This window comes from Pseudomonas nitroreducens (assembly GCF_014204515.1).
GTDB classification, from domain to species: Bacteria; Pseudomonadota; Gammaproteobacteria; order Pseudomonadales; family Pseudomonadaceae; genus Pseudomonas; species Pseudomonas nitritireducens_A.
Genome location: NZ_JACHLI010000026.1, coordinates 57,672 through 111,523, shown reverse-complemented (window position 1 = coordinate 111,523; position 53,852 = coordinate 57,672). Strand labels below are relative to the sequence as shown.

The window sequence follows — 53,852 nt, the reverse complement described above, 5'->3', positions numbered from 1 at the left end:
ATCACTTCCATTGGGCATACGCTTAAAACCAGTCACAAGACTATCTCCTAGTTTAAGCGTGAGGCCCTGTCCTCAGATACAGGGGGCCAAACCAGGTACTCCGTCAGGATGACTATCCGAAGACTTGGAACAAGTCCCATACGAAACACCGCGCCGCAACGTTAAATTGCCGCCGCGCTCCAGAGTTCATGGTCACGGACCCAACCCTCATTGCGCCGCACTCCCTTTGAGGCCCAGCCCCAGGAAGTTGCAGCGCACTGGGTGGAAAGGCCCATCCCTCCCCGGGAGTCAGGCAAACACCTGACAGGCCGAACCACGGGAGCGCCCAGCGACTATCACGGAAATAGCGCTCCGCCCTACATCACCCCCTGATCCGTCGGCTCAGGCCTTGGTGCAGACTCGCCAGCAGAAGGAATACGGCACAACCCAACTCTTCAGTACCCCGAAATGCGTGCTCTTTCCTGGATCATTCTTCCACTGCTTTTACTGATCGCCTCCCTGACCCACGCCGATGACTTCTCGGCTGCCCAATGGGGCCGTGACACTCCTGGCTCTGGCCAGCCAGCAGCCACAGTACGAACCAATAAGGTCACTCCTGACACCCGCCAACGGATCGTCGCCCGTGCACACCAGCTGGTCGGTCATCGCTACCAGTGGGGCGGCGACTCGGTGGAAGCCGGATTCGATTGCAGCGGCCTGCTGGTCTACCTGTACCGCAGCATCGCCAACCTGCACCTGCCGCGAAACACCCGATCGATGATTGCCCAGCGCAACGCGGTGATCGACCGCCACGAACTGCAGCCGGGTGACGCCGTGTTCTTCAGCCACAATGGCAGCAACCGCGTCAGCCATGTCGGTCTCTATATCGGCGAGAACCGCTTCATTCACGCGCCCAGTACGGGAAACCGGATCCGCATCGACTCGCTCACCTCCAAGTACTGGAAGCGGGCCTACGTCACAGCGCGAAATTTTGACGGCCGTTGATGCACAGGCCCTGAAAGGCCTCTTGGCGGCCACTCAGCAAAGAGCGCGCTTCGGATGTCCCCCGAAAGTAGTTAGTGGTCCGATCAGGCTGGAGTCGACCAGCGCTGCCTGCCAACCCAGGCCAATCGCCAGGCAATAAAAAAGCCGCCTTGTGGGCGGCTTTTTCACGGATGGCGGGATATCAGGCCATCGCTTCCTGGGGTTTGCCCAGCAGGCGGTCGATCACCACCATCACGGCGAGCATGGCCACCGAGGGGATCAGCCAGGCGAGGCCCTGTTCGGCCAGCGGCAAGTGTTCCATCCAGGCCGGCATCCAGGCATCGAGCTTGGCGCCCTTGAGGGCGTCGATGATGCCGAAGACGAAGGAGATCACCATCACCGGGGCGACGATGCGGGTCTGCGAACGCCACAGGCTGGCGCAGAAGCTCAGCGCCACCAGCACGATGCACGGCGGGTAGATGGCGGTCAGCACCGGGATGGAGAACTGGATGAGCTTGGTCAGGCCCAGGTTCGACACCAGCAGCGAGAAGCTCGCCAGGATCACCACCAGGCTGCGGTAGGACAGCGGCAGGATGCGGCAGAAGTACTCGGCGCAGGCGCAGGTCAGGCCCACGGCGGTGACCAGGCAGGCCAGCGCGATGAGCACGGCGAGGAAGGTGCTGCCCAGCGAGCCGAAGGTGTGCTGCACGTAGGCGTGCAGGACGGCGGCGCCGTTGGCCGCACCGGCGGCGATGTCATGGCTGCCGGCGCCCAGGCGGAACAGGCTGATGTACACCAGCGCCAGGCCCACCCCGGCGATCAGGCCGGCGATGATGGCGTAGCGGGTGATCAGCCGCGGCGACTGCACGCCACGGGAGCGGATCGCGTTGACGATGACGATGCCGAAGACCAGCGCGCCGAGGGTGTCCATGGTCAGGTAGCCGTTGACGAAGCCCTGGGAGAACGCCGCAGCCTGGTAGGCCGGTTCGGCGACACCGATGGGGCCAGCCGGCAGCATGAAGGCGGCGATGCCCAGTGCGGCCAGGGCGATGATCTTCAACGGAGCGAGGAAGCGGCCGACGGTATCGAGCAGCTTGCCCGGATACAGCGAGATCACCAGCACGATCAGGAAGTACACCAGGCTGTAGAGGAACAGCGGCAGCGCGCCCTCCCCGGTCAGCGGCGCCAGGCCGACTTCAAAGGAGACGGTGGCGGTACGCGGGGTAGCGAACAGCGGCCCTACCGACAGGTAGCAGACGGCCGCCAGCAGCCCGCCGGCGACTTTGCCGATCGGGTGGCTGAGGGTGTCCATCGCCCCACCGACCTTGGCCAGCGCGACGACGGTGATCACCGGCAGGCCGACCGCGGTGATCAGGAAGCCCAGCGCGGCCATCCACACGTGGGGCCCCGACTGCAGGCCCACGATCGGCGGGAAGATGATGTTGCCCGCGCCGACGAACAGCGCGAAGGTCATAAAACCAAGTGCCAGGATGTCCTGGCCTTTCAAGACTTTCATGAAGGGAAATACCACAGTGCTGAAACGGGTTCGTGGTCTCCCAAGGCACGCCTACCGTACGGACGTGACAAAGCCGCATCGGACGGGATTGGCCGACTCACGCAAGGCGAGCCCGGGCATCCTGTGATGCTGCTGTCATCGGTACGGTGATTTGTTCTTGGAAGTCCGATAGCAGAGGTTTTCCATGGGCTCGTGGCCCAACTGCTCCTGCATTCTGGTTGTCCCGCCATCCTTGACGGTCAGGAATCGCCGTCGCCTCCGGGTAGGAGTGGACGGTGAGCGAGCCTTCCCTTGTGGGGAACGCGACGCTTCATATAGTTGCTAGCCTAACGATGTATTCCGATGAACTGCACTGACATACGTCAGATCGTCCGTGGAATGAACGCGGGTGTCGCCTGGGTGACACTTCTTCGGCGGCCGCCGCAATGACAGAGGCCACCCGAAGGTGGCCTTTGTTGGCGAACGGTTAGGTAAGCGAGGCGCTTACTTGACCGGCCAGCCGGTCAGCTCGGCCAGGGCCTTGCCGATGTCAGCCAGGGAACGCACGGTTTTCACACCAGCGTCCTGCAGGGCGGCGAACTTCTCGTCCGCAGTGCCCTTGCCGCCGGAGATGATGGCGCCGGCGTGGCCCATGCGCTTGCCGGGCGGTGCGGTGACACCAGCGATGTAGGACACCACCGGCTTGGTCACGTTGGCCTTGATGTAGGCAGCGGCTTCTTCTTCGGCCGAACCACCGATTTCACCGATCATGACGATGGCTTCGGTTTTCGGGTCTTCCTGGAACAGCTTCAGGATGTCGATGAAGTTGGAGCCCGGGATCGGGTCACCACCGATGCCCACACAGGTGGACTGGCCGAAGCCGGCGTCGGTGGTCTGCTTAACGGCTTCATAGGTCAGGGTGCCGGAACGCGACACGATGCCTACCTTGCCCGGCAGGTGGATGTGACCGGGCATGATGCCGATCTTGCACTCGCCGGGAGTGATCACGCCCGGGCAGTTCGGGCCGATCAGGCGTACGCCCAGCTCGTCGCACTTGACCTTGGCTTCCAGCATGTCGATGGTCGGGATGCCTTCGGTGATGCAGACGATCAGCTTGATGCCGCCGAAGGCCGCTTCCAGGATCGAGTCCTTGCAGAACGGAGCCGGAACGTAGATGACCGAGGCGTCAGCGCCGGTGGCTTCCACGGCTTCCTTGACGGTGTTGAACACCGGCAGGCCCAGGTGGGTGGTACCGCCCTTGCCGGGGGTCACGCCGCCAACCATCTTGGTGCCGTAGGCGATGGCTTGTTCGGAGTGGAAGGTACCCTGCGAGCCGGTGAAGCCCTGGCAGATGACTTTGGTGTCTTTATTGATCAGGACGCTCATTACTTACCCTCCGCGGCCTTGACGACCTGCTGGGCAGCGTCGGTCAGGCTGGTCGCCGCGATGATGTTCAGACCGCTCTCGGCCAGGACCTTGGCGCCGAGGTCGGCGTTGTTGCCTTCCAGACGAACGACAACCGGGATTTTCACGCCGACTTCTTTCACGGCGCCGATGATGCCTTCGGCAATCATGTCGCAGCGAACGATGCCGCCGAAGATGTTCACCAGAACGGCAGCGACGTTGCTGTCGGACAGGATGATCTTGAACGCTTCGGTTACGCGCTCTTTGGTGGCACCGCCGCCAACGTCGAGGAAGTTGGCCGGCTTGCCGCCGTGCAGGTTGACGATGTCCATGGTGCCCATGGCCAGGCCAGCACCGTTGACCATGCAGCCGATGTTGCCTTCCAGCGCGACGTAGTTCAGTTCCCACTTCTGCGCATGGGCTTCACGAGCGTCGTCCTGGGACGGGTCGTGCATGGCGCGCAGCTTGGGCTGACGGTACATGGCGTTGGAGTCGATGTTGATCTTGGCGTCCAGGCAGTGCAGGTTGCCGTCTTTCTTGATCACCAGCGGGTTCACTTCCAGCAGCGCCAGGTCGTAGTCCTGGAACAGCTTGGCCAGGCCAACGAAGATGTGGGTGAACTGCTTGATCTGGTCGCCCTTCAGGCCCAGCTGGAAGGCCAGCTCGCGACCCTGGTAGGGCTGTGCGCCAACCAGCGGATCGATGGTGGCCTTGAGGATCTTCTCAGGGGTTTCGTGCGCCACTTTCTCGATGTCCACGCCACCTTCGGTGGAGGCCATGAAGACGATGCGACGGCTGGAACGGTCGACAACGGCGCCGAGGTACAGCTCCTTGTCGATGTCGGTGCAGGATTCCACCAGGATCTTGCTGACCGGCTGGCCGTTGGCGTCAGTCTGGTAAGTCACCAGACGCTTGCCCAGCCAGTTGGCGGCGAACGCCTTGGCGTCCTCTTTGCTCTTGACCAGCTTCACACCGCCCGCTTTACCGCGGCCACCGGCGTGTACCTGGGCTTTAACGACCCACTCGGTACCACCGATCTTTTCACAGGCTTCTGCGGCCTCTTCGGGTGTGTCGACGGCGAAGCCCTTGGATACGGGCAGGCCGTACTCAGCGAACAGCTGCTTACCCTGATATTCGTGGAGATTCATGCTTGTCTACCGTTTTCGTCTTGGGTATTGCGCATTCGGCGCGGCGCTCGTGGCACCACGCCACCTGTGACCGTGTCCCCCTCGGGGGAGAAACGATCCGGCGGGTCGGGAAGCAGCCCCTCGCAAAAGACTGCCGCCCTCCCCGCCGTGGTCCCGTTCCTTAGCGCTTCTTGCGGTTGGCGATGTGGATGGCGTGGCCATTCACTGCCAGGGCCGCTTCGTGCAGCGCTTCGGACAGAGTCGGGTGGGAGAAGACCATCATGCCCAGGTCTTCGGCACTGGTGCCGAATTCCATGCCGATCGCGCCCTGCTGAACCAGCTCGGCGGCGCTCGGGCCGATCACGTGGACGCCCAGTACGCGGTCGGTCTTGGCATCGGCGATGACCTTGACCAGACCGCCGGTGTCGTTGGCAGCCATGGCGCGGCCGCTGGCGGCGAACGGGAAGGTACCGACGTTGACTTCGACGCCTTCACCCTTGAGCTGCTGCTCGGTCTTGCCGACCCATGCGATTTCCGGGTGGGTGTAGATCACCGACGGAATCAGGTCGTAGTTCATCTGGGCCTTGTGGCCGGCGATGCGCTCGGCAACCATCACGCCCTCTTCCGAGGCCTTGTGCGCCAGCATGGCGCCGCGGACCACGTCACCGATGGCGTAGACGCCCGGAACGCTGGTCTTGCAGTGGTCGTCGACGAAGATGAAGCCACGCTCGTCCAGGGTCACGCCGGAGTCGGCGGCCAGCAGATCGGTGGTCACCGGGCGACGGCCCACGGCCACGATCAGCTTGTCGAAGACTTCCTTCTGCTCGCCGTTGGCGTCGGTGAAGGTGACAGTGACCTGCTTCTTCTTCACTTCCGAGGCGGTTACGCGAGCGCCCAGACGGATGTTCAGACCTTGCTTGGTCAGGGTCTTCAGGGCTTCCTTGGCGATCTGCTCGTCGGCGGCCGGGAGGAACTTGTCCAGGGCTTCCAGGACGGTGACTTCAGCGCCCAGGCGAGCCCAGACCGAACCCAGTTCCAGGCCGATGACGCCAGCGCCGATCACGCCCAGCTTCTTGGGTACGCTCTGGAATTCCAGGGCGCCGGTGGAGTCGACGATGACGTCGTCGGTCAGCGGAGCCGGCGGGATTTCCACCGGACGCGAGCCCGAGGCGATGATGATGTTGTCGGCTTCCAGAACCTGGGTCTTGCCGTCCAGACCGGTCACTTCGATCTGCTTGTTGGCCAGGACCTTGCCGTGGCCTTCGAAGGAGGTCACGCCGTTGGCCTTGAACAGGGTGGCGATGCCGCCGGTCAGGTTCTTCACGATGTTGGCCTTGCGACCGATCATCGCCGGGACGTCCATCTTCACGCCGCCGGTGGAGATACCGTGGATCTCGAAGCCTTCTTTGGCTTCCTTGTACTTCCAGGAGCTGTCGAGCAGTGCCTTGGACGGAATGCAGCCTACGTTCAGGCAGGTACCGCCGAGGGCGACCTTGCCCTCCTTACCGATGTACTTCTCGATGCAGGCGGTCTTCAGGCCGAGTTGGGCGGCACGGATGGCGGCTACATAACCGCCGGGGCCGGCACCAATCACAACCACGTCGAATTTCTGGCTCATGTCTCAATCCTTATTCCGGTGAAGCGGACGGCCCCTTGCGGGGCCGTCGTGTAGTACGGGGCCGTCGTGTGAACTGACGTATCAGACGTCGAGCAGCAGGCGAGCCGGATCTTCCAGCAGATCCTTCATGGCGACCAGGAAGCTGACCGCTTCCTTGCCGTCGATCATGCGGTGATCGTAGGACAGCGCCAGGTACATCATCGGCAGGATGACCACTTGGCCGTTAACGGCCATGGGGCGCTCCTGGATCTTGTGCATGCCGAGGATGGCGGTCTGCGGCGGGTTGACGATCGGAGTCGACAGCAGGGAACCGAATACGCCACCGTTGGAAATGGTGAAAGTACCACCGGTCATGTCTTCGATGGACAGCTTGCCGTCTTTGGCTTTCTTGCCGAAGGTGGCGATTCCGTTCTCGATCTCGGCCAGGCTCATGAACTCGGCGTTGCGCAGAACCGGTACGACCAGACCGCGGTCGCTGGAAACTGCCACACCGATGTCCTGGTAGCCGTGGTAGACGATGTCGTTGCCGTCGATCGAGGCGTTGACGCCCGGGAAGCGTTTCAGGGCTTCGGTGGCGGCCTTGACGAAGAAGGACATGAAGCCCAGGCGAACGCCGTTGTGCTTCTTCTCGAACAGGTCCTTGTACTTGTTGCGCAGGTCCATGATCGGCTTCATGTTGACTTCGTTGAAGGTAGTCAGCATGGCCATGGAGGACTGGGCTTCGACCAGACGCTCGGCAACCTTGGCGCGCAGGCGGGTCATCGGTACGCGCTTCTCGACGCGATCGCCAGCAGCGAACACCGGTGCAGCCGCGGCCGGGGCAGCAGCAGCCTTGGCGGCCGGAGCGGCAGCCGGGGCGTTCTTCTTGGCTTCGACGGCGGCGACGACGTCTTCCTTGGTCACACGACCGCCCTTGCCAGTGCCGGCCAGGCTGTTCGGGTCGATGCCGTTCTCTTCGGCCAGCTTGCGGGCGGCCGGCGAGAGGATGTTGTCGTCGCCAGCGGCGGCAGCAGCCGGAGCAGCGGCGGCCGGAGCGGCAGCCGGAGCCGAGGCAGCAGCCGGAGCGGCAGCGGCAGCACCGCCTTCGCTCAGTTTGCCCAGCAGTTCGTTGGAGAGAACGGTGTCGCCTTCGTTCTTGACGATCTCGGCCAGGACGCCGTCGGCCTCGGCCAGTACTTCGATCACGACCTTGTCGGTCTCGATGTCGACGATCAGTTCGTCACGCTTGACAGCTTCACCGACCTTCTTGTGCCAGGTGGCGACGGTGCCGTCGGCAACCGATTCCGGGAAGGTTGGGGCTTTGATTTCGATAGCCATTATGTGTGTTTCCTTAAATTCGGTATCAACTGCGCGTTGGCGTTAAACGGTGAAGGCGTCCTGCAGCAGTTTTTCCTGCTGCTCGGCGTGCATCGAAGCGTAGCCGCAAGCCGGAGCTGCCGAGCCTTCGCGGCCCGCGTATTCCAGGTTGAGACCTTTCTTGTGCGCGGCGATGACACGACGCATGTGGTGCTGCGAGCAGAACCAGGCGCCCTGGTTCATCGGCTCTTCCTGGCACCAGACGATGTGCTTGAGGTTCTTGTACTGCGACAGTACCTCGGTCAGATCGTCTTCCGGGAAGGGATACAGCTGCTCGATACGAACGATCGCGATGTTCTCGAGACCTTCGGCACGACGCTTCTCCAGCAGGTCGTAGTAGACCTTGCCGCTGCACAGCACGATGCGGTCGACTTTCTTCGGATCCAGGCTGTCGATCTCGTTGATCACGGTCTGGAACGAACCGTCGGCCAGATCTTCCAGGGTCGAGATGGCCAGCTTGTGACGCAGCAGCGACTTCGGCGTCATCACGATCAGCGGCTTGCGCAGCGGACGGATCACCTGACGGCGCAACATGTGGTAGACCTGGGCCGGGGTGGTCGGCACGCAGACCTGGATGTTCTGTTCGGCGCACAGCTGCAGGTAACGCTCCAGACGCGCGGAGGAGTGCTCCGGACCCTGGCCCTCGTAACCGTGCGGCAGCAGCATGGTCAGACCACACAGGCGTTGCCACTTGGTTTCACCGCTGGTGATGAACTGGTCGATCACGACCTGCGCACCGTTGGCGAAGTCACCGAACTGGGCTTCCCACACCACCAGTGCATCCGGAGTGGTGGTGGCATAGCCGTATTCGAACGCCAGCACGGCTTCTTCCGAGAGGTAGGAGTCGTACAGGCTGACGCGCGGCTGGCCGTCGAACAGGTTGGCCAGCGGGATGTAGACCGAGTCGTCCTTCTGGTTGTGCAGCGCCGCGTGGCGGTGCGAGAAGGTGCCGCGGCCGACGTCCTGACCGGTCATGCGCACCGGGTGACCTTCGAACAGCAGGGTGGCGTACGCCAGGTTCTCGGCGAAGCCCCAGTTGATCGGGAAGCCACCGGCAGCCATCTTGGCGCGGTCCTCGTAGATCTTCTGGACCTGACGCTGCATGACGAAGCCGTCCGGGGTTTCCAGCAGCTTGTTGGACAGGTCCTGCAGGGTTTTCAGGTCGCAACGGGTGTCGTGACGCGCGGTCCAGGCGTGGCCCACGTAGGGACGCCAGTCGACGAAGAGCTCCTTGTTGGGCTCCTTCACCAGGCTTTTCACCACGTGCAGGCCGTTGTCGAGAGCGTCGCGGTATTCGTCGACCTTCTCCTGGGCCTGCTCGGTGGTCTGCACGCCAGCGGCGATCAATGCATCGGCATAGAGGTCGCGGGTAGTGCGCTGCTTGGCGATCTGCTGGTACATCAGCGGCTGGGTGCCGCTCGGCTCGTCGGCCTCGTTGTGGCCGCGACGGCGGTAGCAGACCAGGTCGATGACCACGTCACGCTTGAACTGCATGCGGTAATCGATGGCCAGCTGGGTCACGAACAGGACCGCTTCCGGATCGTCGCCATTCACATGGAAGATCGGCGCCTGGATCATCTTCGCCACGTCGGTCGCGTACTCGGTGGAACGAGCATCGTCCTGACGGCTGGTGGTGAAGCCGACCTGGTTGTTGATCACGATGTGGATGGTGCCGCCCGTCTTGTAAGCACGGGTCTGCGACATCTGGAAGGTTTCCATGACCACGCCCTGCCCCGCGAAGGCGGCATCGCCGTGGATGGAGATCGGCACGACCTTGTCGCCGGTGCCATCTTTACGACGGTCCTGGCGGGCGCGTACCGAACCCTCGACCACCGGGGAAACGATTTCCAGGTGCGAGGGGTTGAACGCCAGGGCCAGGTGGACTTCGCCGCCGGTGGTCATGACGTTGGAGGAGAAGCCCTGGTGGTACTTCACGTCACCCGAGCCCATCTCGACCAGCTTCTTGCCTTCGAACTCGTCGAACAGCTCGCGCGGGTTCTTGCCCAGGGTGTTGACCAGGACGTTCAGACGGCCACGGTGGGCCATGCCGATGACGATTTCCTTGACGCCGTAGGAGCCGGAGCGCTGGATGATCTCGTCAACCATCGGGATCAGGCTCTCGCCGCCTTCCAGGCCGAAACGCTTGGTGCCCGGGTACTTGGTGCCCAGGTACTTTTCCAGGCCTTCGGCAGCGGTGAGGCGCTCGAGCAGGTGGGAGCGGGCTTCGACAGAGTACGCCGGACGGCCACGGACGCTTTCCAGGCGCTGGGCGAACCAGTGACGCTGCTCGGAATCGACGATGTGCATGAATTCGGCGCCGATGGTGCTGCAGTAGGTCTGCTTCAGCGCATCGATGATTTCACGCAGGGTCGCCTCTTCCTTGCCGATGTAGAGCTCACCGGTACGGAAGGTGGTGTCGAGGTCTGCAGCGGTGAGCCCGTAATGTTCGAGCGACAGATCGGAGGGAGCGGTACGTACCCAGAGACCCAGCGGATCGAGCGATGCCGCCTGATGTCCGCGCAACCGGTAAGCCAGGATCAGGCGCAGGACTTCAACCTGCTTTTTCTCGTGCTCGGTGCTTACGCTGCCAGCGGAAACAGGCGCAGCACGGCGCTGGTTCTTGGCCAGGAGTACGAAATGATCACGGATAGAGGAATGCGAGACGTCGGGGGCGGAATTGCCGTCGGCGGGAAGCTTCTGGAAGTACGTGCGCCACTCTTCTGGCACAGCGTTCGGGTCGTGCAGGTAGAGCTCGTAGAGCTCTTCGACGTAGGCAGCGTTTCCACCGGATAGATGGGCACTGTTCCACATCCGCTGCATTACGCTTTCGTGCATGCTTGGTCACCCTCGGTAAGGGGACTCCACCTGTGGAATCTCTGGCGCGAAGTCATACACAGCGACTTCAAGCCACCGATCCCCGCAGATAGTCCGGGTACCAGCCCGGATGCCCCTGCTGGTCATATATACGTTTTCAAAACAGGACCCCCGCTTTGTGGGCTTGGGTCCTAGGTACTGCACCGCCGGACATGTTCCGGCGGCACAGGTGTCGCTCTTTCATGATCTGTGGGCGCAAGGCCCGCAGATCAAGTGCCGCTCTGCAGCAGCATGTTACGGATGTGACCGATTGCCTTGGTGGGGTTCAGACCCTTCGGGCAGACGTTCACGCAATTCATGATCCCGCGGCAGCGGAACACGCTGAACGGGTCATCCAGGCTCGCCAGGCGCGCCTGGGTTTCGGTGTCACGGCTGTCGGCCAGGAAGCGATAGGCCTGCAGCAGCGCAGCGGGACCCAGGAACTTGTCGGGGTTCCACCAGAACGACGGGCAGGAGGTCGAGCAGCAGGCGCACAGGATGCACTCGTACAGACCGTCCAGCTTCTCGCGCTCTTCCGGGCTTTGCAGACGTTCGATGGCCGGCGCTGCATATTTGTTCTGCAGGAACGGCTTCACGCTCTCGTACTGTTTGTAGAAGATGCGCATGTCGACGACCAGGTCACGGATGACCGGCAGGCCGGGCAGCGGGCGAATGACCAGCTTGCCGCCCTTCAGGCCGACGGCCGACAGGGGGGTGATGCAGGCCAGGCCGTTCTTGCCATTCATGTTCATGCCGTCGGAACCGCACACGCCTTCACGGCAGGAGCGACGGTAGGAGAAGCCCTCGTCCTGTTCCTTGATCAGCGCCAGTACGTCCAGGACCATGATGTCCTTGCCGTCGGTATTGACCTGGAAGTCCTGCATGTAAGGTGCAGCGTCCTTCTCAGGGTTGTAGCGGTAAACACTCACTTGCAACATGGCGGGCACCCTTAGTAAGTACGAACCTTGGGTTCGAATGCCGGAACAGTTTTCGGCGCGAAGTTGACGGCACGCTTGGCTACACGCTTCTCACCCGGGAAGTACAGGGTGTGGCACAGCCAGTTCTCGTCATCGCGCTCCTCGAAGTCTTCACGGGCATGCGCGCCGCGGGACTCTTTGCGGGCTTCTGCCGCAATCGCAGTGGCTTCGGCCACTTCGAGGAGGTTCTGCAGTTCCAGCGCTTCGATACGCGCCGTGTTGAATGCCTGGCTCTTGTCGTTGATCTTGACGGCAGCGATGCGCTCACGCAGATCAGCCAGCTGAGCGATACCTTTCTGCATGTACTCGCCGGTACGGAACACACCGAAGTAGTTCTGCATGCAGGATTGCAGCTCGCGCTTGAGCGGAGCGACTTCTTCGCCGCTGGTACGCTCGTTCACGCCGTTCAGGCGCTTGAAAGCGGATTCCAGGTCGGACTCGGAAGCCTGGCGGTGCTCGATACCATCCTTGAGCGCCTTCTCCAGGTGCAGACCGGTGGCACGACCGAATACCACCAGGTCGAGCAGCGAGTTGCCGCCCAGGCGGTTGGCGCCGTGTACCGATACGCAAGCCACTTCGCCTACGGCGAACAGGCCTTCGATGATCTGCTCGTTGCCGTTGGCGTCCATGGTCAGGGCCTGGCCATGGATGTTGGTGGCAACGCCGCCCATCATGTAGTGGCAGGTCGGGATAACCGGGATCGGAGCGACGACCGGGTCGACGTGGGCGAAGGTCTTGGACAGTTCGCAGATGCCGGGCAGGCGGCTGTGCAGAACTTCCTCGCCGAGATGGTCGAGCTTCAGCAGTACGTGGTCCTTGTTCGGGCCCACGCCGTTGCCGGCGATCACTTCCTTGACCATGGAGCGGGCAACCACGTCGCGGCCGGCCAGGTCTTTCGCGTTCGGAGCATAACGCTCCATGAAACGCTCGCCATGGGCGTTGATCAGGTAACCGCCTTCACCACGGCAGCCTTCGGTGACCAGTACACCAGCGCCGGCGATGCCGGTCGGGTGGAACTGCCACATCTCGATGTCCTGCACCGGTACGCCAGCGCGCAGGGCCATGCCGATGCCGTCACCGGTGTTGATCAGGGCGTTGGTGGTGGAGGCGTAGATACGGCCGGCACCGCCAGTGGCCAGGACCACGGCCTTGGAACGGATATAAACGGTGTCGCCGGTTTCGATGTCGATGGCGATGACGCCAACCACATGACCGTCCTGGTTCTTCACCAGGTCAACGGCGTACCACTCATTAAGGAAGGAGGTACCGCTCTTCAGGTTGGCCTGATAGAGGGTGTGCAGCAGGGCGTGACCGGTACGGTCAGCCGCGGCGCAGGTACGGGCAGCCTGACCACCCTTGCCGAAGTCCTTGGACTGGCCACCGAATGGACGCTGGTAGATGCGGCCCTGCTCGGTACGGGAGAACGGCAGGCCCATGTGTTCCAGCTCGAACACGGCTTCCGGGCCGACGGAGCACATGTATTCGATAGCGTCCTGGTCACCGATGTAGTCGGAGCCCTTGACGGTGTCGTACATGTGCCAGCGCCAATCGTCGTTCGGGTCGGCCGAGGCGATGGCGCAGGTGATGCCGCCCTGGGCGGATACGGTGTGCGATCGGGTCGGGAAGACCTTGGTCACCACGGCAGTCTTGTGACCGCCCTGGGCCAGTTGCAGCGCAGCGCGCATGCCGGCGCCGCCGCCACCCACGATGATGGCGTCGAAGGAAAGAGTACGAATGCTAGCCATGGATCAGTTACCCCAGAGAATCTGCACACCCCAGACGAAGAATGCGAACATGGCCATGCCGCATACCGCCTGGACGAGGAAACGCACGACGGTCGCGGACTTGCCCAGCGCCATCGGAGTCAGGTAGTCGGTAGTGATGGTCCACATACCAACCCACGCGTGCACGCTCAGGGAAACCAGCGTCAACAGGCTGAAGATCTTCATCAGGCTGTGGGAGAACAGACCATGCCACTCGGCGTAGGTAATGCCCGGGTGAGCGATCAGGAAGCCCAGCAGGAAGAGAACATAAGCCGCGAGAACGACCGCGGAGACGCGCTGGACCATCCAGTCATAGAGACCCGAACGCGACAAGTTAGTGACGTTAGTTACCATACCCATACCCCCGCCAGAACGATCAGCACCACTGCGACAGCGATGACGATTTTCGAACCACGCTTACCGCCTTCCAGTGTTTCGCCAATACCTGCGTCCATGACGAGGTGACGAATACCGGCTACCAGGTGGTACAGCAGCGCAGACAGCAGGCCCCAAATCACAAGCTTGACCAACGGATGGGTCAGACACGCCTTCACCTGCTCGAAGCTTTCTTCCGAAGCGAGGGAACGATCCAGTGCAAACAGCAGCACTGCGATGCCCACGAACAGAATGACGCCAGAGATACGGTGGAGAATCGACGTGTAAGCAGTGATAGGGAGTTGGATGGTCCTTAGGTCTAGGTTTACGGGTCGTTTGCTATTCACGGCTTTTTTCACACTGAGAGCCCTTATATGAAGCAGGGCTAGTTGTCGGGAGGTGCACTTGTCAGGTACCCATCACCTTCGGGAGTGACAACCACCAATCATCAAGGCCGGACGGCCCTTGGCGGCTGGTCGCCGAGTATAGACAGTTAGGCCCCTAATGACAACGGAAAGACCTCCACCTAAGGACTAATTGCCGCACCCCCATAAAAGGCGTAAACAGGCAAATTTTTCCGGCAAAACAGAGGCTTGGAGAAGCCAAACTTCTCCGATTGTGCAAATTGACATTCGGATTTATCTCTCTATAGTGGTGCGGGCCCTGCGTGGGGGGTCGTACAGATGATTTCAAGCATAAATAGGAGGCCATCATGGCTGACAAAAAAGCGCAGTTGATCATCGAGGGCGCTGCCCCCGTCGAACTGCCTGTCCTCTCCGGCACGCTGGGTCCCGATGTCGTCGACGTGCGGGGCCTGACCTCCACGGGTCACTTCACTTTCGACCCCGGCTTCATGTCCACTGCCTCCTGCGAGTCGAAGATCACCTACATCGATGGTGACAAGGGTGTCCTGCTGCACCGCGGCTACCCGATCGAGCAACTCGCCGAGAAGTCCGACTACCTGGAAACCTGCTACCTGCTGCTCAACGGCGAACTGCCCACTGCCGAGCAGAAGGAAAAGTTCGTCGGCACCATCAAGAACCACACCATGGTTCACGAGCAGCTGAAGACCTTCTTCAACGGTTTCCGCCGTGATGCGCACCCGATGGCCGTGATGTGCGGCGTGATCGGTGCCCTCTCCGCCTTCTATCACGACTCCCTGGACATCAATAATCCGAAGCACCGGGAAGTCTCGGCGCATCGTCTGATCGCCAAGATGCCGACCATCGCTGCCATGGTGTACAAGTACTCCAAGGGCGAGCCGATGATGTACCCGCGCAACGACCTGAACTATGCAGAGAACTTCCTGCATATGATGTTCAACACCCCTTGCGAGACCAAGCCGATCAGCCCCGTGCTGGCCAAGGCCATGGACCGCATCTTCATCCTGCACGCCGACCACGAGCAGAACGCCTCCACCTCCACCGTGCGTCTGGCGGGCTCCTCGGGTGCCAACCCGTTCGCCTGTATCGCCTCGGGCATCGCCGCCCTGTGGGGACCGGCCCACGGCGGTGCGAACGAAGCCGTTCTGCGCATGCTGGACGAGATCGGTGACGTTTCGAACATCGACGCATTCGTGGCCAAGGCCAAGGACAAGAACGATCCGTTCAAGCTGATGGGCTTCGGCCACCGCGTGTACAAGAACTTCGACCCGCGCGCCAAGGTCATGAAACAGACCTGCGACGAGGTTCTCCAGGAGCTGGGCATCAACGACCCGCAACTGGAACTGGCCATGAAACTGGAAGAAATCGCCCGCCACGATCCCTACTTCGTGGAGCGCAACCTCTACCCGAACGTGGACTTCTACTCCGGCATCATCCTCAAGGCCATCGGCATTCCGACCAGCATGTTCACCGTGATCTTCGCCCTGGCACGTACCGTGGGCTGGATCTCGCACTGGCAGGAAATGCTCTCCGGCCCGTACAAGATCGGCCGTCCGCGCCAGCTGTACACCGGCGCCACCCAGCGCGACTTCGTGGACCTCAAGGCCCGCTAAGCGCTACGGCGTACGAAAAGAGGCCGCCTTCGGGCGGCCTTTTTTATTGCCCGTACTCTGCGGCGCTCACCCTTGTCGTAGGAGCGGACTCCGTCCGCGATAGGCCAGCAGCACGCTGAAATCAATCGCGGACAGAGTCCGCTCCTACGAACAGCCCAACCATGCCGCGCAGGAAAGAAAAAGCCGCCCGAGGGCGGCTTTTTCATGGAAGGGAACCAGGCTGCCGATTACTTCTCGGCCGCAGCGCGCAGGCCCTTCAGGGTGTTCATCGGCGCATCGACCACGAAGCTGTTGGCCAGCCAGGACGGGATGCTGCCGCCCGGCTCGGTCTGCACCTGGTAGGTCACTTCGGTGACGCCGGCGCCTTTGGGTACCAGCTTCCACTCGCCGATCAGCTTGGGCACGCGGATTTCGCCCTTCTCTTCCGGGATGTAGCTCGGTTCGGCCTTCAGGTGACGGATCAGGCCGCCGTCGGCGGTCTTCTCGGTGGTCACGTGGATCACCACGTCGCGGCCGGTCACCGGCCAGGGCATGTCGATCTTCGAGTAGGTCCAGGAATCGTCGCCTTCATGCTTGAGCAGGCGCATCTCGGCGCAGGCGTGGATCCACTTGCAGGAGCCGGCCACGTCTTCCTGCAGGGCGTTGATCTTGGCCACGTCGGCCTTGATGTCGACGACGCCACGGTAGGCCTTGTACTTGGAGCCTGCCACGGGGCTGAGGAAGACCTTCACGCCGTCCTCTTCCTTCTCCAGCTTCCAGTCATCCGCCAGGGCAGTACCGGCAAAGCCCATCACGGCAGTGGCCAGCAGGGTCATACGCAATACACCACGCATCGTCATACCTCTCTTTATTCTTGATCTTGTGGGGGCAGGCCATTGCCGTTGCCCCGTCGCAATCCGCGGTCTTGAGCGGCTTGGGGCGCCAGTATGGACCGCGAAAACGTGACTTCCAAGTCACAGCAGGCAAGTCACAGCGGGCAAGTCACGCCGGGCCAGTTACATCAGGCGGCGGTGATGCGTTCCCACTCGGTGAGTATCTGCAGCGCCTGCTCGTTGCTGCTGCCGCAGGCGTCAGCGTCCGCATCGAAGGCCGCACAGACCTTTGGACGCCGCGAATCGCCGAATAGTTTGCACAGATTGCGTTCGTCCAGCTGCACGCAGCGCACGCCCGCCGGCTTGCCGTCGGGCATGCCGGGGATGGGCGAGGAAATCGACGGCGCTATGCAGCAGGCGCCACAGCCGATACGGCATTGCATGGAGGAACTCTCGACAGGTCAATCACGGACTGGAGCGCAGCAGCCCCTGCTCGCGCAGGGCTACCACCAGCTTTTCGCCCTCGGCCGAACCGGCTCGGTAGAACACCGCAGGCTCGCCAATGGGCGCAGGGACATCCACCGTCCCGCCGGCCGCGACCTCGAAGGCCGCGCCGCTCCACAGATGCACCCAGCGGCCCGCGGGCAGCGCCACGTTCAGACGCTGCACGCCAGGCTCCAGCGCCGGGGCCACCAGAAATTGGTCGCCGAGCATATAGCTCGTCGGCGTTTCCGCCAAGCTCGCCGGATCAGCGGGGAACTCCAGCCACAGTGGACGCACCAGCGGCCAGCCGTGCTGCGCGGCTTCTGCCATCAGGCGCTGGCGGTAGGGCGCAAGCTCGCGAAAGACCGTGGCGAAGCGCTGCAACTGCGCCACGCTGGCCGGCGTGCTGTAGGCCTGCACGTTGTCGTCCGGGCGGTTGCCCTCGTGGGTGCGCAGCAGGCTGGTGAAGGCGGAGAACTCCATCCAGCGCAGCAGCAGTTCCTCGCTGCGGTGGTAGTTCCTGATCGGACTGCTGATGGTGGTGTAGCCGCCGGTATCGCTGTGATTGAGGCTGAAACCGGACACGCCACCGGAGAGCAGCCCCAGCAGCGCACTGTGCAGGCCATCATCGGCGTCCCAGGTCACCAGCTGGTCGCCCAGCCACAGGCTGGTAGTCAGGCCGGGGCTGCGGCTGTAGGCGGAGCGCATGAAGAACAGCAGGTCGCCGGCGCCCTCCTCGTCCACCAGTTGCCGGTTGAGCTGCGCCCACAGCTCCGGATAGCGATTGTGCACCGCCGAAGCAGGCTCACCCGACGCCAGGCGGGCCTCGTAAGGCAACGCCTCGCCGAAGTCGGCCATCCAGCCGGAGAAGCCGGCACCGAGCATTTCCTCGCGCATCACCCCGCGCAGCCAGTCGGCAGCCTGGGGATTGGTCAGGTCGACCAGAGCGGCGCTGAAGCTGGTGTTCTGCAACAGCAGCGGTTGCCCCTGCCCGTCGCGGGTCAGGTAGCCGTGCTCCAGCGCTTCGCGGTAGAGATTACGGGTCGCCCCGCCCTTCTCCGCCGTGTCCACCAGGAACGGATTCACATAGGCCAGGCTGCGGATGCCCTTGGCGCGCAGCTCGGCATTGAAGGCGGACCAGCCCGGATAGCGCTCGCTGTCCAGCACCCAGTTCCACCACAGCTGCTTGCCGAAACTGGTGGTGCGCTGGCCGACCCAGTCCTGCACCCAGACGCCGGCCAGCGGCACCTTCGCCTGCTCCAGTTGGTGGACGATCCCGCGCACTCGCTCGGTGCCACCCTGCAGGCCGAGGATCGCGCCCTGCTGGGTCCAGGCCGGCAGCGGCGGCATGCGCCCGACCACCGAGCTGTGTGCCTCGATCAGCTGCTTGGGGCTGCTGCCTTTATAGAAGTGGGCCTGGAGCTTGCTGGCATGCACCTCCAGCGCCACGCGCTGGTCGTCGCGCAGGTCGAAGACCTGGTAGTCCGACGCTTCGCTGAAGAAGCCGTGCAGGTCCGAGGTGAGATAGAAAGGTACCGGCGCGTAGGTCGTCCACCAGTCACCACCGGCGCGTGCGCTCAGGTCGGCAGCCAGGGTGATCGGCTGCAGGCCGCGGCCGACGCCCTGTTCCTGCACCAGGATGGGCAGGCGTCGTCCGCTCAGGTCGAAGCGGGTGAACTGCTCGCCGAAACCGTGGAACTGCTCGTCGGCTTCCCGCGCCCAGGCCAGGTAAAGGCGGTTCAGCGCCGGATCGCCCAGGCTGACGTCCATCACCACGCCACGCTCGCCGTCGGCACGCAGCGCCACGGTGTAGGGCACCTGCCGGCCATCGGCGCAACCCAGGGCTCCGGAAATCAGCAGACGCTCCGCTTCGGCACGCACGCCCTGCAACTGTTGCTGGCGGCACAGCAGCTCACGGTGCTCACGGATGAACATCGCGCCACGGTGCTCCTCGGCGTCGACGCGGCCGATGCCGGCGGCCAGGAAGCCGCCGCGACTCTGCCACAGCGTCTGCGCGGGATGCTCGCCCGCGCGCAGGGCGAAGGACTCGCCGTCCCAGTCCAGGCGGTAGGCACCCAGCTGCCAGTGCCCGGGCGCAGCCATCGTCGGCGCCACCGACAGCTCGGCCCAGACCGGCCGCTGCTGCCACCATTGCCAGCCTTTCCAGCCACCGACTGCGAGCATCCCCAGCACCAGCAACGCAGCAACGCCGCGCAAAACGAACCTGATCAATTCCCCGCCCCTTGGCTGTCGTGCGGCGCTCCACTAGGCTCAGGCACAGTCCCCCACTGGAGCCTCTGCCATGCCGGTCTGGCTGCAAACCGCTTTTCTTCTGTGCCTGTCCAACCTGTTCATGACCTTCGCCTGGTACGGCCACCTGAAGACGCTGAACAGCAAGCCTTGGATCATCGCGGCGCTGGTCAGCTGGGGCATCGCACTGTTCGAGTACCTGCTGCAGGTGCCGGCCAACCGCATCGGCTACACGGTGATGTCGGTGGGGCAACTGAAGATCATGCAGGAGGTCATCACGCTGGCGGTGTTCGTGCCGTTCAGCGTGTACTTCATGCAGCAGCCACTCAAGCTCGACTACCTGTGGGCCGGACTGTGCCTGCTGGGCGCGGTGTACTTTATCTTCCGCGCCTGAGGCGGACAGGAGCAGCGCACGACGATCTCTGCGACCGATGGCGCCACCTGCGGGGAGAGGCAATCAGGACTCGGGCGGGTCCTGCAGGCGGGTGATCAGGCTGGAGGTGTCCCAGCGCCCGCCACCGGCGGCCTGCACCTCGGCGTAGAACTGGTCCACCAGCGCCGTGACTGGCAGCTGCGCGCCGTTGCGGCGAGCCTCGTCGAGGACGATCCCCAGGTCCTTGCGCATCCAGTCCACGGCGAAGCCGAAGTCGAAGCGCCCTTCCAGCATGCTCTGGTGGCGGTTCTCCAGCTGCCAGGACTGCGCCGCGCCCTTGCTGATCACTTCCATCGCCGCCAGGCCGTCGAGGCCGGCGCTCTGGGCGAAGTGCAGCGCCTCGGACAGCCCCTGCAGCAGACCGCCGACGCAGATCTGGTTGACCATCTTGGTCAACTGGCCGCTGCCCACCGGCCCCATGCGCCGCACCATGCGCGCGTAGGTGGCGATCACCGGCTCGGCACGGGCATAGATATCCGCGTCGCCGCCGACCATCACCGTCAGCGCGCCATTCTCGGCGCCGGCCTGGCCGCCGGATACCGGTGCATCGAGGAAGCCCAGCTCGCGCTCGGCCGCCGCCACCGCCAGCTCGCGGGCCACTTCGGCCGAGGCCGTGGTGTGGTCCACCAGCACGGCACCCGGCTGCATGCCGGCCAGGGCGCCGTCCTCGCCCAGCACCACGCTGCGCAGGTCGTCGTCGTTGCCGACGCAGCACATCACGAATTCCGCCCACTGCGCCGCTTCGCGCGGGGTCGCGGCGGTCTGTCCGCCGAACTGTCTGCTCCACTGCGCCGCACGGCTGGCGGTGCGGTTGTAGACGCAAACCTCATGGCCTTCCCGGGCCAGATGCCCGGCCATGGGATAGCCCATCACGCCCAGGCCGATGAATGCCACTTTCGCCATCGTGTTCCCCTTGTTCTTGGAGCGAATCAGCCTAGCACAGCGGTTTGCCGGTCCTGCAAACGCCTTCCATACTCGATCCGAACCCAACCACGAGCACCGACTATGCCCCACTGGCTGGTGATCGACCTGGAAGCCACCACCGAGGAAGGCGGCTGGCCGGTCGAAGAAATGGAAATCATCGAGATCGGCGCCAGCCTGGTGGCCGAGGCCGACGGTCGCGAGCTGGACCATTTCCAGCGTTTCGTCCGTCCGCAGCGGCGTCCGCTGCTGACCAGTTTCTGCCGCGAACTCACCCACATCACCCAGGCCAACGTCGATGCCGCCGCGCCCCTGCACGAGGTCTGGCCGCAGTTCGAGCGCTGGCTGGCGCAGCACAGCCCGCGGCTGGTGGGCTGGACCAGCTGGGGCGACTACGATCGTCGCCAGCTCGAACTGGAGTGGCGCCGGCAGAAACTCGACAGCCACCTCGCCCGCGTGCCGCACATCAACCTCAAGCAGCGCTTCGCCGAGGCCCGCCAGCTCAAGCGTCCGGTCGGCCTGAACACCGCCCTGCACCTGGCCGGCCTGAATTTCCAGGGCCAGCCGCACCGCGCCCTGGAAGACGCCCGCAACACCGCCCGCCTGTTGCCTCTGGCCCTGCCGGTCGCCGGTTAGTTCCGGCAATTTTCGCTGACCGCACGGTCGCTCGCCGCGCTCTAGTGACGGGGCCTGCGGCCTTGGGCATACTGGCCAGCCATTTTTCACCCCTCTGGCAGGAGAAGCCCATGTTCAAGGTCAACGAGTACTTCGACGGCACCGTCAAATCCATTGCCTTCGAGATGACCGCAGGCCCCGCCACCATCGGCGTGATGGCCCCCGGCGAATACGAATTCGGCACCAGCCAGCTGGAAGTGATGCACGTCGTCGCCGGCGCGCTGACCGTCAAGCTGCCGGGCAGCGACAGCTGGGAAACCTTCGAAGGCGGCAGCCACTTCACCGTGCCGGCCAACAGCAAGTTCCAGCTGAAAGTCGCCCAGGACACCGCCTATCTCTGCGAATACCGCTGAGTTCGGCGCGTCATGAAAAACCGGCCCTGGTGGCCGGTTTTTTATTGCCCGCGAAAAGGCCGGGCGAACTCTCGGCGCTCAGGCCAACCCTCTGCCAGAGGATAAAGGTTGATTCGCATGCATGGCCGAGGGTAGGAGCGGACTTTGTCCGCGATTGGGTCCGCATCGAGCCGGAATCCATCGCGGACAGAGTCCGCTCCTACGAAGAGCTGAAGCAAGTGCGCAGGCCGGCCTCCAGATCGGCCCGCAACCCCGCATCCTTCTCGGCGATGAATACCAGCCGCGAGCCCTGTGCCGCCTCGGCCGCCGTCGCCGGGCGCAGCTGGTAGCGTCCACCCACAAACTGCAGCCACAAAGCGCCCTCCTGTCCTTGCAGGCGGATCAGTCCCTTGAGCCGCAGCAGCCCACGCGGCAGGTTTTCCAGCCAGTGCTTGAGCCGCGCCCCTGCGAAGACCGCCTCGCCCTTCCAGCTCCAGCTGTCGAACAGCTCGCCATGGTCGACGCCTTCCTGCCCGTGAGGTCGCAGCTTGCGCGAGGGCTCGCCCAGCAGCAGCTCATCGGGAATCTGCGCCTGGATGGTCTCCAGCACCCGCGGGCCACGGCCGAAGCGCTCGCGCTGGGCAGCCAGCTCAGCGGCCTGCAGCAGGTCGCACTTGTTCAGCAGCAGCAGATCGGCAGCCGCCGCCTGCATGCGCTCCAGCCGCGCATACTCGCCTTCCAGCGGCTCGCGGCGGGCGGCGTCGACCACCGTCAGTACGGCATCCAGGTGCAGGCGCCGGCGCAGTTTCGGATAGCCCAGCGTCTGCACGATGCGCTGCGGGTCGGACACGCCGCTGCACTCGATCACCACCTGCTCCAGCGGCGGATGCATATTCGCCAGGCGTTCCAGTTGCGCCAGCAGGTCGTCCTGCACGGAGCAGCAGATGCAGCCGTTCTCCAGGCTGTAAACCGCCTCGGTCTGCTCGGCGATCATCCCGGCATCGATGTTCAGCTCGCCGAAGTCGTTGACGATCACCGCCAGGCGCCGGCCTTCGCAGCGCTCCAGCAGGTTGCGCAGCAGGGTGGTCTTGCCGGCGCCGAGAAAGCCGGCCACCACCGTCACCGGAATGCTGGCGGAGTTCATGCGTTGACGCCTTCGATGCGCGGCGGTTCGCCCTGCCACACCGCAGCCAGGGCGGTATCGCTGAACTGACCGATGCGGTCGTAGACCGGGCGGCCCTCGACGAAGGTCAGCTGCACTTCGGTGCGGTGGATGTAATTGCGCGCCGGCTGTTCGAAGAGGTTGCGGTCGAGCACGATGAAGTCGGCCGACTTGCCTGCCTCCAGGCTGCCGGTGAGTTTCTCCAGGCCCATGGCGTAAGCGCCATTGAGGGTCGCCACGCGGATCGCCTGCTCCAGGCTGATCGGCTCGCCGAAGCAGGCCGGGTCGTCGTTCCACGGATTCTGCCGGGTCACCAGGGTTTCCAGCGCCAGCCAGGGGTCGATGGACGCCACCGGCCAGTCGGTGCCGAACACCGCGATGCCGCCGGCAGCCAGCACGCCCTTGAAGTCGTAGATGCGCTTCAGACGATCCGGGCCATAGCCGGAGCGCGCGCCACTGGCGAAGGGCGTCGGGTACCAGGCCGCCGGGGAAAACTCGGCGATCACCTCCAGCTCGCGGAAGCGCTTGAGGTTGCCCGGATGCAGGATGGTGCTGTGCGCGCATTGGTGGCGCACGCCGCTGAAGCCATTGCGCCGGCGCGCTTCGGCCACGGCATCGAGGAACACGTCGGAGGCCGCATCGCCGGTGCAGTGGGCGATCACGCGGATGCCACGGCGGTCCATGTCCACCACCATGTCGGTGATGTGCTCGGGGGTCAGGTTGAGCTTGCCGCGCCACGCGTCCTCGCCCGGCCAGGGCGTGATGAGGAACGAGGAGCGCGGCTCGACGGTGCCGTCGAAGTGGAACTTCACCGCGTTCGCCGACAGCCGCGCGCTGCGGTAGTAGTGGCGCTCGCCGGCGAGCAGCTCCCAGCGGCGACGCACCGGGAAGATGTCGTCCTGCCAGCTGATCGCCGCCTCCACGCGCAGGGTCAGTTGCCCGGCGTCATCGAGGTACTTGAGCGCGTCCAGGCGGTTCTCGCAGACGTGCAGGTACTTGGCCGCGGTAACCCCGCGCGAACTCTGGAAGTGCACGCCTTCGCGGTAGGACTGGCGCAGCACCTTGGCCGGGGTCGGCGGCATGGCGGCGTGGATCAGCGCATAGCCGCCGTCGATCAGCAGGCCGTTGGGTTCGCCGGTCAGCTCGTCGCGCTCCAGGTAGCCGTTGCGCGGGTCGGGGGTGCTGGCGTCGATGCCGGCCAGTTCCAGCGCGCGGGAGTTGACCATCATGGTGCCCCACATGCGGTCGAGCAGCGCCACCGGACGGTCCGGCAGGATGCTGTCGAGCCACTCGCGGCCCGGCTTCAGCCCCGCTTCGCGGAAGGTGTAGCGCACCCAGTACTGGCCGTAGACCCAGCCGTCGCCCGGGTGGCTGGCGGCATAGTCGCGGATCGACTTGGCCAGCTGCTCGGGAGTCGGGTCCTCGATGCCGACGTCGAGGTCGTCGGCGTAGCGCGGGTTCAGCGCCAGGTCCGGGTGGGTGTGCATGTCGTGCAGGCCGGGCATGCAGAACGCGCCTTCGAGGTCGCGCACCAGGGTGTCCGGGCCGATCAGGTGTTCCATCTCCTCGTGGCGCCCCACCGCCAGCAGCCGGCCATCACGGATGGCCACGGCCTCGGCCCAGGGCTGGGCGGGGTCGAGGGTGTAGAAACGGCCGTTGTGCAGCAGCAGGTCGGCGAAACGGTCGGTGGGGGAATTGGAGGAGCGGAAGCGGTCCGGAGCGGTCATGGGTAGCCCTTGTTGTTCTTGTCCGTGGAGGCAGTATAGGGCTCGGCTTTTGCTCGTTGACTAGCATAAGATGACAACTCGCTAGCACCAGACGACAGCTTGAGAGAGCGCCATGCCGACCGCCTCCTTTGACATCGATTACGCCGCGCGCCAGCTGTTCCGCCACTTCCTCGACGAGTGGCGCGCCCGTCCTGCCCTGCCGGCGCTCGCCCCCCTGCTGGGCGGGCTGGGCTTACCGGTGACCGGCGAGGCATCCGCTGCCGAGATGAACTTCGCCCGCTATTACCGCCTGCTGCAGCAGGCCGCCGGGCTGCTTGGCCCGAGCGACTTCTTCCTGCGCCTGGGCCAGCGCTACAACCTCTACGACCTCGGGGTGATCGGCTACGCGCTGATCAGCGCGGCCAACCTGCGACGTTCCTGGGATATCTCCCTCGGCCAGCCGTCGAGCCTGATGCCCCACCCGATCCACACCCAGCGCGAGGAGGTTGGGGAGCACATCCGTCTGACGCTGCAACTACCGCCTTTCAGCGAGGTGGAGCGCATCGCCCTCTGCGAGGAATGGCTGAGCAGCACCTGGCGCTGGCTGTGCCAGCGCTTGCCGGACCTGGAACACTGCACCGGCATGCAGCTCCGCCTGCCCTATCCAGCACCGGCGCACGCCGCCTTGTATACCGCGATATTCCCCGGCCCCAGCCAGTTCAACGCCGAGCAGGCGGAGCTGTGGATGCCCAGGGAATTCCATGACCGCCCCTTCTCCACCGCCAACCCTTCAGTGAGCCGGCTCTGCCAGGCCCAGGGCGCGGCGACGCTGGCCAGCTTCGAGCGCGGCCCGGCGTTGCCGGACGATGTGCGCTACTTCCTGCTGCAGAATGCGCGCATACCGTTGCCGGACCTGGAGCAGACCGCCGCCTGGCTGCGCCTGCCGCCGCATACGCTACAGCGCCGGTTGCGCGAGCACGGGCTGACCTTCAAGGGAATAGTGCTGGAGGTGCGCATGGCGCTGGCCCAGCGCTACCTGCTGGCCAGCCGGATGGCCTTGCAGGAGATTGCCTTCCTGCTCGGCTATGAACACGTCACCAGCTTCCACCGGGCTTTCCTGCGGTTCACCGGGACGACGCCGGAGCGGTTTCGTGCAGCGGGTGGGATTGTGCCGGAGTGAAGCGATCGCGGACGGAGTCCGCGATTGGCCCGACGAGGCGTCTAGCCGTAGGGCGCATAACCTGGAACAGGTTATCCGCCGTCACCCTCCCGGCGGATAACGCTGTCGCGTTATGCGCCCTACGGGCTGCTCGGCTATGAACACGTCACCAGCCTCCACCGGGCTTTCCAGCGGTTCACCGGGACGACACCGGAACGGTTTCGTGCAGCGGGTGGGGTTGTGCCGGGGTGAAGCGATCGCGGACGAAGTCCGCTCCTACGCACGGAATGGTTCCCGTAGGAGCGGACTCCGTCCGCGATTGGCCCGACAATGCGTCTAGCCGTAGGGCGCATAACCTGGAACAGGTTATCCGCCGTCACCCACCCGGCGGATAACGCTGACACGTTATCCGCCCTACGGACCACGAAGAACTGCCGATCAGGCCTCCTTCTCGCAATTGATCATCCACGGCACCCCGAAGCGATCTTCCAGTGCGCCGAACAGCTCGGCCCAGAAGGTCTTGTCCAGCGGCATGGTGACCTTGCCGCCCTGGCCCAGGGCTTCGAAGATGCGCCGCGCCTCGGCCTTGGAGTCCACATTGAGGGTGATCGACACGCCTTTCACCCCTTCGTACTTGCCGCATTCGGGCGAAGCATCCGAGCCCATCAGCACATGGCCGCCCACTTCCAGGCGGACGTGGATGATGCGTTTCTTCAGCTCCTCGGGCATGTTCTCGCAACCCGGTGCGTCGGAGAAACGCATCAGCGCCGGCAATTCGCCGTGCAACACCTCAGCGTAATAGCAGAAGGCTTCTTCGCAGTTGCCGTCGAAGACCAGGTAGGCATTCATCAACATGGCGGTATCCTCCAGGTTCAGGATTTGCTGGCGATTTCGGCGCGCAGGCGCTCTTCCTGTTCGCGCAGCTCGGGGGTGAATTCGGCGCCGAAGTCCTCGGCCTCGAAGATCTGCCGGATCTCGATCTCGGACTGCCCGTCGAAGGGATTGGGCGAGCGCTTGACCCAGTCGATGCATTCCTGCAACGAGGCAGTCTGCATGATCCAGTAGCCGGCGATCAGTTCCTTGGTCTCGGCGAACGGCCCATCGAGCACCTGCCGCGACGCACCATCGAAGCGCACCCGCGCACCCTTCACGCTGGGGTGCAGACCTTCGCCGGCCAGCATCACGCCGGCCTTCACCAGCTCCTCGTTGTAGGCCCCCATGGCGGCGAGCAGCTCTTCCTTGGGCATGACACCGGCTTCGGAGTCGGCGGTGGCTTTGACGATCACCATGAAACGCATGGTCTTTCTCCTCTTGTTGTGATTATCAGCGTGGCGGCCGGTTGTTTCCGGTTCCTGACAGATAGTCGAAGGGCGTGACGGCAGATCGACAAGCCACGCAAAATAATTTTCAGGCGGGGCTACGGGGGCTTTGAGCATAGGTCGCGCCATGCCCTGCAGCCGGCGAAATCGGAAAATTCGCTATGGACGTTCCCGGCGCGCACCGTTAGAAGGTGCCGCTCCACAGACTCCCGGCGCCCCCATGCAGGTCCAGCTCATCCCCGTCATCGAATTGTTCCACCTGGTCGACTCCGTCCCAGTGCCGCCCGTGGGGCCTTACTGGGAGCAGGTGGAGAGCTGGCGCGAGTTCCACGAGCGCTCTCTGCAGGCCCAGGGTTTCGGCCCAAGGCTCAGACCCTATCTGCCGGGCAGTGCCTTCCATCGTCTTGGCGAGCTGAGCGACGCGGACATCGCCAGGCTGATCCGTCTGCACTGCGAAGCAGGGCTGAAGGCTGCAGCGGACTGGCAGGCGGTTGGCCCCCTGCCTGGCGGCTATGTCCTGCGGGTAGGCAGCCTGGACGTGTTGTTCCCGCAATGCTGCAGCGACCTGGGCGACCTGCAGAGCTGGAAGCGCATCGCCGCCGGCAAGGGCGCCTACCTGTACAGCGGCCACCCCTCGCCCGACATCAACCAGCACAACCAGTCCGTCAGCTTCGACTTCAACGGCCCGGGCGAAACCTTCGTCCCGCCACCACCGCTGCACTCGGTGACCGTGCCACTGAGCGACCTGACCCGCGCCGTGCACGCTGCCGATCGCGAGCTGAGGGTCTTCGCTGCGCGCCTGGAACTGGTCAATGCCGAGCAGGCGCTGAACGTCCCCGACATCGCAACCCTGCTCCTCGGGCACTGAGGCCTGCGCTCTGGACAGCGCGGCCGCCGCTCCCTATGGTCTGAGCTTTTCGCAAGACACGGAGCATCGCCCCATGAGCCTGGAATCGGTTCGCGCCTTCTTCGCCGAAAAGGCCCCCGACATCGCCATCATCGAGCTGGAAACCAGCACCGCCACCGTCGCCCTGGCCGCCGAGGCCCACGGTGTGGAGCCGGGCCGCATCGCCAAGACCCTGTCCCTGCGCGTCGGCGAACGCACCGTGCTGGTGGTGGCCCGTGGCGATGCGCGGCTGGACAACCGCAAGCTCAAGGAAGCCTTCGGCGGCAAGGCCAAGATGCTCGGCGCCGAGGAAGTGGTCGAACTGACCGGACATCCGGTGGGCGGCGTCTGCCCGTTCGGCCTGGCGACGCCGCTGCCGGTGTATTGCGATGTATCGCTGCGGGCTTTCGATGAAGTGCTGCCCGCAGCAGGCGCGGTGTACAGCGCGGTGAGGATCGAGCCGCAGCGCATGGCGCAGCTGGTGGCGGCGGACTGGATCGATGTCTGCCAGGAACTGGCCTGAGTCCGCCACGCCTCAGGCCCATGCAGTTTCCGGCGTTCCCTACTCGTCTTCCCGCGCCGGAATCCACCACTCCTCGCCGCGCACCGTGCGGATGTACTCCGGCCAGCGGAAGCGGTGCGGAACCTTGAAGTCCTTCGGCAGCAGCGGCGCCTGCCACGCTTCGCCGCCGATGCCGCCACCGGTACGCTCCTCGAATTCGCGGGTGGCCTCGGCCAGCAGCTCGGCATCGGTGAACAGCTCGATCAGCGTGCTGCCGATGGTCTTGGCGGCCACGTCGATCATCGGGTCGATGGTCTCGCGGATGCCGCCCAGGGCGTTGGATACCCAATCCGGGTAGGTGAAGCCCGCCGGGGCACTGAGCATCGGCCGCGCCACGTAGAGGCGCACGGTCGGGCAGTGCCAGGTGTATTCGGGATAGTCGTCGGAGGTCAGGTACTTCTGCCAGGCCGGCATCTGCAGGCGCATCTGCCGCTCGCACTCCTGCGGTTCGATGAGCGCCTGGGTAGCCGGCAGGAAGGGCTCGGCCATGGGTTCCAGACCCAGGTTCGCCTGGATTTCCCGCGCCACCGCGATGGCCTGTTCGCCCCAGCTCGGCGCGCCGATGGCGGCGAGGTTGTCGTAGCAGGCCTGTGCCAGCGCGTGGTTGGCCAGCCCGCCACGGGACTTGCAGACCCAGGTCTTCTTCCACTGGCAGCCGGTGGCCATGGCCGCGGCGGCGGCGTTGTTGTCCATCACCGTGGCGATGGTCTCGGCCTGCTCGATGGAGTCGCAGCGCAGCAGGTACTGGATCTGCGAGATGTGCGGCGGCAGGTTGTCGGCGGTGGCTTGCCCGGCGGTGAGGATGGCTTCGTTGAAGCTCCACAGCCCGGTGAACGGCAGCGTCGAGCGGCGCAGGCTTTCGTTGAGCGTGTAGAAGTGCACCAGCGCATCGTTGGCGCCGGGTGCACGGGCCGCCAGGTGGTTCTGCGGAATCGGGCTGTAGCGGTCGGCGGCGATCCAGTTCTGCGGGTCTTCGCAGGTGAAGCTGTAGATGTACGAGTAGGCGATGCCGCAGTGGGTGTCCCAGGTGGTGGTGTTGTTCAGCGGCAGCATGTAGGTGGGGTGGAAGCTGACGGCGGCGTCGAGGTCGTCGTAGTAGCCCTTGGCGGCGTGCACGGGCTTGGAGGCGCGCAGTTTTTCCGCCGGTTCGCCGAAGAACTTGATGGTGCCGGCGATGCCGAATTCCAGCATCGCCGCCTTGGCCGCCAGGGCGCCGCCCAGGGCGCTGATGCCCAGCGCGGAGTGCGGGTCGGTGTGGCCCGGTGCGTACTTCGACAGGCCCTCGCGCGGCATGGGTTTGGTCGCCGCCGCCTGGCAGTTGCCGGGCACCGCGTCGTACTCGGCGTAGGTGGCGAGGATCGGGCCGTCACCGTTATTGAAAGTGGCGACGAAAGCCGTGGGCATGCCGCCGCTACCCTCTTCCACCGTGAAGCCTTCGCGGCGCAGCAGCTCCACATACCAGGCGCAGGACTTGTACTCGCGGAACGCCGGCTCGGCGAAATGCCAGATCACCTGGTGCCAGTCGGACAGCTGCTGGCTGTGCTCGTCGATCCACTGCTGGACGTAGGCCTTGAATTTCGACATGGCGGCTTCCTCATCGTTGCCTGTTGTTGTTGTCGTGTGGCCTAGTATTGGTGAAGCGGAATTTGCAACAAGCGCAGGATTTCGCCATGCAATGTCTGGTTAGTTTCACCAATTGTCGTTTCACCAATGGAGCAATAGGCGCCCCATGCACTTTCCCTCGATGACCGCCCTGCGGGCGCTGGATGCCGTGGCCCGGCTGGGCAGCGTTTCCGCCGCCGCGCAAGAGCTGAACCTTACCCGCAGCGCGGTGAGCCACCGCATTGCCACGCTGGAGGAACGCCTGGGCTTCGCCCTGACCGAACGCACCGGGCGCGGCATCCGCCTGACCTATCGAGGGGAAAGGTATGCCCGCGACGTGCAGCGCATCCTGGCGGAAGTGCAACTGGCCGGCAGCAGCTTCGACGGGCAGCAGGTCAGCGGCCCGCTGTGCGTGAGCTGCAACCCCGGCTTCGCCACCTACTGGCTGTGCCAGCACCTGGGCGACTTCCTCGCGCAGTACCCGCAGGTGCAATTGCACGTGGTGACGCCGCGGGTGCCGCAGGACACCAGCGCCAGCGACGCCAACCTGTTCATCGCCTATGGCAGCGGCGACTGGCCGAACCAGACCGTGGAGCAACTGGTGGCGCTGCACTTCTTCCCGGTGTGCAGCCCGCGCCTGATCCACTCACGTGGCGGCCTCACGCAGCCGGCGGACCTGGCCCACTACACGCTGCTGCACATGAATGATTTCGCCGACTGGCGCCTGTGGCTCGGCGCGGTGGGCGCGAGCGCGATCGATCACCGCTCCGGCGTGCTGTTCGCCGATGCGCCCTGCACCATCGCCGCGTGCATTGCCGCCCAGGGCGTGGCCATCGGCGACAACCTGCTCAGCGGCGACGCCCTCGCCCGTGGCCTGCTGGTGCGCCCGTTCGACATCACCATCCAGTCCAGCCGCGGCTACTTCCTGGTAACCGACCCGGTTAAGGCCGAACGCGCAGTGGTGAAGGCCTTCAGCCAATGGCTGAAGGCCCGTGTCGCCGCCACCACCCAGAGCGCCAGCGACCTCAGCCGGCCGCCGCTGGAGATTTCATCGGAGACGGAACTGGCGCGCTGAGCGTCAGGCGATGCGCCGCAGCCCTTTGCGCGCCTTGGCGGAGCGGGTGTAGCGGAACAGGTCCTTGGGGTCGTTGTCCTCTTCCTCGCTCCAGGGCACCAGGTCGATGCGCTCGCCCAGGCCCAGGCGGCCGGCCTGCTCGTTCACGTAGCGCAGCACGGAATAGTCTTCGAGGGCGAAGCCGACCGAGTCGAAGATGGTCACCTGCTCGGCGCTGTCGCGCCCGCCGATCTGACCGGCCAGCACGCGCCACAGGTCGGTCACCTGGAAGTCTGCCGGCATCTGCTGGATTTCGCCCTCGACGCGCGACTGCGGCTCGTACTCGACGAACACCTTGCCGGCGCGCAGCACGTCGGCGTGCAACTCGGTCTTGCCCGGGCAATCACCGCCCACGCCGTTGATGTGCATGCCCGGCTCGATCATCTCCGGGGTGAGGATGGTCGCGTAGGCCTTGTCGGCAGTGACCGTGGTGACGATGTCGGCGCCGCGCACCGCTTCGGCGGTGGAGCCGGCGCGGATGATCTTCAGGTTGGGGACGTCCGCCAGGTTGCGGATCAGCTTCTCGGTGGCCTGCGGATCGAGGTCGTAGACGGCGATTTCCTCGATACCCAGGTGGTGGTGGAAAGCCAGGGCCTGGAACTCGCTCTGTGCGCCGTTGCCGATCAGCGCCATGCGTCGTGACTCCGGGCGGGCCAGCGCGCGGGCGGCCATCAGCGAGGTGGCGCAGGTGCGCAGCGCGGTGGCCACGGTCAGCTCCGACAGCAGCAGCGGATAGCCCGTCTCGACATCGGCCAGCACGCCGAAGGCCATGACGGTGAACAGCCCGCGCTGGGTGTTCTGCGGGTGGCCGTTGACGTACTTGAAGGCATAGCGGGCAGTGTCGGACACCGGCATCAATTCGATGACGCCGATCTCGGAATGGTTGGCGACGCGGGCGGATTTGTCGAAGGATTCCCAGCGCACGAAGTCCTCGGCGAGGGTGTCGGCAAGTTCGCCGATGAAGCGGGCGACACCGATCTGCTGGACCAGTTGGGACATCGTGGGGACGTCGACGAAGCGGGTCATGGTGGGACCTCCGGTTCTTGTCATTGGAGAAGTGTGGTCAGACGGGCTCGCCCCGCTCCAGCGTGTCTCGAACCGCGGGCAGAACCCGAGCGCAGAGGCCCTGGATCAGGTCTGCACGTCAGGAGAGGGGCAATCGGATTTTCCCACCGGCCATGGAGAAAACCCGGCTGTAATGGCGGCCTGCGCCGGCCGATACGGCTGTATTGCGGCGCACCGACAGCCGATTCGGCTGTGACCGGAATAGTCGCCGACGCGGCAGAAAGCGCAGTCGAGAAGAGAAGGAAAAGCCGAGTCTGCAGCGCTAGCCGGCGGACTCCTTGATGGTCGTCAGCTCGGGGTGGGCGACCAGCTTGTCGATGTGCAGGCTCTCGTCGTTCAGCCAGGTCTCGGTCAGCGCGCGGTAGTGCTCCATGTCGCGGCAGCGCATGCGCACGCTGTAGTCGAAGGTGCCGCTGATCAGCTGGCAGTGCAGCACTTGCGGGCAGGCGATCATCCGCGCTTCGAAGGCCTTCTGCGCGGTGCGGCCACTCTGGTTGGACAGCGCCACCAGCACCAGCAGCGACAGGCCCGCAGCGACTTTCTGCTCATCGATGACGGCGCCGTAGCCGCGGATGATGCCGTGCCGCTCCAGCTTGCGGACGCGTTCCTGGCAGGGGCGCGGGGTGAGATGGACCAGCGCGGACAGCTTGCCGTAGGTGATGCGCCCCTGCTGACGGAGGATGCGGATGATCTCCTCGTCGATGCGGTCCAGGGTGAAGGGCGTGGGGCTGTCCTGATCTTTCCTGCTCATGCTGCTTCGCGATGGTTGCTGAGTCGTGCCGGGCCGAATCTTTATGGGGTAAGCCCCGCCGTCTGTCAAAGCGCGCCGTGCCGTCTGCGACAGCACGGCGCACCCGCTCAGATTTCCCGCGCCAGCTCGCTGCCGTTGCCGCGTCGGCTGAGCACCGCGAGGTACACCAGACCGATGGCGATCCAGAGCGCGCCCAGCTCCTGCGCCTCGCGGCTCATGCTGATCAGCACGTAGGCGATGATCACCAGGCCGACCAGCGGGAACAGCAGATGGCGGAAAATCTGGCCGGTCTTCTGGCGGATGAAGTAGTGGTTGATCACCGCCAGGTGCAGCAGGCAGAAGCCGGTCAGCGCGCCGAAGTTGACCAGCGAGGTGAGCACGTCGGGCGAGTCGAGGAAGTAGATGCCGATGCCCAGCGACAGTACGCCCACCAGGTACAGGCTGATGTGCGGCGTCTGGTACTTCGGATGCACCTTGGCCAGCACCCGCGGCAGCTTGCCGTCGCGGGCCATGGAGTACAGCAGGCGCGATACGGCGGCTTGAGAAGTAATCGACACGGTCACGCCCCAGGCCAGCGCGGTGGACACCGCCGTCAGCGTCGACAGCCAGCTGCCGCCGGCCGCTTCGGCGATCTCGTAGAAGGCGGTGTCGGCCGACTGGAAGGTCATGCCGGCGGCCAGGTCAGTGGCCAGCCAGGTCTGCACGATGAAGATGGCGCCCATGACGAACAGCGCGATCAGCGAGGCGCGGCCGATCTGTTTGGCCGGGTCGCCCTTGACCTCTTCGGCGAGGGTGGAAATCGCATCGAAGCCGAGGAACGACAGCACCGCGATGGACACCGCCTTCATCACCAGACCGAGGTTGAAATGCTCCGGCTGCAGCAGCGGTTCCAGGGTCAGCCGGCCATTGCCCAGGCCGCCTTCCAGGGCGTGGTAACCCACCGCCAGGAAGATCGCCAGCACCGCCAGTTCGGCGATCAGGAACAGCAGGTTGAAGCGTGCCGCCAGGGTGATGCCGCGCAGGTTGATGAGCGTGGCGGAGACCAGGAACACCAGCATGAACACCAGCTTGGGAATCGCCGGGAACAGGTGGTTCAGCGCCAGCGCGCTAAACACGTAGAGCAGCGGCGGGATCAGCAGGTAGTCCAGCAGCAGGACCCAGCCGGCGATGAAGCCGACGTTGGGGTGGATGCCGCGCTGGGCGTAGGAGTACACCGAACCGGCGATGGGAAACGCGCGGGACATCGCGCCATAGCTGAGCGCAGTGAACAGCATCGCCACCATGCCCACCAGGTAGGCCATGGGCACCATGCCGTGGGCGTCGGCATGCACCCAGCCGTACACGCCGAAGGGGGCGATCGGGATCATGAAGATCATCCCGTAGATCACCAGATCGCCGAGCGTCAGGCTGCGGCGCAGTTGTTGCTTGTATCCGAACTGTTCGATAGCCACGGGGCACTTCCTCTGGAAACGGCAGCTTCAGGGGGTTCGGCGCTCATGCGCTGAATTGTTGTTGTTTTCAGAACCGCCCGGACAGCCGAGGGAGCCTGCCGGGTGGGGTCCTCAGAGCCAGGGAGCCAGGCGTGTCGCCCAGGCTTCCACCCCTTGCGGGGTCCGCAGTCCGTCATTGCGGATTTCGATCAGCACGGCGTCCACGCCGCGTTCGTCGCCATGCACCGGGACGGTCATGTCCTCCAGCGGGTCGATCACATAGGGCTGGTTGGCGCCGATTTCTTCACCGCTCTGCCTGAGGCCCGCGACCATGCGCTGGGCATAGGCTTCGGCCTTGGCATAGAGCACCCCGGCGACCCACGGACGAGGTTCGCCGCGATAGCTCGGGGTGAAGCTGTGCACGCCGACCAGCCGGGTTGGCCGGCCGGCAGCCAGGCGTTCGTCGAGCAACGCGGTCAGCTGCCGGTGGAAGGGTTCGAACAGGCTCGCCACCCTCTCCTGCCGAGCCTCTGCGCTGAGGTTGCAGTTGCCGGGGATCGGGTAGATCTCGCTGTGCTCGGGAATCAGGTCCGGCGCCGACAGCGGCCGGTTGAGGTCGATCAGCAGGCGCGAGTAGCTGGCCACCAGCAGCGTGGCGTCCAGCCGTGCCGACAGCTCGCGGGCCAGCTCCAGCGCGCCGATGTCCCAGGCGATGTGCTCGGCGGCCGCCGCATCGTCCAGGCCCAGCTGCGCCAGCTCCTCGGGGATGTAGCGGCTGGCGTGCTCGCAGACCAGCAGCACCGGGCTGCTGCCCTGCGGGTTGACGATCTCGAAGGGCGGGCGCCGGTACAGGCCGGCCTCAGTAGAAGGTGGCATAGGACTCACAGAGTTGTTCCTCGCTGAGTTCGCGGGTCAGGGCCAGCTCCTGGCGCTTCATGGCGGCGTAGGTCTGCAGCAGGGCCGGCGGCAGTTCGGCGCACAGTTCGCTGTCGTCGAGCAGCAGGCACTGGGCCTCCTCCAGCGAACCCGGCAGCGGGCTGATGCCCAGCTCCTCGCGCTGGGCGGCGCTGAGGCTGTGCGGGTCGACATCGGTGACCGCCGACAGCGGCAGCTCCTGCTGCATGCCCAGGCGTCCGGCGATCAGCACGGCGGCCATGGCCAGGTGCGGGCTGGCGGTGGCGTCCATGGGGCGGAACTCCAGGTTGAACTGGCGCGCCTTCGGCTTGCCGCCGATCTCCACCACCGGGCAGATGCGCAGCGCTGCTTCGCGGTTGCGCAGGCCGAGGCAGGCGTAGGCGGCGCTCCAGTGGTGCGGCTTCAGCCGCAGGTAGGACACCGCCGTCGGCGCAGTCAGTGCGCACAGTGCCGGCAGGTGGCGCAGCACGCCAGCGGCCCAGTGCTCGGCGAGCTTCGACAGATTGGTCGGCGCGGCCTCGTCGTAGAACACCGGGGTGCCGTCCAGGCGTTGCAGGCTCAGGTGCAGGTGCACGCCGTTGGTCACGGCGCCGGGCGCCAGCAGCGGTGTGAAAGTGCTGCGCCAACCGAACTGGCGGGCGATCTCGCGGGTGACTTCGCGGACGTTCACCGCGCGGTCGGCGGCGGCAACGCCCTGGGTCGGCCGGCAGGTAACCTCGTACTGGTTGCGCCCGTACTCGGGCAGGAACATCTCCGGCTCTGCGCCGATCTGCTCCAGCGCGCTCATCAGCCAGCCACCGAAGGCGCCGGTCTGCCGCTGGGCCTGCAGGGAGAAGGCGGCAGCGTGTTCGTCCGGCAGGCCGAGCAGGTTGAATTCGTGCTCAAAGGCGGCGGTGACCTGCAGATCGAGCTCCCGATAACGAGCGATCTCTTCGCGCAGCAGCGTACGTGGGCACACCGGCCAGGGCGCGCCGGTGGTGGTCGCCAGGTCGCCGTGCAGGTAATCCAGCGGCGCCGCCTGGGCATCGGGACCATTCTCAAGACGCACGCGGCTACTCGGATCGGGCAGCAGGCGCAGGTCGCCGTGGCTGCCCCAGGGATTGTCCTCGGCGATGATGTCCTGGGGCGTCAGCGCGCTGTTGGCCGGCACCCAGCCGCAGCCGCTGGCGAGTTGCTCGGCCACCTCCGACTCGGGCAGCGAGCGGCCACGGGTGATGCCACAGAGATCGGTGGTGACGAAGCTGGTCAGGCGCATCGGCGCGGCATTGTTGTTGTTCTGACTCATGGCGTTCTCCCGGTCTCAGGCCAGCGCGGCGATGCGGGCCAGCACCGTGTCGGTGTCGGCGATCCAGCAGTAGCCCTTGATCGCTTCCAGGCAGGCCTGGTGGCGCTCGGCGGTGTGGGTGGCGCAGGCGTCTTCGACCAGGGTGACCAGGTAGCCGCGGTCGGCGGCGTCGCGCACGGCCATGTCCACGCACTGGTCGGTGACCACGCCGCAGATGATCAGGTGGCGGGTATTGAGGTTGCGCAGCACGTAGTCGATGGCGGTGGAGTTGAAGACCCCCGAGGAAGTCTTGGGCAGCACGATCTCGTTCTCCCGCGGCGCCAGGGCGTCGATCACCTGGGCATCGGGGCTGCCCTTGGGCAGGTGCATGTCGGAGAGCTTGTGGTCCAGCGAACGGTCGCGGCCATCGGCGGTGAGGCTCTCGATGATGGTGTGCAGCACCTCGCCGCCGACCTCGCGCATCGCCGCCAGCAGGCGCTGCTGGTTGGGAATCACGCTCGCCTCGACCCGCTGGTAGAAGTAGCGGTGCGTGGCCGGATCGACATGGGCATCGCGGCCAGGGATGACCCAGGCGTTCTGCATGTCGACGAACAGGATGGCGGTCTGGCCGCGGGTGAACGCAAGATCACGGGGCGATGAGTGGGGCAAGCTGAACACGGTCATTCCTCGAGGATGTGGCTGCCGAAAGCAGCTCTCAGGTGGTCGATGCCTTCCAGGCGTTCGTCGAGCTGGCCGTCCATGCGCGCTACCAGGCTGGCGATCAGCGCCTCGACCTGGGCCATGGTCGGCACCAGGGTGTCGAACGGCGATGGCGACTCCACCGGGGCGCTGATGATCAGGTCGGCGAACTCGCGCAGCGGCGAGTCATAGATGTCGGTGAACAGCACCACGCGGGCGCCGCGGGCCTTGGCGGCGCGGGTCACGCCCAGCGCCTGGGCCTGGTAGCGGCGGTAGTCGAACACCACCACCAGGGTCTGGCGGTCGATGTCGCCGAGCTGGTCGGGCAGCGCGGCGCCGTCGTCCAGCAGCAGGCAGCCACTGCGCAGCATGCGCAGGTGCGCCACCAGGTAACCGGCGAGGAAGCGGCTGAAGCGGCCGCCGTGGCAGAGCACGCGCAGCTTGGGGTCGAGCAGCCAGTCACCGAGCAGGCGTACGTCGTCGGCCTGGGTCAGCGCCAGGGTGCGCTGGATGCCTTCGCTGGCGTCGCTCAGGTAGTTGGACCAGACGTCGTCGCGGCTCATGCCTTCGCGGCGTCCGGCAAGCAGGGTGCGCGGCGAGCGCAGGCGGTCGTCCACCTCGGCCATCAGCGCGTTCTGGAAGTCGCTGTAGCCGCTGAAGCCGAGCTTCTTCACCAGGCGCAGGATGCTCGGGTCGCTGACCCCGGCCTGGCGCGCGAGGCGCGACATCGGCCCGAGGCCAGCGCGCGGGTAGTCATCGAGCAAGGCGCGCAGCACCTTGCGTTCGGCCTTGGTGAGCTCGACCTGCGGGGTATTCAGGCGATCTTTGAGTGTGAGCATGGAGGCGCCTCTTGTTATGGCGCCATTTGTATAATGCACTTCAGAAACTTTCAATATCTATTTTTTGTAGCATTCACTACAAATCCCACAGCCACTTCATCTTCCCGCGGCGCAGACGCGTGCCGCTCATTTTCCGGGAAACGGAACGCCGTGCGGCGGCACGCGTCGAACTCCCGTCAACGCCGCCAGGAGTCACTTCGATGAACGAACTGCAGAAAGCCGCCGCCGGGCTGCTCTACGACGCCAACCACGACCCGCAGGTGCTGCGCCAGCGCGCGCAGGCCAAGGCGAAGCTGTTCGAGTTCAACCACAGCCATCCGGATGACCGCGAGCGCCGTGAGGCGATCCTCAGGGACCTGTTCGCGCGCCTGGGCGCAGGCTTCGTGATCGAAGGCCCGCTGCACTGCGATTACGGCTTCAACATCGAGATCGGCGAGCGCTTCTACGCCAACGTCAACCTGGTGATCCTCGACGGCGCGAAAGTCAGCATCGGCAACGACGTATTCATCGCGCCCAATGTCGGCATCTACACCGCCGGCCACCCGCTGGACGCCGAGCGGCGCAACCAGGGGCTGGAGTACGCGCACCCGGTGAGTATCGGCGACAACGTGTGGATCGGTGCAGGGGTGAACATCCTGCCGGGGGTCAACATCGGCGCGAACAGCGTGATCGGCGCCGGCGCCGTGGTCACCCGCGACATTCCCGCGGGCGTGCTGGCGGCGGGCAACCCGGCGCGGGTAATCCGGGCGATCGGCGAGGCCGATCGCCAGCGCTATCGCTGAGGAACGCCAGGGCGTCAGGCGCCGTCGTCGAGGTGCCGGACCCAGCGCTCGGCGGCATCGTGGGAGGCTTCGAAGGCCTCCTCGTGGGATTCCCAGGGACCGATCACCACATCCAGCGGCGACACGCCGGCCGGCACCTTGGCCAGCGACAGCACGACCTCGGCGACCTTGCCGGGGCAGATGTAGCGTGGCGACATCAGCACGGCGATGCCCGTGGAAGTCAGGTATTCACTGGGCGCCATGAACGCCGGCTCGATGGACTGCTGCATGCGGTTCTCCCCTGGGCCGCGGGTGGCCTGTTGTTCTCGGTATGGCGGCGAGGCGTGCGTCGTGCACGCCTCCTGACTCCTGACCCGGGCGAACGAGGCACAGTTCCGGCAACCCGCCACCTGCCCGCCGCTAGCGGACGGACGGCGATCTCAGGGCGTCGCCGGCTCCGGCTGATGGATCGGCAGCGGCCGACCGAGCAGCGCGCCCACCAGCACGGCGAACAGCAGCGCCGCCACGCCGGCCACCAGCAGCACGCTCTCGAAGCCGCCGATGAAGGCCTGGCGCACCAGCGGGGCGAATACGCCGCGCAGCCCTGGCTCGACCAGCGCGAGTGCCGCGGTGAAATCGCCGGCCGCCGCACGGTTGGCCATCTCGCCGGCCCGCTCCAGTTGCGCGGGTGCCAGGTCCGCCAGGGCATTGCGCAACAGGTTGGCGCTGCGCGCCGCCAGCACGCCGCCGAGAATGCCGATGGCCAGGACGATGGCGGCGAAGCGCGTGGTGGTGCTCAGGCCCGAGGCCATGCCGGTGCGCTCGCGGGGCACGCAAGCCATGATGTTCTTCTGCGTGTCGCCATTGAGCAGACCGGCGCCGGCACCCAGCACCACGCTGGCCAGGGCGAAGGCCGGGTAGCCGCCCTGCCCGGCTGCCAGCGCGCAGAGCAGATTGCCCGCGCCCACCAACAGCAGCCCGAGGGCGAACACCTGCGCGGATGAACAGCGCGCACTAAGGCGCATGCCCACCCTTGGCGCGAGCAGCATCGCCACGGCGAACGGCAGCATCCCCGCGCCCGCTTCTACGGCCGACAACTGCAGGCCGTTCTGCAGGTACAGCGGCAGCAGGGTCATCATCACCTGGGCGCAGGCGGCGTAGGCGAACATGCCGAGCAAGGCGCCGATGAAGCGGCCGCTGCGCATCAGCCGCAGGTCGATCATCGGGCGCGCCTGGCTGCGCTCCACCAGCACGAACAGCCCCAGCAGGCCGCCGCTGACCAGCAGCCGTGCCAGCGTCGGCGGGCTGTCCCAGCCGGCGCGGTTGCCATCGATCAGCGCCCAGATCAGGTAGCCCAGGCCGCCGGCGAAGGTCAGGCTGCCCAGCGGATCGAGCCGTGCGGCGGCGCTGTCGCGGGACTCTTCGATGCTGCGCAACGCCATCGCCCCCAGCAGCGCCACCAGTGGCAGGTTGAGGTAGAAGATCCAGCGCCAGCCCAGGGTCGCGGAGATCACCCCGCCCAGCAGCGGCGCGAAGGTAATGGTGGCGCCCATGCATGCGCCCCAGAAGGCCCAGGCGCGCAACCTTTCTTCCGGCTCATGGAAGCGGTGGCCGATGGCGGCCAGCGCCGAGGTCAGCAACAGCGCGGCGCCGACGCCCTTGGCGGCACGGGCGATATCGAGGAACAGCAAGCTCGGCGCCGCGCCACACGCCAGCGAAGCCGCGCCGAACAGCACCAGCCCGAGCAGCAGCATGCGCCGCCGGCCGAAGCGGTCGGCCAGGCTGCCGGCGGGTAGCAGGCAGGCGGCGAAGGCCAGCAGGTAGGCGCTGACTACCCACTCGATATCGGCGAAGGAGCCGGACAGGTCGCGGGCGATGCTCGGCAACGAGACGGCGACGATATTGGTGTCGAGGATGATCAGTGCGCACACCGCCGAAGCGGTCAGCAGGGTGAAGCGGGCAGATGGACGTGGGGCGATCTCGGCGGCAGGCATGGCAAGGTTTCCAGCGTTGGCCAACGCGCAGGGTTTTGCCCTCGCCGCGCCGGCCTTGTAGTGTGGCCTCCACGGTAACCCCCACCCACGCCGGGCTTGTTAGCCACGGCGACCTTCGTCATTAGCCTGCGACTAACGAACATGGAAATCCGCCATTTCCGCTACTTCCTCAGCGTCGCCCACCACGGCCACTTCACCCGCGCGGCCGAGCAGCTGGGCATCGCCCCGCCGACCCTGAGCCGACAGATCCAGGACATGGAGAAGGAGCTGGGCGTGCTGCTGTTCCAGCGCAGCCAGCGCGAAGTGCGCCTGACCGCCGCCGGCGAAGCCCTGCTGGCCGAAGCCGAATTGGCAGTGCGCCAGTTCGACGCCGCGCAGCTGGGCGCCCAGCGCGCAGGCCGCGGCGAAACCGGGCGTCTGCGCCTGGGCTACGTAGCCTCGGCCGCTTATTCGGGCGTGCTGCAGCAGCACGTCGAACACTTTTCCCGCGCCCTCCCCTCCGTGGACCTCGACATCAGCGAAGGGCCCATGGCGCAGCTGCCGGCGCAGGTGCGCGACGGCGTATTCGACCTGGCCTATGTGCGCTCGCCCATGAGCCTGCCGGAAGAATTGGCAGCCATCGCCCTGCAGGAGGAAGGCTTCGTCCTCGCCCTGCCCGCCTCCTCGCGCCTCAACGAGCTGAAGGAGATCCGCGCCGCCCGCCTGAGCGAGGAAACCTTCATCCTCCCCGAGCAGATCTCCGGCACCCTGGCAGTGGCCAGCGCCGGCGGCTTCTCCCCGCGCCTGGGCCAGCAACCGGGCAGCCTGGTCGCGGTGATCGCCCTGGTGTCCCTCGGTCGCGGCATCGCCGTGGTTCCGGAGTCGGTGGTGCGGCGGGTGCAGCTACCACAGGTGAACTACCGCCCGCTGGCCGACTGCAATCCGCGCTCCTGGCTGTCGCTGCTACACCGGCGCTTCGAGAAATCACCGCTGGTGCAGCGCTACATCGAGCAGGTCAGGACTCAGTCCGCCGACCACACCGCCAGCTCGTAGCCGTCCGGGTCGATGAAGTGGAAACGGCGGCCGCCGGGGAAGGCGAAGGTCTCACGGCTGATGGTGGCGCCGGCCGCCTCCAGCCGCGCCTGGGTCTGCGCCAGGTCGTCGGCGTAGAGGATCACCAGCGGGCCGCCGGGACGCACCGGTTCGCCGGTGGTGAAGCCGCCGGTGAGGCGGCCGTCGCTGAACTCGCTGTAGGTGGGGCCGTAGTCAGTGAAGCTCCAGCCGAAGGCGCTGCCGTAGAAGGCCTTGCTGCGCGCGATATCGCTGACGTTGAATTCGATGTTGTCGATCTGACGGTCGTTTCCGCGAATACCCATGGTCGCCTCCTGGCGGGTCGTGACGGCGTGATCCTACTGCATCCAACGCCGCCCACGACCCGACGCGGCGCCTAGTCGCACGCCTCCAGGTCGGCCAGCACCCGACGCAGGCGCTCCAGGGTCGCTTCCGAGCAGGCCTGCATCGGTTCGCGCAGCTCGTTGGCCATCAGCCCCTGCAGGGCCAGGGCGCCCTTTACCGCGGCCGGGTTGGGCTCGGCGAAGGCGGCTTGCATCCACGGCAACAGACGCTGGAAGGTCCGCCGCGCGGCGTTGATGTCGTTGGCCTCCATCTCGCGCTGCATGCGCACATAGAGGTCTGCACGCACGTGGGCCGAGGCGGAAATGGCGCCAGCGCCGCCCATGCAGAGGTTGGCGAAGATCTGCAGGTCTTCGCCGGTGAGGACGTCGATATGGCCGTCGGCGATCAGCGCCAGGGTGGTTTCCACGTCGCCGCCGCAGTCCTTGATGGCCGCGATGTTCGGGTGCTGGACGATGCGCCGCAGGGTCTCGCGCTCGATGCGCACGCCGGTGCGGTAGGGAATGTCGTAGAGCACGACCGGTACGCTGGAAGCATCGGCAACAGTCTGGAAGAGCGCTTCCAGGCCCAGCTGGGATGGGCGGATGTAATACGGCGCCGGCACCAGCACGCCAGCCAGCGGACGACGCTGGACCTCCTGCTGGAAGGCCAGCAGCTCGCGCAGGTTGTTGCCGGCCAGGCCCATGATCACCTGCTGCGGCGGCACCCATTGCAGCACCGCATCAAGCACGGCGAGCTGCTCGTCGTGGCTCAGCGCGGCGGCTTCGCCGGTGGTGCCGCAGACCACGAAGCCGGCGACGCCGTCTTCCAGCAGCCGGCCCAGCAGCGCCTGCAGGGCGGGATAATCGACTTCGCCAGAACGAAAGGGAGTGGCGAGGGCCACCCAGATACCGCGAAAACGGGACATGCAAGAACTCCTTGTGGCTGACCGTCGGGTCGCCGTCAGGGAGGGTGCGGGAATCAAGCGGGGGGAAGAGGTTCGACCTTGCGCCTTGTCCAGTCAGCCCATCTGACGGGACAGCGCCCCGGTCAAATGAGCGACTGTTTCTTCGATTTCTTGGCAACGACGACGCACGCGCCAGCCTGGGCAGCGAAGCCCGAAGCGGAGAGCGAGTGGTCGTGGATGGAGAACATGGTTGTCCAGCAGTTGCGCGAAATGTCTGACGGATACTGCTGAAGGAAAGCAGGGACTGTCAACTCCCCCGCTGCGCTTCGCGTGCCCGCAGAACGGCGGTCCTTCAGTCCTTGCCGCAGCGGCTCTCGTCGTGCTGCAGGCTGGCCTGGCTGACCTGGCTGCCCGGCGGCACGCTGCGGGTCAGCCAGACGTTGCCGCCGATGGTGGAGCCCTTGCCGATGGTGACGCGGCCCAGGATGGTGGCGCCGGCGTAGATCACCACTTCGTCCTCGACGATCGGGTGGCGCGGCTCGCCCTTGTGCAGCTGGCCGGTTTCATCGGAGGTGAAGCGCTTGGCGCCCAGGGTCACGGCCTGGTAGATGCGCACCTGCCTGCCGATGATCGCGGTTTCGCCGATGACCACGCCGGTGCCGTGGTCGATGAAGAAGCTGCTGCCGATCTGCGCGCCGGGGTGGATGTCGATGCCGGTGGCCGAGTGCGCCAGCTCCGAGATCATCCGCGCCAGCAGCGGCAGGCCGGCGTTGTACAGGTGGTGCGCAAGGCGATGGTGGATGATCGCCACCACGCCCGGATAGCACAGCAGCACCTCGTCCACGCTGCGCGCGGCCGGGTCGCCCTGGTAGGCGGCGAGCACGTCGGCGTCGAGCAGCTTGCGCATTCCGGGCAGCGCACGGGCGAAGTCGCGCACCAGCACCACGGCGTGCTCGTCGATCCGGCTGTCGACCACATCGCCGCGCTGCCGCGCGCTGTAGCGCAGCTCCAGGCGGGCCTGCACCAGCAGCGCATTAAGCGCCGCGTCGAGGGTGTGGCCGACGAAGAAGTCCTCGCTCTCCTCGCGCAGGTCGTTGGGCCCCAGGCGCATGGGGAACAGCGCGCTGGCCAGGCGTTCCACCACTTCCTCGATGGACTGGCGCGATGGCAGCTCGCGGCCGCCCTGCTCCGGATGGCGGCCGGTGCGGCTGCGCCACTCGTTGCGCGCGCCACGCAGGTCCTCGACGATCTGCGCCAGTTGCCAGTTCACCGGGCCGTTTTCGTTCAGTCGCTTGGCGTCATTCATCGCTTGCTGTGTTCCTTGGTCAGACGGGACTTTCAATCACGGTTGCCTATCCTGATCGGTCCTACCCTGCAGGACAAATCGCCGGAAGGCATAACCTAATGCCTTTTTCGCAGGTTGGATGGTTGCCACGGTAGCAGTCAGGCAACGTCATCCCTGCCGAAACCTCCGCCCTGCGCGCAGGATTTCGCGACTTTCCACGGCAAAACCCCTGCAATTCGGGTTGCGCTCGCACGCCGCTATGTAGAAGTCTATATGGCGATGCCGTCATGCCGGCAGACCAACAGTTCTTCGCAGAGAGAGCACCATGAATACCGCCGTGTACGCCAAGGAAGCCGTGGGCGCGAATTACGCGCTGGAATCGATGCAATACGCCCAGGCCCGCACCTGGGAAGCCGTGGACGCCATCGCCGCGGCGATGCGCCCCGGCCTCACCGAGCTGGAAGCCGTCGCCATCGGCAAGCAGGTGCTCGCCGACCTGGGCATGGAGCGCATCTGGCACCCGCTGCTGATCCGCTTCGGCGCCAATACCCTGAAGACCTTCAAGCAGCGTTCCGAAGGCAACCCGGTGCTGGGCGACAACGACATCTACTTCATCGACATGGGCGTGGTCTGGCGCGGCCATGAAGGCGACGCCGGCGCCACCTTCGTCACCGGCGACGACCCGGACATGGGCGCCTGCGCGGCGGCAGCGAAGACCCTGTTCGAACGCGTCGAGGCGCGCTGGCGGGAAACCGGCTGCAGCGGCGTCGAGTTGTACGACTTCGCCCACCAGCAGGCCGAGACCATGGGCTGGAAGCTCAACCTGGACATCAAGGGCCATCGCGTCAGCGACTTCCCCCACGCGATCTACCGCGCCGGCGACCTGGGCGACTATGCCGAGCACCCCAACGGTGGCCTGTGGATCCTGGAAATCCAGATCGCCCACCCGAGCAAGGGCTACGGCGCCTTCTACGAAGACCTGCTGGCCTGACCCGGAGCGCCCTCGATGACAGAGCACATGACTGAGAATGTACTGCTGTTTTCCTACGGCACCCTGCAGGACAAGGCCGTGCAGCTGGCCAGCTTCGGCCGCGAACTGCAGGGCCGGGCCGACGCTCTGGTGGGCTTCCGCCAGGACTGGGTGGAGATCACCGATCCGGCCGTGCTGGCCACCAGCGGCAAGACCCATCACCCCATTGTCCACTACAGTGGAGTGGACGCCGACCGGGTGCCCGGCACGGTGTTCGAGATCACCCAGCAGGAACTGCTGGCGGCGGACGCCTACGAGGTATCCGACTACCAGCGGATCAACGCCAGCCTGCAATCGGGCCTGCAGGCGTGGGTCTATGTGAAAGCCTGACGCAGGCGGTGTGGTGGCAAGTTCATAGCGTTTTTTGACACGCTGGTCAGAATTTCCTGAAACCTCACGTGGAGAACAACAATGAAGGTCAGTGCACGCAACGTCTTCAAAGGCAAGGTTCGCGAAGTCCGTGCCGGCGCGGTGAACAGCGAGGTCGTCCTCGAGCTGTCCGGCGGCGAGACCCTGGTGGCCGTGGTCACCGTGGAGAGCGTCAACAGCCTGAAGCTGGCCGCCGGCGCCGAAGCCGTCGCCCTGGTCAAGGCGCCCTGGGTCATGCTGATGACCGAGGCCAGCGACATCCGCCTGTCGGCACGCAACTGCCTGAACGGCAAGGTCGTCAGCGTCACCGACGGCGCGGTCAACGCCGAGGTGGTGATCGAGCTGGCCGGTGGCACCCAAGTCTACTCCATCGTCACCCGCGATGCCGTAAAGGAACTGGGCCTGGCCCCGGGCGCCAGCGCCACCGCGGTGATCAAGGCTTCCCACGTGATCCTCGGCGTGCCGGCCTGACCTGCCTCGCGGAGCGTCGCCCGACGCTCCCTGCCCTGGCCGATCCTGCGGATCGGCCATCGCGCCGCCGACCTGCCCGTCCCTCCCTTCGCGACGACACAGAAAGTCATCAAAAGCGCTTTGGCGTCAGCCTGGAACAGCCGTTAGGCTCGCCGGAAAGCAGCCGGAAAAATCCGTCAGACCCTTCCTAAGAAGCAGTGTAACTGCTTGTTATTTTTGACATTTTATTCACATTTCGCTTTTTAACTTGGCGCCTTCGACCCACCGGACAGGCCCCATGTGGAAGCTCATTTCGTTCCTTGCCGCACTCGCCAGCGCCAACCTCGCCTTCGCCGATGCGCAATGCACCCGCGCGGACCGCTCCACCTGGCAGCAGGAGTCGATCTTCCGCTCGACCATGAAGCAGCAGGGCTACCGCATCACCAAGTTCCGCGTGACGCCGGGCAACTGCTACGAAATCTACGGCTTCAACCGACAGAGCGACCGCGTCGAGTTGTACTTCCACCCTGTCACCTTCGCCCTGGTGAAGGCTGAGCCGGTGCTGCGACGTTGAACACCTTCATCCTTCGCTGCGCAGGTGGATTGCTGGTCGCCGTCGTGTTCGGCCTTGCCTGGTACCAGGCGCCCTCGTTCGAGGTCGCCGACTTTGCCATCGATAGCCGCGCCGAGCCCGGCGCAGCCCAATCCTCCAGCCTGACCCGGCGCTTCGCCTCTTCGGACATGCGCGACTTCGTGCACTCCGCCTCGCTGGCGACGCTGCCCGATGGCGCGCTGCTGGCGGCGTGGTTCGCCGGCACCCGCGAGGGCTCCGCCGACGTGCAGATTCGCGCCGCGCAGTTCGACGCCGCAACCGGCCAGTGGTCGGCCGAGCGCGTGCTGGCCACGCGGATCGGCACCGAGCAGGCGGTGCAGAAGAACATCCGCAAGCTCGGCAACCCGGTCATTGCCCTCTCACCGGACAATCGCCTGTGGCTGTTCTACGTCTCCGTCTCGGTCGGCGGCTGGGCCGGCAGCGCGATCAATGCCATGCATTCGGACGATCTCGGCCGGACCTGGAGCACGCCGCGCCAACTGCTGACCACGCCCTTCCTCAACCTCAGCACCCTGGTGCGCGGCGCACCGGTGTTCCACCGCGACGGCTCCATCGGCCTGCCGGTCTACCACGAGTTCATGGGCAAGTTCGCCGAGTACCTCTACCTGAACCGCGACGGCAAGGTGCTCGACAAATTCCGCATCAGCAAGGGCAAGCACTCCCTGCAACCGACCGTGGTGGCCCAGGATGGCCGGCAGGCCGTTGCCCTGCTGCGCTATGCCGGGGAGCAGCATCATCGCGTGCTGGCCAGCCGCACGAGCGACGCCGGGCAGACCTGGAGCGAGCCGCAGCCGGTGGAGCCGAGCAATCCCAACTCGTCGCTGGCCGCCGTCGGCCGCAGCAACGGCAACCTGCTGGTAGCGATGAACGACCTGGAAGACGGTCGCTTCCGCCTGACGCTCTACGAAACCGACGCGCAGCTGCGCAACTGGCGGCAAGTCTCGCAGCTCGACGAATCCCCCGATCCCTGGGGCGACCCGGTACCGCCGGAGGTCTTCCGCGCGCTGATCGGCGAGACCTGGGAGACGGTGGGTGCGCGGCAGCAGCAAGCCCTGGAACAGACCTTCTTCGCCAGCGTCAGCCAGCGCATGTGCGAGTCCGGCCAATGCCGCTTCGAATACGAGTACCCCTACTTCGCCCGCGATGCGGCCGGTGCCTATCACCTGGTCTATTCGTGGAACGACACCTTCATCAAGCACGTCAGCTTCACTGACGCCTGGGTCGAGGGCCAACCATGACATTCGGACTCTGGCAGGCGCATCTGGCGCTGGCCCTGCTGCTCTTCCTGCTGGTCGCGCCATTGGGCACCGCGCGCCACTGGCAGGTGCTGAAGCTCGCGGGCGCAGCCGGGCTGACCTTCCTGCCCGTCGATGGGCTGCCATTGGCGATCCTGGTGCGCAGCTTCACCCATGACCTGTCCAGCAGCCTGCTGGTCCTGCTGGCGGGCCTCACGCTGGCACGCCTGGGCGCCGTGCAGGTCCGCGCCGACCATCTGCGCGACCTGCTGCTGGCCTTCGCCGTCCTGACGCTGGTGCTCTACCCGGCGTCCCTTGGCCTGAGCTACCTGGACCCCTACCGCTGGGGCTACGAGCCGACCTGGCTGCTGCTGGCGATGGCCGTGCTGACCTTCGCCTTCCTGCTGCGCGGCAATGGCCTGGGCGCGGCGATGCTGCTGATCGCGACCCTGGCCTACGCGTTGCGCGGCGAGGGCCCGGGCAACTACTGGAACTACCTGATCGACCCGCTGCTGGCGCTCTACGCCTGGGTCTTCTGCCTCAAGTGGGCCGGCGCGGCGCTGTTGCGCCGCGTCCGCTCCTTCCTCCACGGCGAACGTACTGCGCGCCGCCCCACGGACCTCGCCGAGACTGATCGATGAGCTGGATTCGCTCCCGCCGCCTGCACTACCTGGCCGGCACCGTCGTTGTGCTGTTCACCCTCTTCGCGCTGCTGCGCGGGGTATTCCTGCTCGGGTTTTCGGGGTTGCCCTGGCAGACCCTCGGGGAAAACGGCGACGCCCTGCGCACCCTCGGCATCGGCCTGCGCTTCGACCTGCGGCTGGCGCTGCTGCTGGTCCTGCCGCTGATGCTGCTGGCCTGGCTGCCCGGGTTCAACCTGCTGCGCAGCCGCGCCGTGCGCTACCTCGCCCGCGCCTACCTGGCACTCGCCGTGGGCCTGGTGCTGCTGGTCTACATCATCGACTTCGGCCATTACGCCTACCTGGGTGTGCGCATCAACGCCACGGTACTGCGCTTCATCGAGGACGCGCAGATTTCCACCGGCATGGTCTGGCAGACCTACCCGGTGGGCTGGATCAGCCTGGGCTGGCTCGTCTGCCTGGCACTGACGCTCGCGCTGCTCCGACAGCTGGAGCGCAGGACGCTGGAGCGCCCCGCCACGACGATTTCCCGCTGGTCCGTCACCAGCGGAGCCGTGTCGGTCAGCGTGCTGGTGTTGCTCGGCCTGCTCGGCCGCGTCGACAACCTCAATCTGCAGAACCCCGTGCCGCTGCGCTGGAGCGACGCCTTCTACAGCGGCGATGCGCAGATCGCCGCGCTCGGCCTGAACCCGGTGGTTTTCCTCTACGACACGCTGCGCGTCGACCCCATCGCCTACGACGAAGCCGAGGCACGCCGGCATTACCCGCTGATGGTGAAGTACCTGGGCATCGAATCGCCCGATGCCCAGGCCCTCGACTATCGCCGCCGGCAGCCCGCACAGTCGGCCGCGCCCGCCGCCGGACGCCAGCCCAATGTGGTCTTCGTCATGCTCGAATCCCTCGGCACCAGCGCCGTGGGCGCCTATGGCAACCCGCTGAACCCGACGCCCAACCTCGACCGCATCGCCCGCGAGGGCTGGTTCTTCCGGCACTTCTACGTGCCGGTGACCGGCACCGCGAAAACCGTCTGGGCGAGCATCACCGGCGTGCCCGACGTGACCCGCGAGCAGACCGCCACGCGCAACCCGCTGATCTCCCGCCAGCACAGCCTGATCAACGCCCTGGACGGCTACGAGAAGTTCTACATGATCGGCGGCAACGCCGGCTGGGCGAATATCAATGCGCTGATCCAGCGCAGCATCGACGATGTGCGGCTGTACGAGGAGCGCCACTGGCAGGCGCCGCTGGTGGACGTCTGGGGCATCTCCGACCTGGACTTCTTCAAGGAAGGCACCGCCGTACTGCGCCAGTTACCGAAGGACCAGCCGTTCTTCGCCTACCTGCAGACTTCCGGCAACCACCGGCCCTTCACCATCCCGCGCGACAACGACGGCTTCCAGGCCCTCGACCTGCCGCTGGAGAAAGTCCAGGCCGCCGGCTCGCGCAGCCTGGAGCAGTTCAACGCGGTACGCCTGCTCGACTTCAACATCGGCAAGCTGCTGGAAATGGCCGAGCGCGACGGTTACCTGGGCAACACCATCTTCGTCTTCTTCGGCGACCACAACACCCGCATCAGCCAGATTCCGCACATGGCGCCGGGCTTCGACCAGCTCGGGCTGGAGAGCAACAACGTGCCGCTGATGATCTACGCGCCCGGCCTGCTGGAGCCCCGCACGTTCGACGAAGCCGTCGGCCTGGCCGACCTGCTGCCCACCGTGCTCGGCCTGCTCGGCAAGCCCCATACCAACGGCGGCATGGGCCGAGACCTGCAGCAGGCCCCTGCGGAAGGCGAACGGGTGGTGCCGCTGGTCCTGCGTGAAGGCACCTTCCCGGTCATCGGCGGCGTGACCCGGCGCTTCCTCCTGCAGATGCAGCACGACGGCAGCTCGCCGACCCTGCACGACATCTACTCGCCGACTCCGCTGGAGGACGTCGCCGCACGGCACCCCGAGGAATTCCAGCGCCTCGCCGCCCTGACCCGTGCGATGCACGAGACCTCGCGGGCGATGCTCTACCGCAACGTGCGCGAGTGAACTCGAGCACCGCTACGTAGGGCGCATAACCCGGAACGGGTTATCCGCCATCAAGCCCGACGGCGGATAACGCTGCGCGTTATTCGCCCTACGCTTGAAGGCTCCTGAAGACTCACTGCCATGAAAAAAGGCCGCGCATTGCGGCCCTATTTATTCGGAATGTAGGGCGAATAACCCGGAACGGGTTATCCGCCATCAAGCCCGGTGGCGGATAACGCTGCGCGTTACTCGCCCTACGTTCGAGGGAGCCTGAGGATTCACTGCCATGAAAAAGGGCCGCGCGATGCGGCCCTTTTTCATTCGTGGCGTCGACTCAGACCGCCGACAGGTGTTCGTAGAGGATGGTGGCGCCCACCAGCATCAGCACGATGCCGCCGATGATCTCGGCGCGCTTGCCGACTACCGCGCCGAGCACACGGCCGAGCATGGTGCCGATGGTCACCATGGTCATGGTGGCGAGGCCAATGGCGGCTGCGGCAACCCAGATGTTCACGTCGACGAAGGCCAGGCCCACACCGACCGCCAGGGCGTCGATGCTGGTGGCCACGGCGGTCACCGCGAGCACCCAGAAGGAATGCTGCGAGGGCTTCTCTTCCTCGGCCTCGTCATCGTGGCGCACGCCGTTCCAGATCATGTGCAGGCCGAGCACGAGCAGCAGGCCGAAGGCGATCCAGTGATCCCACTCGACGACGTAGCTGCTGGCAGCCTGGCCGATGAACCAGCCGATCAGCGGGGTGATGGCTTCGATCACACCGAAGATCAGGCCCGTGCGCAGGGCTTCGGAAAGGCGCGGCTTGTGCAGGCTGGAGCCCTTGCCGATAGCGGCGGCGAAGGCGTCGGTGGACATGGCGAAGGCCAGGAAGATCAGCGAGATGGGATTCACGTACAACTCCAGCCGGGCACGAGACAACGACAAGACACTGCGAGCCCGGCTTGAGCGCAGTCATGTCGTTGGTCTCGCCAATCCGCTTGGATGCACTGGCCACGGCAGGTTGCCGATCATGTTGACCAGGGCGACTTCACGCAGGTGTGAAGCCAGGCTACTCCCCAAAGAGGCGGCGATCTTAACAGGAGTTCGTGAAGAAAACGTCACGCCGGTCGGGTAATCGGCCGCTTGGCAACCTGCCGTTACTCATTAGCCGAGCGGCATGGATTCATTAGCCAGCCTTCATGATCGGTTGTTTTTCGCTCAGAGCAGCATTGCCTCCCACGCTTTCAATTTCATCTGTATGCCGCTGACTGCAAGGCTTTGCCGGATTTCCACGCGTCACTGGCGAAAGGGGTGCTGCGCAGGGCGAATGGCGATTCGATCAATCCCAGCAGTTTTCCTCATGGGTCGCGCGCAGGGCGGCTCCGTAGACTGTGGCCACTCGCGAGCAATCCCCCAACAGAAGTCCACTACCTGAGAATTCCTTCATGAAACTGCTCACTGCCAGTGTCCTGACCCTCGCCGCCCTGCTCGCCAGCCAGGCGTCCATGGCCGAAGAATCCGCCCTGATGACCAACCGCCTGACCCAGGCCAACTATCAGGCCATGCAGGCCACCCGCGACAAGGCCGACGCCGAGCAGCAGACCGCGCAGAACGCCCAGCCGGATGCCGAGAAGAAGGCCGAGCAGGACAAGCACTGCTGATAGCGCTCCGCACCGGGAGCGCGCCGCCGCTCCCGGTTCCTCTTGGCAACATCGTCGAATGGCGTAGCAGCGAGCTTGCTCGCGAACCCGCATCCTTCTCCCTCTTCCTGTGTGCGCCCACCCTCTTCGCGAGCAAGCTCGCTCCTACGAAGAGCTCACGCTGCCCGCGCTGGCACCCGGCAGATAACCCGCTCCGGGGTTATTCGCCCTACGGCTCCTTGTTGCTCCCGTAGAAGCGGAGTTCCTCCGCGAAATCCCGGCGCAGCCGGGACGGTGGTCGACACAGAACACCGGCCTGCCGGCCGGATCGCGGATGGAATCCGCTCCTACCAGGGAAACTCCTGCGCGAATGGCGGCCCTCTCCCCCGGCCCTGGCTCAGCAGCGTAGGGCGCATAACGCCTCGGGCGTTATCCGCCGGGATGTCGGATACCGCTCCCGGTCCCTACCGGTATCCTTGCCTCTCCCGCAATTGGCTCCCTCGGCCCCGTAGGAGCGGAGTTCCTCCGCGAAATCCCGGCGCAGCCGGGACAAGCGTCGAGACAGAACACCGATCTGCCGGCCGGATCGCGGATAGAATCCGCTCCTGCGAAAAGACGCCGTACTCTGGCAATCCGCTCACAAACATCAGCCCGCACTGATGTCAGCCCAATCAACTATGAATTTTCCCTGATGCGGCGGCGGCCTACCCTGGCTCCGCGCTGCACCGACAGCGCCAGCTACTCAGCCGTCCTAAAGAGACGCGGGTTCTCGATAACAACTCCAACTGCCCCGAGGATCTCCCATGCGCCTTCGCCCCGTCATGCCTGGCCGTGTATTCCCCTGTTCGCAAAGTATCCTGTCCCTGAACACCGGAGGCCGGCATGTCTGACCTCCAGAGCACCACACAAGGCGACGAGAGCCTGCTCGCCAGCCACGGCTACCGCCAGGAACTGGATCGCGGGCTGAACCTGTGGTCGTCCTTCTCCGTCGGCTTCGCCACCATCTCGCCGGTGGTCGGCATCTACTCGGTGATGTCCCTGGGCGCCATGAGCGTCGGGCCGTCCTGGGTGTGGATCGTGCCGCTGTGCCTGCTGCTGCAACTGACCGTGGCACTGGTGTATGCCGAGCTGTCCTCGCAGTTCCCCCTGGCCGGCGGCTGCTACCAGTGGGTGCGCCGGCTGATCGGTGACCGCGCCGCCTGGTTCACCGGCTTCCTTTACCTAGCCTCCGCCCTGGCCTCGCTGA

At 65.4% G+C, this 53,852-nt stretch carries 52 protein-coding genes (1 of these 52 only partly in view); 20 read left to right on the top strand and 32 right to left on the bottom strand.

Annotated elements, in window-relative coordinates; all coding sequences use genetic code 11:
- Positions 1-447: 447 nt before the first annotated feature.
- Positions 448-984, top strand: a complete 537-nt coding sequence (locus tag HNP46_RS26000) for a C40 family peptidase (protein ID WP_184594765.1) — start codon at positions 448-450, stop codon at positions 982-984.
- A 181-nt stretch (positions 985-1,165) separates the two neighbouring features.
- Here the strand turns inward: HNP46_RS26000 and brnQ are convergent, their stop codons facing one another.
- The 10 genes from brnQ to sdhC all read right to left on the bottom strand — a co-directional run bounded on the left by brnQ (position 1,166) and on the right by sdhC (position 14,290).
- The gene (gene brnQ, locus HNP46_RS25995) at positions 1,166-2,479 is read right to left on the bottom strand and encodes a branched-chain amino acid transport system II carrier protein (protein ID WP_184594763.1); all 1,314 of its coding nucleotides are present in this window, start codon (positions 2,477-2,479) and stop codon (positions 1,166-1,168) included.
- A 483-nt stretch (positions 2,480-2,962) separates the two neighbouring features.
- Positions 2,963-3,844, bottom strand: coding sequence for a succinate--CoA ligase subunit alpha (gene sucD / locus HNP46_RS25990; protein ID WP_038803160.1), 882 nt, complete (start codon positions 3,842-3,844; stop codon positions 2,963-2,965).
- The gene (sucC, locus tag HNP46_RS25985; protein ID WP_015477516.1) at positions 3,844-5,010 is read right to left on the bottom strand and encodes an ADP-forming succinate--CoA ligase subunit beta; all 1,167 of its coding nucleotides are present in this window, start codon (positions 5,008-5,010) and stop codon (positions 3,844-3,846) included. The genes sucD and sucC overlap by 1 nt, the downstream gene beginning before the upstream one ends.
- A gap of 160 nt (positions 5,011-5,170) precedes the next feature.
- Positions 5,171-6,607, bottom strand: coding sequence for a dihydrolipoyl dehydrogenase (lpdA, locus tag HNP46_RS25980; RefSeq protein WP_184594760.1), 1,437 nt, complete (start codon positions 6,605-6,607; stop codon positions 5,171-5,173).
- Between the two features lie 81 nt (positions 6,608-6,688).
- Complete coding sequence (odhB, locus tag HNP46_RS25975; protein ID WP_184594758.1) at positions 6,689-7,924, bottom strand: 2-oxoglutarate dehydrogenase complex dihydrolipoyllysine-residue succinyltransferase; 1,236 nt, start codon at positions 7,922-7,924, stop codon at positions 6,689-6,691.
- A 42-nt stretch (positions 7,925-7,966) separates the two neighbouring features.
- On the bottom strand, positions 7,967-10,798 hold the full coding sequence (locus HNP46_RS25970) for a 2-oxoglutarate dehydrogenase E1 component (RefSeq protein ID WP_184594756.1): 2,832 nt from the start codon (positions 10,796-10,798) through the stop codon (positions 7,967-7,969).
- 248 nt (positions 10,799-11,046) lie between these two features.
- Positions 11,047-11,754 carry a succinate dehydrogenase iron-sulfur subunit gene (locus HNP46_RS25965; protein ID WP_184594754.1) on the bottom strand — a complete coding sequence of 236 codons (708 nt, stop codon included), beginning with the start codon at positions 11,752-11,754 and terminating at the stop codon, positions 11,047-11,049.
- A gap of 11 nt (positions 11,755-11,765) precedes the next feature.
- A complete protein-coding gene (gene sdhA / locus HNP46_RS25960) occupies positions 11,766-13,538 on the bottom strand; it encodes a succinate dehydrogenase flavoprotein subunit (RefSeq protein WP_045208031.1) in 1,773 nt (590 codons plus the stop codon).
- 3 nt (positions 13,539-13,541) lie between these two features.
- On the bottom strand, positions 13,542-13,910 hold the full coding sequence (sdhD, locus tag HNP46_RS25955) for a succinate dehydrogenase, hydrophobic membrane anchor protein (protein WP_024765472.1): 369 nt from the start codon (positions 13,908-13,910) through the stop codon (positions 13,542-13,544).
- Entirely contained in the window at positions 13,904-14,290 is a 387-nt protein-coding gene (gene sdhC, locus HNP46_RS25950) for a succinate dehydrogenase, cytochrome b556 subunit (RefSeq protein WP_167523168.1), read from the bottom strand. The genes sdhD and sdhC overlap by 7 nt, the downstream gene beginning before the upstream one ends.
- Before the next feature lie 353 nt (positions 14,291-14,643).
- Between sdhC and gltA the strand changes: the two genes are divergently transcribed.
- A complete protein-coding gene (gene gltA / locus HNP46_RS25945) occupies positions 14,644-15,927 on the top strand; it encodes a citrate synthase (protein ID WP_184594752.1) in 1,284 nt (427 codons plus the stop codon).
- Between the two features lie 227 nt (positions 15,928-16,154).
- Here the strand turns inward: gltA and HNP46_RS25940 are convergent, their stop codons facing one another.
- The 3 genes from HNP46_RS25940 to HNP46_RS25930 form a co-directional block, all read right to left on the bottom strand.
- Positions 16,155-16,760, bottom strand: coding sequence for an START domain-containing protein (locus HNP46_RS25940; protein ID WP_184594773.1), 606 nt, complete (start codon positions 16,758-16,760; stop codon positions 16,155-16,157).
- 167 nt (positions 16,761-16,927) lie between these two features.
- Positions 16,928-17,182, bottom strand: coding sequence for a YkgJ family cysteine cluster protein (locus HNP46_RS25935; RefSeq protein ID WP_054907940.1), 255 nt, complete (start codon positions 17,180-17,182; stop codon positions 16,928-16,930).
- 22 nt (positions 17,183-17,204) lie between these two features.
- Complete coding sequence (locus tag HNP46_RS25930; RefSeq protein WP_184594750.1) at positions 17,205-19,454, bottom strand: alpha-glucosidase; 2,250 nt, start codon at positions 19,452-19,454, stop codon at positions 17,205-17,207.
- 70 nt (positions 19,455-19,524) lie between these two features.
- Between HNP46_RS25930 and HNP46_RS25925 the strand changes: the two genes are divergently transcribed.
- Positions 19,525-19,866, top strand: a complete 342-nt coding sequence (locus HNP46_RS25925; protein WP_024765477.1) for a DMT family protein — start codon at positions 19,525-19,527, stop codon at positions 19,864-19,866.
- Between the two features lie 63 nt (positions 19,867-19,929).
- On the opposite strand, the gene HNP46_RS25920 is transcribed toward HNP46_RS25925, so the two are convergent.
- Positions 19,930-20,919 carry an NAD(P)-dependent oxidoreductase gene (locus HNP46_RS25920; RefSeq protein WP_311771841.1) on the bottom strand — a complete coding sequence of 330 codons (990 nt, stop codon included), beginning with the start codon at positions 20,917-20,919 and terminating at the stop codon, positions 19,930-19,932.
- Here HNP46_RS25920 and HNP46_RS25915 point away from each other — a divergent pair.
- On the top strand, positions 20,911-21,462 hold the full coding sequence (locus tag HNP46_RS25915; RefSeq protein ID WP_184594746.1) for an exonuclease domain-containing protein: 552 nt from the start codon (positions 20,911-20,913) through the stop codon (positions 21,460-21,462). The two genes, HNP46_RS25920 and HNP46_RS25915, sit on opposite strands and share 9 nt — an antisense overlap.
- Before the next feature lie 110 nt (positions 21,463-21,572).
- Complete coding sequence (locus tag HNP46_RS25910; protein ID WP_184594744.1) at positions 21,573-21,854, top strand: pyrimidine/purine nucleoside phosphorylase; 282 nt, start codon at positions 21,573-21,575, stop codon at positions 21,852-21,854.
- Positions 21,855-22,053: 199 nt separating this feature from the next.
- On the opposite strand, the gene HNP46_RS25905 is transcribed toward HNP46_RS25910, so the two are convergent.
- Both HNP46_RS25905 and HNP46_RS25900 read right to left on the bottom strand, forming a co-directional pair.
- A complete protein-coding gene (locus tag HNP46_RS25905) occupies positions 22,054-22,977 on the bottom strand; it encodes a CobW family GTP-binding protein (protein ID WP_184594742.1) in 924 nt (307 codons plus the stop codon).
- Positions 22,974-24,722 carry an amidohydrolase gene (locus HNP46_RS25900; RefSeq protein ID WP_184594740.1) on the bottom strand — a complete coding sequence of 583 codons (1,749 nt, stop codon included), beginning with the start codon at positions 24,720-24,722 and terminating at the stop codon, positions 22,974-22,976. Before HNP46_RS25900 ends, HNP46_RS25905 begins: the two co-directional genes overlap by 4 nt.
- A 112-nt stretch (positions 24,723-24,834) precedes the next feature.
- Here HNP46_RS25900 and HNP46_RS25895 point away from each other — a divergent pair, with 112 nt between their 5' ends.
- Positions 24,835-25,881, top strand: a complete 1,047-nt coding sequence (locus HNP46_RS25895) for an AraC family transcriptional regulator (protein WP_184594738.1) — start codon at positions 24,835-24,837, stop codon at positions 25,879-25,881.
- A gap of 417 nt (positions 25,882-26,298) precedes the next feature.
- Here the strand turns inward: HNP46_RS25895 and HNP46_RS25890 are convergent, their stop codons facing one another.
- Positions 26,299-26,715 carry a VOC family protein gene (locus tag HNP46_RS25890; RefSeq protein ID WP_184594736.1) on the bottom strand — a complete coding sequence of 139 codons (417 nt, stop codon included), beginning with the start codon at positions 26,713-26,715 and terminating at the stop codon, positions 26,299-26,301.
- 17 nt (positions 26,716-26,732) lie between these two features.
- Positions 26,733-27,158, bottom strand: coding sequence for a YciI family protein (locus HNP46_RS25885; RefSeq protein WP_184594734.1), 426 nt, complete (start codon positions 27,156-27,158; stop codon positions 26,733-26,735).
- A gap of 241 nt (positions 27,159-27,399) precedes the next feature.
- Here HNP46_RS25885 and HNP46_RS25880 point away from each other — a divergent pair, with 241 nt between their 5' ends.
- Positions 27,400-28,047 carry a hypothetical protein gene (locus tag HNP46_RS25880; RefSeq protein ID WP_184594732.1) on the top strand — a complete coding sequence of 216 codons (648 nt, stop codon included), beginning with the start codon at positions 27,400-27,402 and terminating at the stop codon, positions 28,045-28,047.
- 73 nt (positions 28,048-28,120) lie between these two features.
- Complete coding sequence (locus HNP46_RS25875; protein ID WP_184594730.1) at positions 28,121-28,588, top strand: YbaK/EbsC family protein; 468 nt, start codon at positions 28,121-28,123, stop codon at positions 28,586-28,588.
- Positions 28,589-28,627: 39 nt separating this feature from the next.
- Here the strand turns inward: HNP46_RS25875 and HNP46_RS25870 are convergent, their stop codons facing one another.
- Positions 28,628-30,211, bottom strand: a complete 1,584-nt coding sequence (locus HNP46_RS25870) for an amidohydrolase (protein ID WP_184594728.1) — start codon at positions 30,209-30,211, stop codon at positions 28,628-28,630.
- 145 nt (positions 30,212-30,356) lie between these two features.
- Between HNP46_RS25870 and HNP46_RS25865 the strand changes: the two genes are divergently transcribed.
- Positions 30,357-31,304: a LysR substrate-binding domain-containing protein gene (locus HNP46_RS25865; RefSeq protein WP_184594726.1), complete on the top strand. Its 948-nt coding sequence runs from the start codon at positions 30,357-30,359 to the stop codon at positions 31,302-31,304.
- A 3-nt stretch (positions 31,305-31,307) separates the two neighbouring features.
- On the opposite strand, the gene HNP46_RS25860 is transcribed toward HNP46_RS25865, so the two are convergent.
- The 7 genes from HNP46_RS25860 to HNP46_RS25830 all read right to left on the bottom strand — a co-directional run bounded on the left by HNP46_RS25860 (position 31,308) and on the right by HNP46_RS25830 (position 38,306).
- Positions 31,308-32,369: an ornithine cyclodeaminase gene (locus HNP46_RS25860; RefSeq protein WP_184594724.1), complete on the bottom strand. Its 1,062-nt coding sequence runs from the start codon at positions 32,367-32,369 to the stop codon at positions 31,308-31,310.
- A 301-nt stretch (positions 32,370-32,670) separates the two neighbouring features.
- Positions 32,671-33,159, bottom strand: a complete 489-nt coding sequence (locus HNP46_RS25855) for an Lrp/AsnC family transcriptional regulator (protein ID WP_184594722.1) — start codon at positions 33,157-33,159, stop codon at positions 32,671-32,673.
- Between the two features lie 107 nt (positions 33,160-33,266).
- Entirely contained in the window at positions 33,267-34,610 is a 1,344-nt protein-coding gene (locus HNP46_RS25850; protein WP_184594720.1) for an APC family permease, read from the bottom strand.
- A 111-nt stretch (positions 34,611-34,721) separates the two neighbouring features.
- A complete protein-coding gene (locus HNP46_RS25845; protein WP_184594717.1) occupies positions 34,722-35,465 on the bottom strand; it encodes an N-formylglutamate amidohydrolase in 744 nt (247 codons plus the stop codon).
- A complete protein-coding gene (locus HNP46_RS25840) occupies positions 35,449-36,789 on the bottom strand; it encodes a glutamine synthetase family protein (RefSeq protein ID WP_184594709.1) in 1,341 nt (446 codons plus the stop codon). The genes HNP46_RS25845 and HNP46_RS25840 overlap by 17 nt, the downstream gene beginning before the upstream one ends.
- A 15-nt stretch (positions 36,790-36,804) precedes the next feature.
- Positions 36,805-37,446: an isochorismatase family cysteine hydrolase gene (locus HNP46_RS25835; protein ID WP_184594707.1), complete on the bottom strand. Its 642-nt coding sequence runs from the start codon at positions 37,444-37,446 to the stop codon at positions 36,805-36,807.
- 2 nt (positions 37,447-37,448) lie between these two features.
- Positions 37,449-38,306, bottom strand: coding sequence for a MurR/RpiR family transcriptional regulator (locus HNP46_RS25830; RefSeq protein WP_184594705.1), 858 nt, complete (start codon positions 38,304-38,306; stop codon positions 37,449-37,451).
- Between the two features lie 200 nt (positions 38,307-38,506).
- Here HNP46_RS25830 and HNP46_RS25825 point away from each other — a divergent pair, with 200 nt between their 5' ends.
- Positions 38,507-39,088 carry a sugar O-acetyltransferase gene (locus tag HNP46_RS25825; RefSeq protein ID WP_184594703.1) on the top strand — a complete coding sequence of 194 codons (582 nt, stop codon included), beginning with the start codon at positions 38,507-38,509 and terminating at the stop codon, positions 39,086-39,088.
- Between the two features lie 14 nt (positions 39,089-39,102).
- On the opposite strand, the gene HNP46_RS25820 is transcribed toward HNP46_RS25825, so the two are convergent.
- Positions 39,103-39,357 carry a hypothetical protein gene (locus HNP46_RS25820; protein WP_184594701.1) on the bottom strand — a complete coding sequence of 85 codons (255 nt, stop codon included), beginning with the start codon at positions 39,355-39,357 and terminating at the stop codon, positions 39,103-39,105.
- Positions 39,358-39,507: 150 nt separating this feature from the next.
- Positions 39,508-41,061, bottom strand: coding sequence for an MFS transporter (locus HNP46_RS25815; RefSeq protein WP_184594699.1), 1,554 nt, complete (start codon positions 41,059-41,061; stop codon positions 39,508-39,510).
- 141 nt (positions 41,062-41,202) lie between these two features.
- On the opposite strand from HNP46_RS25815, the gene HNP46_RS25810 reads away from it, so the two are divergent.
- On the top strand, positions 41,203-42,093 hold the full coding sequence (locus HNP46_RS25810) for a LysR family transcriptional regulator (protein WP_184594697.1): 891 nt from the start codon (positions 41,203-41,205) through the stop codon (positions 42,091-42,093).
- Here the strand turns inward: HNP46_RS25810 and HNP46_RS25805 are convergent.
- The 3 genes from HNP46_RS25805 to epsC all read right to left on the bottom strand — a co-directional run bounded on the left by HNP46_RS25805 (position 42,063) and on the right by epsC (position 44,645).
- The gene (locus HNP46_RS25805) at positions 42,063-42,416 is read right to left on the bottom strand and encodes a VOC family protein (protein ID WP_184594695.1); all 354 of its coding nucleotides are present in this window, start codon (positions 42,414-42,416) and stop codon (positions 42,063-42,065) included. The two genes, HNP46_RS25810 and HNP46_RS25805, sit on opposite strands and share 31 nt — an antisense overlap.
- Positions 42,417-42,487: 71 nt before the next feature.
- A complete protein-coding gene (dapA, locus tag HNP46_RS25800; protein WP_184594693.1) occupies positions 42,488-43,360 on the bottom strand; it encodes a 4-hydroxy-tetrahydrodipicolinate synthase in 873 nt (290 codons plus the stop codon).
- Positions 43,361-43,691: 331 nt separating this feature from the next.
- Positions 43,692-44,645 (bottom strand): serine O-acetyltransferase EpsC, encoded by a 954-nt coding sequence (epsC, locus tag HNP46_RS25795; RefSeq protein ID WP_184594691.1) that lies wholly within the window; start codon positions 44,643-44,645, stop codon positions 43,692-43,694.
- Positions 44,646-44,949: 304 nt separating this feature from the next.
- Here epsC and HNP46_RS25790 point away from each other — a divergent pair, with 304 nt between their 5' ends.
- From HNP46_RS25790 to HNP46_RS25760, 7 genes are all read left to right on the top strand, one after another.
- The gene (locus tag HNP46_RS25790; RefSeq protein WP_184594689.1) at positions 44,950-45,615 is read left to right on the top strand and encodes a M24 family metallopeptidase; all 666 of its coding nucleotides are present in this window, start codon (positions 44,950-44,952) and stop codon (positions 45,613-45,615) included.
- Positions 45,616-45,642: 27 nt separating this feature from the next.
- On the top strand, positions 45,643-45,984 hold the full coding sequence (locus HNP46_RS25785) for a gamma-glutamylcyclotransferase family protein (protein ID WP_260403264.1): 342 nt from the start codon (positions 45,643-45,645) through the stop codon (positions 45,982-45,984).
- A gap of 81 nt (positions 45,985-46,065) precedes the next feature.
- Complete coding sequence (locus HNP46_RS25780; RefSeq protein WP_184594684.1) at positions 46,066-46,494, top strand: TOBE domain-containing protein; 429 nt, start codon at positions 46,066-46,068, stop codon at positions 46,492-46,494.
- Between the two features lie 277 nt (positions 46,495-46,771).
- Positions 46,772-47,047, top strand: a complete 276-nt coding sequence (locus HNP46_RS25775; protein ID WP_184594682.1) for a PepSY domain-containing protein — start codon at positions 46,772-46,774, stop codon at positions 47,045-47,047.
- Positions 47,044-48,324 carry a sialidase family protein gene (locus tag HNP46_RS25770; protein ID WP_184594680.1) on the top strand — a complete coding sequence of 427 codons (1,281 nt, stop codon included), beginning with the start codon at positions 47,044-47,046 and terminating at the stop codon, positions 48,322-48,324. Before HNP46_RS25775 ends, HNP46_RS25770 begins: the two co-directional genes overlap by 4 nt.
- Positions 48,321-48,962 carry a hypothetical protein gene (locus tag HNP46_RS25765; RefSeq protein WP_184594678.1) on the top strand — a complete coding sequence of 214 codons (642 nt, stop codon included), beginning with the start codon at positions 48,321-48,323 and terminating at the stop codon, positions 48,960-48,962. Before HNP46_RS25770 ends, HNP46_RS25765 begins: the two co-directional genes overlap by 4 nt.
- Positions 48,959-50,995 (top strand): LTA synthase family protein, encoded by a 2,037-nt coding sequence (locus HNP46_RS25760; protein ID WP_184594676.1) that lies wholly within the window; start codon positions 48,959-48,961, stop codon positions 50,993-50,995. The genes HNP46_RS25765 and HNP46_RS25760 overlap by 4 nt, the downstream gene beginning before the upstream one ends.
- A 313-nt stretch (positions 50,996-51,308) precedes the next feature.
- On the opposite strand, the gene mntP is transcribed toward HNP46_RS25760, so the two are convergent.
- Entirely contained in the window at positions 51,309-51,878 is a 570-nt protein-coding gene (mntP, locus tag HNP46_RS25755; protein WP_184594674.1) for a manganese efflux pump MntP, read from the bottom strand.
- Positions 51,879-52,411: 533 nt separating this feature from the next.
- Here mntP and HNP46_RS25750 point away from each other — a divergent pair.
- Positions 52,412-52,627 (top strand): hypothetical protein, encoded by a 216-nt coding sequence (locus HNP46_RS25750; RefSeq protein ID WP_184594672.1) that lies wholly within the window; start codon positions 52,412-52,414, stop codon positions 52,625-52,627.
- An 861-nt stretch (positions 52,628-53,488) separates the two neighbouring features.
- Positions 53,489-53,852, top strand: partial view of an APC family permease gene (locus tag HNP46_RS25745; RefSeq protein WP_184594670.1) — the 5' end (the start) only. 1,130 nt of this gene lie beyond the right edge of the window; only the first 364 of its 1,494 coding nucleotides appear in the window; the start codon lies at positions 53,489-53,491; its stop codon lies off the right edge, out of view.

What these genes read in the sequence shown, in the direction of transcription:
- HNP46_RS26000 (WP_184594765.1), top strand. Translation starts at nt 448, where the DNA reads ATGCGTGCTCTTTCCTGGATCATTCTTCCACTGCTTTTACTGATCGCC.
- brnQ (WP_184594763.1), bottom strand. Translation starts at nt 2,479, where the DNA reads ATGAAAGTCTTGAAAGGCCAGGACATCCTGGCACTTGGTTTTATGACC.
- sucD (WP_038803160.1), bottom strand. Translation starts at nt 3,844, where the DNA reads ATGAGCGTCCTGATCAATAAAGACACCAAAGTCATCTGCCAGGGCTTC.
- sucC (WP_015477516.1), bottom strand. Translation starts at nt 5,010, where the DNA reads ATGAATCTCCACGAATATCAGGGTAAGCAGCTGTTCGCTGAGTACGGC.
- lpdA (WP_184594760.1), bottom strand. Translation starts at nt 6,607, where the DNA reads ATGAGCCAGAAATTCGACGTGGTTGTGATTGGTGCCGGCCCCGGCGGT.
- odhB (WP_184594758.1), bottom strand. Translation starts at nt 7,924, where the DNA reads ATGGCTATCGAAATCAAAGCCCCAACCTTCCCGGAATCGGTTGCCGAC.
- HNP46_RS25970 (WP_184594756.1), bottom strand. Translation starts at nt 10,798, where the DNA reads ATGCACGAAAGCGTAATGCAGCGGATGTGGAACAGTGCCCATCTATCC.
- HNP46_RS25965 (WP_184594754.1), bottom strand. Translation starts at nt 11,754, where the DNA reads ATGTTGCAAGTGAGTGTTTACCGCTACAACCCTGAGAAGGACGCTGCA.
- sdhA (WP_045208031.1), bottom strand. Translation starts at nt 13,538, where the DNA reads ATGGCTAGCATTCGTACTCTTTCCTTCGACGCCATCATCGTGGGTGGC.
- sdhD (WP_024765472.1), bottom strand. Translation starts at nt 13,910, where the DNA reads ATGGTAACTAACGTCACTAACTTGTCGCGTTCGGGTCTCTATGACTGG.
- gltA (WP_184594752.1), top strand. Translation starts at nt 14,644, where the DNA reads ATGGCTGACAAAAAAGCGCAGTTGATCATCGAGGGCGCTGCCCCCGTC.
- HNP46_RS25940 (WP_184594773.1), bottom strand. Translation starts at nt 16,760, where the DNA reads ATGCGTGGTGTATTGCGTATGACCCTGCTGGCCACTGCCGTGATGGGC.
- HNP46_RS25935 (WP_054907940.1), bottom strand. Translation starts at nt 17,182, where the DNA reads ATGCAATGCCGTATCGGCTGTGGCGCCTGCTGCATAGCGCCGTCGATT.
- HNP46_RS25925 (WP_024765477.1), top strand. Translation starts at nt 19,525, where the DNA reads ATGCCGGTCTGGCTGCAAACCGCTTTTCTTCTGTGCCTGTCCAACCTG.
- HNP46_RS25915 (WP_184594746.1), top strand. Translation starts at nt 20,911, where the DNA reads ATGCCCCACTGGCTGGTGATCGACCTGGAAGCCACCACCGAGGAAGGC.
- HNP46_RS25910 (WP_184594744.1), top strand. Translation starts at nt 21,573, where the DNA reads ATGTTCAAGGTCAACGAGTACTTCGACGGCACCGTCAAATCCATTGCC.
- HNP46_RS25905 (WP_184594742.1), bottom strand. Translation starts at nt 22,977, where the DNA reads ATGAACTCCGCCAGCATTCCGGTGACGGTGGTGGCCGGCTTTCTCGGC.
- HNP46_RS25900 (WP_184594740.1), bottom strand. Translation starts at nt 24,722, where the DNA reads ATGACCGCTCCGGACCGCTTCCGCTCCTCCAATTCCCCCACCGACCGT.
- HNP46_RS25895 (WP_184594738.1), top strand. Translation starts at nt 24,835, where the DNA reads ATGCCGACCGCCTCCTTTGACATCGATTACGCCGCGCGCCAGCTGTTC.
- HNP46_RS25890 (WP_184594736.1), bottom strand. Translation starts at nt 26,715, where the DNA reads ATGTTGATGAATGCCTACCTGGTCTTCGACGGCAACTGCGAAGAAGCC.
- HNP46_RS25885 (WP_184594734.1), bottom strand. Translation starts at nt 27,158, where the DNA reads ATGCGTTTCATGGTGATCGTCAAAGCCACCGCCGACTCCGAAGCCGGT.
- HNP46_RS25880 (WP_184594732.1), top strand. Translation starts at nt 27,400, where the DNA reads ATGCAGGTCCAGCTCATCCCCGTCATCGAATTGTTCCACCTGGTCGAC.
- HNP46_RS25875 (WP_184594730.1), top strand. Translation starts at nt 28,121, where the DNA reads ATGAGCCTGGAATCGGTTCGCGCCTTCTTCGCCGAAAAGGCCCCCGAC.
- HNP46_RS25870 (WP_184594728.1), bottom strand. Translation starts at nt 30,211, where the DNA reads ATGTCGAAATTCAAGGCCTACGTCCAGCAGTGGATCGACGAGCACAGC.
- HNP46_RS25865 (WP_184594726.1), top strand. Translation starts at nt 30,357, where the DNA reads ATGCACTTTCCCTCGATGACCGCCCTGCGGGCGCTGGATGCCGTGGCC.
- HNP46_RS25860 (WP_184594724.1), bottom strand. Translation starts at nt 32,369, where the DNA reads ATGACCCGCTTCGTCGACGTCCCCACGATGTCCCAACTGGTCCAGCAG.
- HNP46_RS25855 (WP_184594722.1), bottom strand. Translation starts at nt 33,159, where the DNA reads ATGAGCAGGAAAGATCAGGACAGCCCCACGCCCTTCACCCTGGACCGC.
- HNP46_RS25845 (WP_184594717.1), bottom strand. Translation starts at nt 35,465, where the DNA reads ATGCCACCTTCTACTGAGGCCGGCCTGTACCGGCGCCCGCCCTTCGAG.
- HNP46_RS25840 (WP_184594709.1), bottom strand. Translation starts at nt 36,789, where the DNA reads ATGAGTCAGAACAACAACAATGCCGCGCCGATGCGCCTGACCAGCTTC.
- HNP46_RS25830 (WP_184594705.1), bottom strand. Translation starts at nt 38,306, where the DNA reads ATGCTCACACTCAAAGATCGCCTGAATACCCCGCAGGTCGAGCTCACC.
- HNP46_RS25825 (WP_184594703.1), top strand. Translation starts at nt 38,507, where the DNA reads ATGAACGAACTGCAGAAAGCCGCCGCCGGGCTGCTCTACGACGCCAAC.
- HNP46_RS25820 (WP_184594701.1), bottom strand. Translation starts at nt 39,357, where the DNA reads ATGCAGCAGTCCATCGAGCCGGCGTTCATGGCGCCCAGTGAATACCTG.
- HNP46_RS25815 (WP_184594699.1), bottom strand. Translation starts at nt 41,061, where the DNA reads ATGCCTGCCGCCGAGATCGCCCCACGTCCATCTGCCCGCTTCACCCTG.
- HNP46_RS25810 (WP_184594697.1), top strand. Translation starts at nt 41,203, where the DNA reads ATGGAAATCCGCCATTTCCGCTACTTCCTCAGCGTCGCCCACCACGGC.
- HNP46_RS25805 (WP_184594695.1), bottom strand. Translation starts at nt 42,416, where the DNA reads ATGGGTATTCGCGGAAACGACCGTCAGATCGACAACATCGAATTCAAC.
- dapA (WP_184594693.1), bottom strand. Translation starts at nt 43,360, where the DNA reads ATGTCCCGTTTTCGCGGTATCTGGGTGGCCCTCGCCACTCCCTTTCGT.
- epsC (WP_184594691.1), bottom strand. Translation starts at nt 44,645, where the DNA reads ATGAATGACGCCAAGCGACTGAACGAAAACGGCCCGGTGAACTGGCAA.
- HNP46_RS25790 (WP_184594689.1), top strand. Translation starts at nt 44,950, where the DNA reads ATGAATACCGCCGTGTACGCCAAGGAAGCCGTGGGCGCGAATTACGCG.
- HNP46_RS25785 (WP_260403264.1), top strand. Translation starts at nt 45,643, where the DNA reads ATGACTGAGAATGTACTGCTGTTTTCCTACGGCACCCTGCAGGACAAG.
- HNP46_RS25780 (WP_184594684.1), top strand. Translation starts at nt 46,066, where the DNA reads ATGAAGGTCAGTGCACGCAACGTCTTCAAAGGCAAGGTTCGCGAAGTC.
- HNP46_RS25775 (WP_184594682.1), top strand. Translation starts at nt 46,772, where the DNA reads ATGTGGAAGCTCATTTCGTTCCTTGCCGCACTCGCCAGCGCCAACCTC.
- HNP46_RS25765 (WP_184594678.1), top strand. Translation starts at nt 48,321, where the DNA reads ATGACATTCGGACTCTGGCAGGCGCATCTGGCGCTGGCCCTGCTGCTC.
- HNP46_RS25760 (WP_184594676.1), top strand. Translation starts at nt 48,959, where the DNA reads ATGAGCTGGATTCGCTCCCGCCGCCTGCACTACCTGGCCGGCACCGTC.
- HNP46_RS25750 (WP_184594672.1), top strand. Translation starts at nt 52,412, where the DNA reads ATGAAACTGCTCACTGCCAGTGTCCTGACCCTCGCCGCCCTGCTCGCC.